Origin of the sequence: Arenimonas sp. (assembly GCF_022842045.1) — a bacterium.
In the GTDB taxonomy this organism is placed as follows: Bacteria; Pseudomonadota; Gammaproteobacteria; order Xanthomonadales; family Xanthomonadaceae; genus Arenimonas.
Map to the genome: position 1 here is coordinate 1 of NZ_JALHQI010000008.1, position 52422 is coordinate 52422.

64 protein-coding genes and 1 pseudogene (1 of these 65 only partly in view) are annotated in these 52422 nt (G+C 68.4%); 44 read left to right on the forward strand and 21 right to left on the reverse strand.

From position 1 onward, the window contains the following. From Q0C12_RS03130 to Q0C12_RS03275, 30 genes and pseudogenes are all read left to right on the forward strand, one after another. Positions 1-118: pseudogene (locus Q0C12_RS03130) on the forward strand (elongation factor Tu); the annotation flags it as partial. A gap of 245 nt (positions 119-363) precedes the next feature. Beyond that, positions 364-675 (forward strand): 30S ribosomal protein S10, encoded by a 312-nt coding sequence (gene rpsJ, locus Q0C12_RS03135; RefSeq protein WP_022968186.1) that lies wholly within the window; start codon positions 364-366, stop codon positions 673-675. Between the two features lie 10 nt (positions 676-685). Then, the gene (gene rplC / locus Q0C12_RS03140; protein ID WP_290886109.1) at positions 686-1333 is read left to right on the forward strand and encodes a 50S ribosomal protein L3; all 648 of its coding nucleotides are present in this window, start codon (positions 686-688) and stop codon (positions 1331-1333) included. 10 nt (positions 1334-1343) lie between these two features. After that, positions 1344-1946: a 50S ribosomal protein L4 gene (gene rplD, locus Q0C12_RS03145; protein WP_290886112.1), complete on the forward strand. Its 603-nt coding sequence runs from the start codon at positions 1344-1346 to the stop codon at positions 1944-1946. Then, complete coding sequence (gene rplW, locus Q0C12_RS03150) at positions 1943-2239, forward strand: 50S ribosomal protein L23 (RefSeq protein WP_290886114.1); 297 nt, start codon at positions 1943-1945, stop codon at positions 2237-2239. Before rplD ends, rplW begins: the two co-directional genes overlap by 4 nt. Before the next feature lie 10 nt (positions 2240-2249). Beyond that, positions 2250-3077: a 50S ribosomal protein L2 gene (gene rplB, locus Q0C12_RS03155; protein WP_034213314.1), complete on the forward strand. Its 828-nt coding sequence runs from the start codon at positions 2250-2252 to the stop codon at positions 3075-3077. Positions 3078-3083: 6 nt separating this feature from the next. Further along, entirely contained in the window at positions 3084-3356 is a 273-nt protein-coding gene (gene rpsS, locus Q0C12_RS03160; RefSeq protein ID WP_034213313.1) for a 30S ribosomal protein S19, read from the forward strand. A 10-nt stretch (positions 3357-3366) separates the two neighbouring features. Further along, complete coding sequence (gene rplV, locus Q0C12_RS03165; RefSeq protein WP_034213338.1) at positions 3367-3702, forward strand: 50S ribosomal protein L22; 336 nt, start codon at positions 3367-3369, stop codon at positions 3700-3702. A 16-nt stretch (positions 3703-3718) separates the two neighbouring features. Further along, the gene (gene rpsC, locus Q0C12_RS03170) at positions 3719-4420 is read left to right on the forward strand and encodes a 30S ribosomal protein S3 (protein WP_034213305.1); all 702 of its coding nucleotides are present in this window, start codon (positions 3719-3721) and stop codon (positions 4418-4420) included. 6 nt (positions 4421-4426) lie between these two features. Further along, complete coding sequence (gene rplP, locus Q0C12_RS03175) at positions 4427-4840, forward strand: 50S ribosomal protein L16 (RefSeq protein ID WP_034213302.1); 414 nt, start codon at positions 4427-4429, stop codon at positions 4838-4840. 1 nt (position 4841) lies between these two features. Beyond that, positions 4842-5027 (forward strand): 50S ribosomal protein L29, encoded by a 186-nt coding sequence (gene rpmC, locus Q0C12_RS03180; RefSeq protein ID WP_034213298.1) that lies wholly within the window; start codon positions 4842-4844, stop codon positions 5025-5027. A 9-nt stretch (positions 5028-5036) separates the two neighbouring features. Then, the gene (gene rpsQ / locus Q0C12_RS03185; RefSeq protein ID WP_034213295.1) at positions 5037-5300 is read left to right on the forward strand and encodes a 30S ribosomal protein S17; all 264 of its coding nucleotides are present in this window, start codon (positions 5037-5039) and stop codon (positions 5298-5300) included. Between the two features lie 11 nt (positions 5301-5311). Then, complete coding sequence (rplN, locus tag Q0C12_RS03190; RefSeq protein WP_034213292.1) at positions 5312-5680, forward strand: 50S ribosomal protein L14; 369 nt, start codon at positions 5312-5314, stop codon at positions 5678-5680. Between the two features lie 17 nt (positions 5681-5697). After that, on the forward strand, positions 5698-6012 hold the full coding sequence (gene rplX, locus Q0C12_RS03195) for a 50S ribosomal protein L24 (protein WP_034213288.1): 315 nt from the start codon (positions 5698-5700) through the stop codon (positions 6010-6012). Positions 6013-6023: 11 nt separating this feature from the next. Beyond that, complete coding sequence (rplE, locus tag Q0C12_RS03200) at positions 6024-6566, forward strand: 50S ribosomal protein L5 (protein WP_290886127.1); 543 nt, start codon at positions 6024-6026, stop codon at positions 6564-6566. 17 nt (positions 6567-6583) lie between these two features. Further along, complete coding sequence (gene rpsN, locus Q0C12_RS03205; protein WP_290886130.1) at positions 6584-6889, forward strand: 30S ribosomal protein S14; 306 nt, start codon at positions 6584-6586, stop codon at positions 6887-6889. Between the two features lie 65 nt (positions 6890-6954). After that, entirely contained in the window at positions 6955-7350 is a 396-nt protein-coding gene (gene rpsH / locus Q0C12_RS03210; RefSeq protein ID WP_034213280.1) for a 30S ribosomal protein S8, read from the forward strand. A 13-nt stretch (positions 7351-7363) separates the two neighbouring features. Then, a complete protein-coding gene (gene rplF, locus Q0C12_RS03215) occupies positions 7364-7891 on the forward strand; it encodes a 50S ribosomal protein L6 (protein WP_290886134.1) in 528 nt (175 codons plus the stop codon). A 32-nt stretch (positions 7892-7923) separates the two neighbouring features. Continuing rightward, entirely contained in the window at positions 7924-8277 is a 354-nt protein-coding gene (gene rplR / locus Q0C12_RS03220) for a 50S ribosomal protein L18 (protein WP_290886137.1), read from the forward strand. Between the two features lie 91 nt (positions 8278-8368). Further along, positions 8369-8890: a 30S ribosomal protein S5 gene (gene rpsE / locus Q0C12_RS03225; RefSeq protein ID WP_034213272.1), complete on the forward strand. Its 522-nt coding sequence runs from the start codon at positions 8369-8371 to the stop codon at positions 8888-8890. Beyond that, a complete protein-coding gene (rpmD, locus tag Q0C12_RS03230) occupies positions 8883-9065 on the forward strand; it encodes a 50S ribosomal protein L30 (protein ID WP_290886141.1) in 183 nt (60 codons plus the stop codon). The genes rpsE and rpmD overlap by 8 nt, the downstream gene beginning before the upstream one ends. A gap of 20 nt (positions 9066-9085) precedes the next feature. Continuing rightward, complete coding sequence (gene rplO, locus Q0C12_RS03235) at positions 9086-9523, forward strand: 50S ribosomal protein L15 (protein ID WP_290886143.1); 438 nt, start codon at positions 9086-9088, stop codon at positions 9521-9523. A 4-nt stretch (positions 9524-9527) separates the two neighbouring features. Next, positions 9528-10898: a preprotein translocase subunit SecY gene (secY, locus tag Q0C12_RS03240; protein WP_290886146.1), complete on the forward strand. Its 1371-nt coding sequence runs from the start codon at positions 9528-9530 to the stop codon at positions 10896-10898. A gap of 249 nt (positions 10899-11147) precedes the next feature. Then, positions 11148-11504 carry a 30S ribosomal protein S13 gene (rpsM, locus tag Q0C12_RS03245; protein ID WP_034213264.1) on the forward strand — a complete coding sequence of 119 codons (357 nt, stop codon included), beginning with the start codon at positions 11148-11150 and terminating at the stop codon, positions 11502-11504. A gap of 9 nt (positions 11505-11513) precedes the next feature. Beyond that, positions 11514-11903 carry a 30S ribosomal protein S11 gene (gene rpsK, locus Q0C12_RS03250; RefSeq protein ID WP_034213261.1) on the forward strand — a complete coding sequence of 130 codons (390 nt, stop codon included), beginning with the start codon at positions 11514-11516 and terminating at the stop codon, positions 11901-11903. Positions 11904-11924: 21 nt separating this feature from the next. Next, positions 11925-12554 carry a 30S ribosomal protein S4 gene (rpsD, locus tag Q0C12_RS03255; protein ID WP_290886151.1) on the forward strand — a complete coding sequence of 210 codons (630 nt, stop codon included), beginning with the start codon at positions 11925-11927 and terminating at the stop codon, positions 12552-12554. A gap of 23 nt (positions 12555-12577) precedes the next feature. Further along, positions 12578-13573 carry a DNA-directed RNA polymerase subunit alpha gene (gene rpoA / locus Q0C12_RS03260; protein ID WP_034213255.1) on the forward strand — a complete coding sequence of 332 codons (996 nt, stop codon included), beginning with the start codon at positions 12578-12580 and terminating at the stop codon, positions 13571-13573. A 29-nt stretch (positions 13574-13602) separates the two neighbouring features. Further along, on the forward strand, positions 13603-13983 hold the full coding sequence (gene rplQ, locus Q0C12_RS03265) for a 50S ribosomal protein L17 (RefSeq protein WP_290886156.1): 381 nt from the start codon (positions 13603-13605) through the stop codon (positions 13981-13983). Between the two features lie 124 nt (positions 13984-14107). Beyond that, the gene (locus Q0C12_RS03270; RefSeq protein ID WP_290886158.1) at positions 14108-14620 is read left to right on the forward strand and encodes a disulfide bond formation protein B; all 513 of its coding nucleotides are present in this window, start codon (positions 14108-14110) and stop codon (positions 14618-14620) included. Positions 14621-14736: 116 nt separating this feature from the next. Further along, positions 14737-16131, forward strand: coding sequence for a 3-deoxy-7-phosphoheptulonate synthase class II (locus tag Q0C12_RS03275; RefSeq protein ID WP_290886160.1), 1395 nt, complete (start codon positions 14737-14739; stop codon positions 16129-16131). A 24-nt stretch (positions 16132-16155) separates the two neighbouring features. Here the strand turns inward: Q0C12_RS03275 and Q0C12_RS03280 are convergent, their stop codons facing one another. Then, the gene (locus Q0C12_RS03280; RefSeq protein WP_290886163.1) at positions 16156-17649 is read right to left on the reverse strand and encodes an NADP-dependent isocitrate dehydrogenase; all 1494 of its coding nucleotides are present in this window, start codon (positions 17647-17649) and stop codon (positions 16156-16158) included. A gap of 94 nt (positions 17650-17743) precedes the next feature. On the opposite strand from Q0C12_RS03280, the gene Q0C12_RS03285 reads away from it, so the two are divergent. Continuing rightward, a complete protein-coding gene (locus tag Q0C12_RS03285; RefSeq protein WP_290886166.1) occupies positions 17744-18004 on the forward strand; it encodes a winged helix-turn-helix domain-containing protein in 261 nt (86 codons plus the stop codon). A 12-nt stretch (positions 18005-18016) separates the two neighbouring features. Here the strand turns inward: Q0C12_RS03285 and Q0C12_RS03290 are convergent, their stop codons facing one another. The 3 genes from Q0C12_RS03290 to typA all read right to left on the reverse strand — a co-directional run bounded on the left by Q0C12_RS03290 (position 18017) and on the right by typA (position 22328). After that, positions 18017-19612: an amidase gene (locus tag Q0C12_RS03290; RefSeq protein ID WP_290886170.1), complete on the reverse strand. Its 1596-nt coding sequence runs from the start codon at positions 19610-19612 to the stop codon at positions 18017-18019. Between the two features lie 76 nt (positions 19613-19688). Then, on the reverse strand, positions 19689-20456 hold the full coding sequence (locus tag Q0C12_RS03295) for a sulfite exporter TauE/SafE family protein (RefSeq protein ID WP_290886171.1): 768 nt from the start codon (positions 20454-20456) through the stop codon (positions 19689-19691). A gap of 30 nt (positions 20457-20486) precedes the next feature. Next, complete coding sequence (gene typA / locus Q0C12_RS03300; RefSeq protein WP_034213235.1) at positions 20487-22328, reverse strand: translational GTPase TypA; 1842 nt, start codon at positions 22326-22328, stop codon at positions 20487-20489. Positions 22329-22491: 163 nt separating this feature from the next. Here typA and Q0C12_RS03305 point away from each other — a divergent pair, with 163 nt between their 5' ends. Further along, positions 22492-23001: a peptidylprolyl isomerase gene (locus tag Q0C12_RS03305; RefSeq protein ID WP_290886175.1), complete on the forward strand. Its 510-nt coding sequence runs from the start codon at positions 22492-22494 to the stop codon at positions 22999-23001. Between the two features lie 40 nt (positions 23002-23041). Here Q0C12_RS03305 and Q0C12_RS03310 read toward each other — a convergent pair whose 3' ends face one another. From Q0C12_RS03310 to Q0C12_RS03320, 3 genes are read right to left on the reverse strand one after another with little or no spacing between them, the layout of a single operon-like run. Continuing rightward, positions 23042-23635: a hypothetical protein gene (locus Q0C12_RS03310; RefSeq protein ID WP_290886177.1), complete on the reverse strand. Its 594-nt coding sequence runs from the start codon at positions 23633-23635 to the stop codon at positions 23042-23044. Then, positions 23632-24798 carry a M48 family metallopeptidase gene (locus Q0C12_RS03315; protein ID WP_290886179.1) on the reverse strand — a complete coding sequence of 389 codons (1167 nt, stop codon included), beginning with the start codon at positions 24796-24798 and terminating at the stop codon, positions 23632-23634. Before Q0C12_RS03315 ends, Q0C12_RS03310 begins: the two co-directional genes overlap by 4 nt. Then, positions 24795-25532 (reverse strand): hypothetical protein, encoded by a 738-nt coding sequence (locus tag Q0C12_RS03320; RefSeq protein ID WP_290886181.1) that lies wholly within the window; start codon positions 25530-25532, stop codon positions 24795-24797. Before Q0C12_RS03320 ends, Q0C12_RS03315 begins: the two co-directional genes overlap by 4 nt. Positions 25533-25661: 129 nt before the next feature. Between Q0C12_RS03320 and Q0C12_RS03325 the strand changes: the two genes are divergently transcribed. The 4 genes from Q0C12_RS03325 to prpC are packed head-to-tail and all read left to right on the forward strand — an operon-like array spanning position 25662 to position 29948. Continuing rightward, complete coding sequence (locus Q0C12_RS03325) at positions 25662-26861, forward strand: aminotransferase class I/II-fold pyridoxal phosphate-dependent enzyme (RefSeq protein ID WP_290886183.1); 1200 nt, start codon at positions 25662-25664, stop codon at positions 26859-26861. 9 nt (positions 26862-26870) lie between these two features. Then, positions 26871-27854, forward strand: a complete 984-nt coding sequence (locus Q0C12_RS03330) for a malate dehydrogenase (RefSeq protein WP_290886185.1) — start codon at positions 26871-26873, stop codon at positions 27852-27854. 51 nt (positions 27855-27905) lie between these two features. After that, positions 27906-28799, forward strand: a complete 894-nt coding sequence (prpB, locus tag Q0C12_RS03335; RefSeq protein WP_290886187.1) for a methylisocitrate lyase — start codon at positions 27906-27908, stop codon at positions 28797-28799. Between the two features lie 3 nt (positions 28800-28802). Beyond that, complete coding sequence (gene prpC, locus Q0C12_RS03340; RefSeq protein WP_290886189.1) at positions 28803-29948, forward strand: 2-methylcitrate synthase; 1146 nt, start codon at positions 28803-28805, stop codon at positions 29946-29948. Between the two features lie 53 nt (positions 29949-30001). Here the strand turns inward: prpC and Q0C12_RS03345 are convergent, their stop codons facing one another. From Q0C12_RS03345 to Q0C12_RS03355, 3 genes are all read right to left on the reverse strand, one after another. Then, the gene (locus Q0C12_RS03345) at positions 30002-30523 is read right to left on the reverse strand and encodes a cell wall hydrolase (protein WP_290886191.1); all 522 of its coding nucleotides are present in this window, start codon (positions 30521-30523) and stop codon (positions 30002-30004) included. 347 nt (positions 30524-30870) lie between these two features. Then, a complete protein-coding gene (locus tag Q0C12_RS03350) occupies positions 30871-32898 on the reverse strand; it encodes an NADPH-dependent 2,4-dienoyl-CoA reductase (protein WP_290886192.1) in 2028 nt (675 codons plus the stop codon). 76 nt (positions 32899-32974) lie between these two features. Beyond that, positions 32975-33394, reverse strand: a complete 420-nt coding sequence (locus Q0C12_RS03355) for a helix-turn-helix domain-containing protein (RefSeq protein ID WP_290886194.1) — start codon at positions 33392-33394, stop codon at positions 32975-32977. A 126-nt stretch (positions 33395-33520) separates the two neighbouring features. Between Q0C12_RS03355 and Q0C12_RS03360 the strand changes: the two genes are divergently transcribed. The 4 genes from Q0C12_RS03360 to Q0C12_RS14860 all read left to right on the forward strand — a co-directional run bounded on the left by Q0C12_RS03360 (position 33521) and on the right by Q0C12_RS14860 (position 37756). After that, positions 33521-34327 (forward strand): alpha/beta fold hydrolase, encoded by an 807-nt coding sequence (locus tag Q0C12_RS03360; RefSeq protein WP_290886195.1) that lies wholly within the window; start codon positions 33521-33523, stop codon positions 34325-34327. A 125-nt stretch (positions 34328-34452) separates the two neighbouring features. Beyond that, entirely contained in the window at positions 34453-35901 is a 1449-nt protein-coding gene (locus Q0C12_RS03365) for a bifunctional 2-methylcitrate dehydratase/aconitate hydratase (RefSeq protein ID WP_290886196.1), read from the forward strand. 142 nt (positions 35902-36043) lie between these two features. Further along, positions 36044-37120 (forward strand): OmpA family protein, encoded by a 1077-nt coding sequence (locus Q0C12_RS03370; RefSeq protein ID WP_290886199.1) that lies wholly within the window; start codon positions 36044-36046, stop codon positions 37118-37120. A gap of 162 nt (positions 37121-37282) precedes the next feature. Then, on the forward strand, positions 37283-37756 hold the full coding sequence (locus Q0C12_RS14860; RefSeq protein WP_343212427.1) for a hypothetical protein: 474 nt from the start codon (positions 37283-37285) through the stop codon (positions 37754-37756). 10 nt (positions 37757-37766) lie between these two features. On the opposite strand, the gene Q0C12_RS03380 is transcribed toward Q0C12_RS14860, so the two are convergent. From Q0C12_RS03380 to Q0C12_RS03410, 7 genes are all read right to left on the reverse strand, one after another. Beyond that, the gene (locus Q0C12_RS03380; RefSeq protein WP_290886202.1) at positions 37767-38801 is read right to left on the reverse strand and encodes a cyclopropane-fatty-acyl-phospholipid synthase family protein; all 1035 of its coding nucleotides are present in this window, start codon (positions 38799-38801) and stop codon (positions 37767-37769) included. A gap of 17 nt (positions 38802-38818) precedes the next feature. Further along, positions 38819-39550 carry a DUF1295 domain-containing protein gene (locus tag Q0C12_RS03385; protein ID WP_290886261.1) on the reverse strand — a complete coding sequence of 244 codons (732 nt, stop codon included), beginning with the start codon at positions 39548-39550 and terminating at the stop codon, positions 38819-38821. A gap of 47 nt (positions 39551-39597) precedes the next feature. Then, positions 39598-40146: a DUF2878 domain-containing protein gene (locus Q0C12_RS03390; protein ID WP_290886204.1), complete on the reverse strand. Its 549-nt coding sequence runs from the start codon at positions 40144-40146 to the stop codon at positions 39598-39600. A gap of 1 nt (position 40147) precedes the next feature. Beyond that, entirely contained in the window at positions 40148-41359 is a 1212-nt protein-coding gene (locus Q0C12_RS03395; protein ID WP_290886263.1) for a cyclopropane-fatty-acyl-phospholipid synthase family protein, read from the reverse strand. A 72-nt stretch (positions 41360-41431) separates the two neighbouring features. Then, complete coding sequence (locus Q0C12_RS03400) at positions 41432-42199, reverse strand: DUF1365 domain-containing protein (protein WP_290886205.1); 768 nt, start codon at positions 42197-42199, stop codon at positions 41432-41434. Further along, complete coding sequence (locus Q0C12_RS03405) at positions 42190-43434, reverse strand: FAD-dependent oxidoreductase (RefSeq protein ID WP_290886207.1); 1245 nt, start codon at positions 43432-43434, stop codon at positions 42190-42192. Before Q0C12_RS03405 ends, Q0C12_RS03400 begins: the two co-directional genes overlap by 10 nt. Further along, complete coding sequence (locus Q0C12_RS03410) at positions 43431-44384, reverse strand: acyl-CoA desaturase (RefSeq protein ID WP_343212429.1); 954 nt, start codon at positions 44382-44384, stop codon at positions 43431-43433. Before Q0C12_RS03410 ends, Q0C12_RS03405 begins: the two co-directional genes overlap by 4 nt. Positions 44385-44496: 112 nt before the next feature. Between Q0C12_RS03410 and Q0C12_RS03415 the strand changes: the two genes are divergently transcribed. Both Q0C12_RS03415 and Q0C12_RS03420 read left to right on the forward strand, forming a co-directional pair. Then, complete coding sequence (locus tag Q0C12_RS03415) at positions 44497-45255, forward strand: pseudouridine synthase (protein WP_290886213.1); 759 nt, start codon at positions 44497-44499, stop codon at positions 45253-45255. Between the two features lie 4 nt (positions 45256-45259). Further along, the gene (locus Q0C12_RS03420; protein WP_290886214.1) at positions 45260-45757 is read left to right on the forward strand and encodes a GNAT family N-acetyltransferase; all 498 of its coding nucleotides are present in this window, start codon (positions 45260-45262) and stop codon (positions 45755-45757) included. Here the strand turns inward: Q0C12_RS03420 and Q0C12_RS03425 are convergent. Together Q0C12_RS03425 and kbl are read right to left on the reverse strand one after the other, a co-directional pair. Beyond that, complete coding sequence (locus Q0C12_RS03425; RefSeq protein WP_290886216.1) at positions 45754-46473, reverse strand: hypothetical protein; 720 nt, start codon at positions 46471-46473, stop codon at positions 45754-45756. The genes Q0C12_RS03420 and Q0C12_RS03425 overlap by 4 nt on opposite strands. Continuing rightward, positions 46470-47669: a glycine C-acetyltransferase gene (gene kbl, locus Q0C12_RS03430; protein WP_290886218.1), complete on the reverse strand. Its 1200-nt coding sequence runs from the start codon at positions 47667-47669 to the stop codon at positions 46470-46472. The genes Q0C12_RS03425 and kbl overlap by 4 nt, the downstream gene beginning before the upstream one ends. A gap of 315 nt (positions 47670-47984) precedes the next feature. Here kbl and Q0C12_RS03435 point away from each other — a divergent pair, with 315 nt between their 5' ends. Next, on the forward strand, positions 47985-48725 hold the full coding sequence (locus tag Q0C12_RS03435) for a TorF family putative porin (RefSeq protein ID WP_290886221.1): 741 nt from the start codon (positions 47985-47987) through the stop codon (positions 48723-48725). Between the two features lie 75 nt (positions 48726-48800). On the opposite strand, the gene tdh is transcribed toward Q0C12_RS03435, so the two are convergent. Together tdh and Q0C12_RS03445 are read right to left on the reverse strand one after the other, a co-directional pair. Then, positions 48801-49838 carry an L-threonine 3-dehydrogenase gene (gene tdh / locus Q0C12_RS03440; RefSeq protein ID WP_290886223.1) on the reverse strand — a complete coding sequence of 346 codons (1038 nt, stop codon included), beginning with the start codon at positions 49836-49838 and terminating at the stop codon, positions 48801-48803. 92 nt (positions 49839-49930) lie between these two features. Beyond that, positions 49931-51073: an autotransporter outer membrane beta-barrel domain-containing protein gene (locus tag Q0C12_RS03445; RefSeq protein WP_290886225.1), complete on the reverse strand. Its 1143-nt coding sequence runs from the start codon at positions 51071-51073 to the stop codon at positions 49931-49933. Between the two features lie 169 nt (positions 51074-51242). Here Q0C12_RS03445 and Q0C12_RS03450 point away from each other — a divergent pair, with 169 nt between their 5' ends. Continuing rightward, positions 51243-52422 carry the 5' portion of a S46 family peptidase gene (locus Q0C12_RS03450; protein ID WP_290886265.1) on the forward strand. 893 nt of this gene lie beyond the right edge of the window, so 1180 of the gene's 2073 nt are visible here — the first part of the coding sequence; it begins with the start codon at positions 51243-51245; the stop codon falls past the right edge of the window.

Genomic DNA, 52422 nt, shown 5'->3' on the forward strand with positions numbered 1-52422 from the left:
CGTGAAGATGGTGGTGACCCTGATCGCGCCGATCGCGATGGACGAGGGCCTGCGCTTCGCGATCCGCGAGGGTGGCCGCACCGTCGGCGCCGGCGTGGTTGCCAAGGTCATCAAGTAAGCGTATAGTGCGCGGCTCGGTCGGCCTCAGGGGCGGCCCACATACGAAATGAGGGGCAGGACGCCCCTCGTGTTCGCGGCCAGGACGGTCGAAGCTGTGTGAAACAACCCTTTACAGGGTGGTTTAACACAAGCTATACTTTCTTGCTCGGTGGACCAGACATGGTCCGCCGAGTTTGTTTTCCACGGGAACCAGGGCGCAAAGCCCCTGATTCCGACGCTCTTTACCGAAACAAGGAATTCGCCATGGCGGACCAGAAGATCCGGATTCGGCTCAAGGCCTACGATCATCGCCTGATTGATCGTTCGGCTTCCGAAATCGTGGAGACGGCCAAGCGGACCGGCGCGCAGGTGCGCGGCCCGATCCCGCTGCCGACCAAGATCGAACGCTACACCGTGCTGGTGTCGCCGCACGTCGACAAGGACGCACGCGACCAGTACGAGACCCGCACCCACAAGCGCGTGCTGGATATCGTCGACCCCAACGACAAGACCGTTGACGCGCTCATGAAGCTCGAGCTCGCGGCCGGCGTCGACGTCCAGATCAAGCTGACCTGAGGCAACGACCATGACCACCAAAAACATTGGAATCGTGGGCCGCAAGGCGGGCATGAGCCGCATCTTCACCGAGGATGGCCGTTCCATCCCGGTGACCGTGATCGAGGCCAGCCCGAATCGCATCACCCAGATCAAGACCGTCGAGAACGACGGCTACACCGCCGTGCAGGTCACTGCCGGCACCAAGCGCGCCGCGCTGGTCAACAAGCCGCTGTCGGGCCACTTCGCCAAGGCGAAGGTCGAGGCCGGCCGTGGCCTGTGGGAGTTCCGCATCGCCGACAAGGACGCGGGCAACTACGAGGTCGGCGCCGAGATCAAGGCTGACATCTTCGCCGTGGGCCAGATGGTCGATGTCGCGGGCGTCACCAAGGGCAAGGGCTTCCAGGGCACGATCAAGCGCTGGAACTTCAAGATGGGCGACGCCACCCACGGTAACTCGCTGTCGCACCGCTCGCCGGGCTCCATCGGCCAGCGCCAGACGCCGGGCCGCGTGTTCCCAGGCAAGAAGATGTCCGGCCACATGGGTGCCGAGAACCAGACCATGCAGAACCTCGAAGTGGTCAAGGTCGACGCCGAGCGCGGCCTGATCGCGGTCAAGGGTTCCGTTCCCGGTGCGCCGGGCGGCGACGTCGTCGTCCGTCCGACGAGCAAAGGTTGAGGAGTAAGTAATGGAACTCGCCGTTATTGGAAGCGCCAAGCCGCTGTCGGTCTCCGACGCCGTGTTTGGTCGCGAATTTAGCGAGGATCTGGTGCACCAGGTGGTGGTTGCGTTCCGCAACGCCGGCCGTGCAGGCACCAAGGCCCAGCTGACGCGCTCGGAAGTCTCCGGCACGACCAAGAAGTTCAAGAAGCAGAAGGGCGGCGGTGCCCGCCACGGTGACTACCGCGCCCCGATCTTCGTCGGTGGTGGCGTTACGTTCGCCGCCAAGCCGCGCAACTTCGCCCAGAAGGTGAACCGCAAGATGTACCGCGCCGCGGTCTGCGCGATCATCTCCGAGCTCAACCGCCAGGGTCGCCTGAAGGTCGTCGATGCGTTCGACGTCGCCGAGGCCAAGACCAAGGCGCTGGTCGCCAAGTTGAACGAGATGGGCATCGCCCGTCCGCTGATCGTCACCGAGGACGGCTCCGACGCCCTGTTCCTGGCCGCCCGCAACCTGCCGTACGTGCAGGTCCGCGACGTCCAGGGCCTGGATCCGGTCGCCCTGGTCGGTGCCGAGTACGTGATCATGACCGCCGAAGCGGTCAAGAAGGTCGAGGAGTGGCTGGCATGAGCAACATCAAGATCCTCGGCGTGATCCGCGCGCCGCGCGTGTCTGAAAAGACTGCGCGCATCCAGGAGCAGAGCAACCAGTACGTCTTCGAAGTGGCGACGACTGCGACCAAGGCCGACGTCAAGTCCGCCGTCGAGTCGCTGTTCAACGTCAAGGTCGAAGCGGTCAACGTGTTGAACGTGAAGGGCAAGAGCAAGACCTTCCGTCAGCGCGCCGGCCGTCGCGGCGACTGGCGCAAAGCATACGTTCGCCTGGCCGATGGCCAGTCGATCGACGTGATGGCCAAGGCCTGAGGCATTACCCATGGCACTACAGACTTTCAAGCCGACCTCGCCTGGCCGCCGCGCCATGGTGCGCGTCTCCACCGCCGGCCTGCACAAGGGCGGCCCGCTGGAATCGCTGGTCGAAAAGCAGAGCAAGAGCGGCGGTCGTAACAACTACGGCCGCATCACCACCCGCCACATCGGCGGTGGCCACAAGCAGCATTACCGCCTGATCGACTTCAAGCGCGACAAGGAGGGCATCCCCGCCCGCGTCGAGCGCGTCGAGTACGATCCGAACCGCACCGCGCACATCGCGCTGCTGTGCTACGCCGATGGCGAGCGCCGCTACATCATCGCCCCGAAGGGCCTGGTGCAGGGCGACCAGGTCATCGCCGGCAAGGATGCGCCGATCAAGACCGGCAACAGCCTGCCGCTGCGCAACATGCCGGTCGGTTCGACCGTGCATTGCGTCGAGATGAAGCCGGGCAAGGGCGCCCAGCTGGCCCGCGCCGCTGGCGCCGGCGCCCAGCTGATCTCCCGCGACGGCGGCTACGCCACCCTCCGCCTCCGCTCCGGCGAGATGCGCAAGGTGCCGGCCGACTGCCGCGCCACCATCGGTGAAGTCGGCAACGTCGAGCACAACCTCGAGAAGCTGGGCAAGGCCGGTGCGAAGCGCTGGCGCGGCGTCAAGCCGACCGTCCGCGGCGCCGCCATGAACCCCGTCGACCATCCGCACGGTGGTGGCGAGGCCAAGGCTGGCCAGGGCAACCCGCACCCGGTGTCCCCGTGGGGCACGCCGGCCAAGGGTTACAAGACGCGCAAGAACAAGCGCACCCAGAAGTTCATCGTGCGCGATCGCAGGGGTTGATAGGCCATGGCACGTTCTCTTAAGAAAGGTCCCTTCATCGACCACCACCTCGTCAAGAAGGTGGAGGCCGCCCAGGGCAACAGCAAGAAGCCGATCAAGACTTGGTCGCGTCGTTCCATGGTCTCGCCGGAAATGGTCGGGCTCACCATCGCCATCCACAATGGCAAGGTGCACATCCCCGTCCTGGTGAACGAGAACATGGTGGGTCACAAGCTCGGCGAGTTCGCCCTCACCAGGACCTTCAAGGGTCATGGCGGCGACAAGAAGTCCGGCAAGTAAGGAGATGACCATGGAATCGAAAGCCATCCTCCGCACCGCCCGGATCTCGCCGCAGAAGGCCCGCCTGGTCGCCGACCAGGTCCGTGGCATGCAGGCCTCCCGCGCCCACGATCTGCTGAAGTTCTCGGACAAGAAGGCCGCCCACCTGATCGGTAAGGTCCTGTGGTCCGCCATCTCGAATGCCGAGAACAACCTCGGCGCTGACATCGACGAGCTCAAGGTCGCCACCATCATGGTCGACGAGGGTCCCGTCCTGAAGCGCTTCATGGCCCGCGCCAAGGGCCGCGGCACCCGCATCCTCAAGCGCACCAGCCACATCACTGTGGTTGTGGGCTCGGGCAAGTAAGGCAGGGACGAAGAATATGGGTCACAAAGTTCATCCGACCGGAATCCGCCTGGGCATCGCCAAGGACTGGAATTCCAAGTGGTTCGCCAACAAGCGCGACTACGCCCAGTACCTCACGTCCGACCTCAAGGTCCGTGCGATGCTGCGCAAGAAGCTTGCCCAGGCCGGCATCTCGAAGATCCTGATCGAGCGCCCGTCGAAGTCCGCCCGCGTCACGATCCACTCCGCCCGCCCGGGCGTGGTGATCGGCAAGCGCGGCGAGGACATCGAGAAGCTGCGCAAGGAAGTCTCGGACATCATGGGCGTCCCGGCGCACATCAATGTCTCCGAGGTGCGCAAGCCCGAGCTCGACGCGCAGCTGGTCGCCGAGTCGATCGCGCAGCAGCTGGAGCGCCGCATCATGTTCCGCCGCGCCATGAAGCGCGCCGTCGGCAACTCGATGCGCCTCGGCGCGCTGGGCATCAAGGTCAACGTCGCCGGCCGCCTCAACGGCGCCGAGATCGCGCGTTCGGAGTGGTACCGCGAGGGCCGCGTGCCCCTGCACACCCTCCGCGCCGACATCGACTACGGCTTTGCCGAAGCCCTCACCACCTACGGCATCATTGGCGTGAAGGTGTGGGTCTACAAGGGCGAGATTTTCGATTTCAGCCAGGTTGGCCAGGAGAAAGTGGAAGAGCGCACCGAGCGCCCGGCCCGTCCTGCGAAGGAAATGAGGTAAGCCGCCATGCTGCAACCCAAGCGAACCAAGTACCGCAAGGTCTTCAAGTCCCGTAACGACGGCCTGAGCTGGGCCGGCGCCGCCGTCAGCTTCGGCGAGTACGGCCTGAAGGCCACCTCGCACGGCCAGCTGACCGCTCGCCAGATCGAGGCCGCGCGTCGTTCCATCAGCCGTTACGTCAAGCGTGGCGGCAAGATGTGGATCCGCGTGTTCCCCGACAAGCCGATCACGAAGAAGCCGATCGAAGTCCGAATGGGCGCCGGTAAGGGCAACGTCGAGTACTGGGTGGCCCAGATCGCCCCCGGCCGCGTGATCTATGAAATCGAGGGTGTCGACGAAGCCACCGCTCGCGAGGCGTTTCGCCTGGCGGCCGCGAAGCTCTCGGTCACCACCACTTTCGTGACCCGGACGGTGCGCTGATATGGAACTCAAGGAACTGCGTCAAAAGTCGGCGACCGAGCTGAAGAACCACCTGCTGGACCTGCACAAGGAGCAGTTCGCGCTCCGCATGCAGAAGGCCACCGGTCAGCTCAACGCCCCCCACCGAATCAAGCTGGTCCGTCGCGAGATTGCGCAGACGATGACCTTGCTGACCGATAAGAAGTAAGGGCGAGCCATGAGCGATAATGCCAACCAGACGCGCACGGTCGAAGGCCGCGTCGTCAGCAACAAGATGAACAAGTCCGTGACGATCCTCGTGGAGCGCCAGGTCAAGCACCCCCTGTACGGCAAGTACATCCGGCGCTCGACCAAGCTCCACGCCCACGACGAAGAGAACGCCTGCAACGAAGGCGACGTCGTCCGGGTGTCCGAGTGCCGTCCGCTTTCGAAGACCAAGAACTGGCGCGTGGTGGAAATCATCACGCGCGCCGTGAAGTAAGGAGGCCAGAAATGATCCAGGTACAGAGCTACCTCGAGGCCGCCGACAACTCCGGCGCCAAGGAAATGATGTGCATCAAGGTGCTCGGCGGCTCCAAGCGCCGTTACGCCCACATCGGCGACATCATCAAGGTGACCGTCAAGGACGCCATCCCGCGCGGCAAGGTCAAGAAGGGCGAGGTCTACGACGCCGTCGTCGTCCGCACCCGTTCCGGCGTGCGCCGGGCCGACGGTTCGCTGATCCGTTTCGACGGTAACGCCGCCGTGCTGCTGAACAACAAGCAGGAGCCGATCGGCACCCGCATCTTCGGGCCCGTGACCCGTGAACTTCGCTCCGAGAAGTTCATGAAGATCGTCTCGCTCGCTCCCGAAGTGATCTGAGCGAAGGAAACAGGACAATGAACCGTATCCGCAAGGGCGACCAGGTGATCATCATCGCCGGCGCCGACAAGGGCAAGAAGGGTGAGGTCGTGCGTGTTGCCGGTGACAAGGTCATCGTGCAGAACGCCAACATCATCAAGCGCCACACCAAGCCGAACCCGCAGGCGAACGTCGCCGGCGGCATCGTCGAGCGCGAGGCGCCGATCCACATCTCCAACGTCATGCTGTTCAACCAGGCCTCGGGCAAGGGTGAGCGGATTGGTTTCAAGGTGCTCGAGAATGGACGCAAAGTGCGTGTGTTCCGCTCGAGCGGTGAGGCGATCGACGCCTAAGGAATGATGTCATGAGCACCCGTCTCGAAACGTTTTACAAGGAAACCGTGGTCCCGAAGCTCATGGAGCAGTTCGGCTACGAGAACGTCATGCAGGTTCCCCGCATCTCCAAGATCACGCTGAACATGGGCGTGGGCGAGGCCGTGGGCAACAAGAAGATCCTGGAAAATGCCGTTGCCGACATGACCAAGATCGCCGGCCAGAAGCCGATCACCACCAACGCCCGTGTCTCCGTCGCCAGCTTCAAGATCCGCGACGGCTGGCCGATCGGCTGCAAGGTGACCCTGCGCCGCGCCAAGATGTTCGAGTTCCTCGACCGCCTGATCAACATCTCGCTGCCCCGCGTGCGTGACTTCCGCGGCGTGTCGGGTCGTTCGTTCGACGGCCGCGGCAACTACAACATGGGCATCAAGGAACAGATCATCTTCCCCGAGATCGATTTCGATGCCGTTGACGCCATGCGCGGCATGGACATCGCCATCACCACGACGGCGAAGACCAACGAAGAAGCCAAGGCACTGCTGCAGGCCTTCAACTTCCCGTTCCGCAACTGATTTCGAGGATATAGATCATGGCCAAGACGTCGATGGTTAACCGCGACATCAAGCGGAAGAAGCTGGTCGCCAAGCACGCCACCAAGCGCGCCGAGCTCAAGAAGATCATCAGCTCCGTCACCTCCTCCTTCGAGGAGAAGATGGACGCCGCCACCAAGCTGCAGAAGCTGCCGCGCGACTCGAGCCCGAGCCGCGTCCGCAACCGCTGCGAACTCACCGGCCGCTCGCGCGGCGTGTACAGCAAGTTCGGCCTCGGCCGCAACAAGCTGCGCGAAGCCACCATGCGTGGCGACGTCCCCGGCCTGCGCAAGGCCAGCTGGTAATCGCCGGTCCCCCCCTGGGGGACTCGCGGATATCGGTGCTCCTGAAACCAAGAAGGTAACAATCAATGAGCATGACTGATCCTATCGCCGACATGCTGGTGCGCATCAAGAATGCGCTCGCCGTCGGCAAGCCGCAGGTTTCCATGCCTGCCTCCAAGATGAAGCTGGCCATTGCCACCGTGCTGAAGTCCGAGGGTTACATCGGTGACTTCCGCGTGAGCGGCGAGGGCGCCAAGGCCAAGCTGGAAGTCTCCCTGAAGTACTACGAAGGCAAGCCGGTGATCGAGCGCCTCGAGCGCGTCTCCCGTTCGGGCCTGCGCCAGTACAAGGGCAAGGACGACCTGCCGAAGGTGCTCGCCGGCCTCGGCGTCGCCATCATCTCCACTTCCCAGGGTCTGATGACCGATCGCCAGGCCCGCGCTGCGGGCGTGGGCGGCGAAGTCATCTGCCTCGTGGCCTAAGGAGAACGCACCCATGTCCCGCGTTGCCAAGAAGCCGATCCAGATGCCCAAGGGCGTCGAGTTCAACGCCACCTCCGACAAGGTCACGGTCAAGGGCCCGAAGGGCAGCCTGAGCCTGGCCAAGCCGGCCGGTGTCGAGTTCGCCGTCGAGAACGGCGTGCTGCAGCTGTCCGCCGCCCATGCCGACAACATCCCGATGGCCGGCACCGCCCGCGCCATCCTGGCCAACATGGTCCAGGGCGTGTCCGAGGGTTTCACCCGCAAGCTCGAGCTGGTCGGCGTCGGTTACCGCGCCGCCATGCAGGGCAAGGACCTGAGCCTGAGCCTGGGCTTCTCGCATCCGACTGTGTACGTGGCGCCCGAGGGCATCACGCTGTCCACGCCGACCCAGACCGAGATCCTGGTCTCCGGCGCCGACAAGCAGCAGGTGGGTGAGGTTGCCGCCAAGATCCGCGCGTACCGCAAGCCGGAGCCCTACAAGGGCAAGGGCATCCGTTACTCCGGCGAGAAGATCATCATGAAGGAAGCCAAGAAGGCCTAATTGGGCGCTTCCGCTTCCTCGAGGTAAATACCATGGACAAGAACATCGCCCGTCTGCGTCGCGCCAAGACCACGCGTTCGCACATCCGCAAGCTCGGCGTCGCCCGCCTGTCGGTGCTGCGCACCGGCCAGCACATCTACGCCCAGCTGTTCACCGCCGACGGCTCCAAGGTGCTGGCTTCGGCCTCCACCGTGCAGGCCGACGTGATGGACGGCCTCAAGGGCAGCAAGAACCTCGAAGCCGCCGCCAAGGTCGGCCGCACGATCGCCGCCAAGGCGCTCGCCGCGGGCATCGACAAGGTTGCGTTCGATCGTTCCGGCTACCGCTACCACGGCCGCATCAAGGCCCTGGCCGACGCCGCCCGCGAGGGTGGCCTGCAGTTCTAAGCCTTCGGGCTTGAAAGGCCTTCGGGCTTGCGTTTCCAGTACCAACCACAACCATAAGCGGCGAATGCCGTAAGCAAACCCAGGAATCCCTATGTCCAGCAACGAGCGCGATCGCAATCGCGGGGAAAGCGACGACGGCTTCATCGAGAAGCTGGTCGCCGTCAACCGCGTCTCCAAGACCGTCAAGGGCGGTCGTCAGTTCACCTTCACCGCGCTGACCGTGGTCGGCGACGGTGCCGGCAAGGTCGGCTTCGGCTACGGCAAGGCGCGTGAAGTGCCGGTCGCCATCCAGAAGTCGATGGAATACGCCCGCAAGGCGATGGTCCAGGTCGACCTCAACGAAGGCACCCTGTGGCACCCGGTCAAGGCCGGCCACGGCGCCGCCCGCGTCTACATGCAGCCCGCCTCGGAAGGTACCGGCGTGATCGCCGGCGGCGCCATGCGCGCCGTGCTCGAAGCGGTCGGCGTGAAGAACGTGCTGGCCAAGGCCGTCGGCTCGCGCAACCCGATCAACCTGGTCCGCGCCACCGTCAAGGGCCTGACCGAGACCACCTCGCCGGCGCGCATCGCCGCCAAGCGTGGCAAGAAGCTCGAGGAGATCCTCAATGGCTGAGAAGACCGTCAAGGTTCGCCTGGTGAAGGGCCTCCGTGGCTGCCAGGCCCGCCACCGCCTTTCCGTGAAGGCCCTCGGCCTGAACAAGCTCAATGATGTCCGCGAGCTCAAGGACTCCCCGTCCGTGCGCGGCCTGATCAACCAGGTGCATTACCTGGTTCGCGTCGAGTCCTGAGCGAGCCAAGGAGAAACCATATGAAGCTCAATACCCTCAAGCCCGCCGACGGCGCCCGCAAGGATCGCGTCCGCGTCGGTCGCGGCATCGGCTCCGGCCTCGGCAAGACCGCGGGTCGCGGCCACAAGGGCTCGTTCGCGCGCGCCGGCAAGGGCAAGATCAAGGCCGGCTTCGAAGGCGGCCAGATGCCCATCTACAAGCGCCTGCCGAAGGTCGGCTTCCGCTCGAAGCTGAAGAACGACACCGCCGAAGTGCTGCTGTACCAGCTCGACAAGCTCGAGGCCGGCGAGATCGACTTCGCCGCCCTGCGCGCCGCCAAGCTCGTGCCGGCCAACGCCAAGCAGGCCAAGGTCGTCAAGAAGGGCGACGTCACCAAGAAGTTCGTGCTCAAGGGTCTGCTCGCGACGGCCGGTGCCAAGGCCGCCGTGGAAGCGGCCGGCGGCAGCGTGACGGAGTAAGGCCTTGACGCAGTCCACGTCCGCCGCAAGCGCCCTGGGTGGGCTCGGTAAGTTCACCGAGCTCCGCCAGCGCCTGGTCTTCGTGATCCTTGCGCTGATCGTCTACCGCATCGGCAGCTACATCCCGGTGCCGGGCATCGATCCGCAGCGGATGCTGGAACTGATGGAGGCCCAGCAGGGCACCATCGTGGACATGTTCAACATGTTCTCGGGTGGCGCCCTGAACCGCTTCAGCCTGTTCGCGCTGAACGTCATTCCGTACATCTCGTCCTCCATCATCGTGCAGCTCATGGGCCAGATCTACGAGCCCTGGAAGGCGATGAAGAAGGAAGGCGAAAGCGGCCGGCGCAAGCTGACCCAGTACTCGCGCATCGGCGCCGTCGTGCTGGCCGTGGTCCAGGCCGGCTCGATCGCCAGCATGCTGCAGCAGCAGCCGGGCGTGGTGTACGCGCCGGGCCCGGGCTTCATCCTGACCGCCATCGTGGCCCTGACCGCCGGCACCATCTTCCTGATGTGGCTGGGCGAGCAGATCACCGAGCGCGGCATCGGCAACGGCATCTCGCTGATCATCTTCGCGGGCATCGTCGCCAGCCTGCCCGGCGCGGCCATCTCGACCGTGCAACAGGTCAGCAGCGGCGAGCTCAGCTGGTTCGCGGTCCTGGTGATCCTGGCCCTGGTGGGCGGCGTCACCTACTTCGTGGTGTTCATGGAGCGCGGCCAGCGCCGCATCACCGTGAACTACGCCCGTCGCCAGGGTGGCCGCCAGGCCTACATGAACCAGAACTCGCACCTGCCGCTGAAGCTGAACATGGCGGGCGTGATCCCGGCCATCTTCGCCTCCAGCCTGATCATGTTCCCGGCGACCATGGTCCAGTGGTTCGGCCAGACCGGCGAGCCGACCGGCGTGGCGTGGCGCGACAACCTCAACGTTTGGCTTCAGGGCCTTAGCCAGGCGTTGGCGCCGAGCGAGCCGCTGCACATGCTGCTCTACGGCGGCCTGATCATGGGCTTCGCCTTCTTCTACACCGCCCTGGTCTTCAACTCCCAGGAAACCGCGGACAACCTGAAGAAGTCGGGCGCCCTGGTCCCGGGCATCCGTCCGGGCAAGGCCACCGCCGACTACATCGACGGCGTGCTGACCCGCCTGACCCTGATCGGCTCGCTCTACCTGGTGCTGGTCTGCCTGCTGCCCGAGGTCATCCGTGGCTTCTGGTCGGTCCCGTTCTACTTCGGCGGCACCTCGCTGCTGATCGTGGTCGTGGTGGTGATGGACTTCACCGCCCAGATCCAGGCCCATCTGATGTCGCATCAGTATGAGAGCCTGATGAAGAAAGCGAATCTGAAAGGTGGCGGTCGCGGTCTCACCCGCGGCTGAGCACCATTGATGGGCGGTCCGCGCGGCGGCTTGGCGCGCGGATAAGCCGGTAACCGTTCCTGCGCTGGAGTAGCGCGGGGCGCCCGACCCCGGGAAGGGGGAGGGCAGTTGCCAGCTTGTCGCCGGAGCATGGGCACACTCCCCATGCCGGGTTTCCCGGGTCCCTGGACCCGGGGGGCTACAACTGAACCCCAAGCCCTGTTATACTTCGTGATTCACTGCGCTCAATTTTAAGTTGGAGAACGCCTGATGGCGCGCATTGCGGGTGTCAACCTGCCTGTCCAGAAGCATGTCTGGGTGGGCCTGCAGAGTATCTTTGGCATCGGCCGTACCCGGTCGAAGCTTGTTTGTGACGCGGCTGGCGTGGCCCAGGCCACCAAGATCCGCGACCTGTCCGAGCCGGAAATCGAGCGCATCCGCGCCGAAGTGGCCAAGTACATCGTCGAAGGCGACCTGCGTCGTGAAGTCGGCATGTCGATCAAGCGTCTGATGGACCTGGGCTGCTACCGCGGCCTGCGCCATCGTCGCGGCCTCCCGATGCGCGGTCAGCGTACCCGGACCAACGCCCGCACCCGCAAGGGTCCGCGCAAAGCCATCAAGAAGTAAGGGCAGCCAATGAACAAGCCGGCAGTCAAGACCAAGAAGAAGATCAAGCGAGTCGTCACCGACGGCATCGCCCACGTCCAAGCTTCTTTCAACAACACCATCGTCACCATCACCGATCGCCAGGGCAATGCGCTGTCGTGGGCCACTTCGGGCGGCGCGGGTTTCCGCGGTTCCCGCAAGTCGACCCCGTTCGCCGCACAGGTGGCCGCCGAAAAGGCCGGCAAGGCCGCCCTCGACTACGGTGTGAAGACCCTGGAAGTCCGTATCAAGGGCCCCGGCCCGGGCCGCGAGTCGGCCGTGCGTTCGCTGAACGCGGTCGGATACAAGATCACCAACATCATCGACGTCACCCCGATCCCGCACAACGGGTGCCGGCCGCCGAAGAAGCGCCGCGTCTAACGGGAACTGGAGACTATATAAATGGCTCGTTACATTGGTCCCACCTGTAAGCTCGCCCGCCGCGAAGGCGCCGACCTCAGCCTGAAGTCGCCCGCTCGCGCGATCGATTCCAAGTGCAAGCTGGAGCAGAAGCCCGGCCAGCACGGCCCGGTTGCCCGCAAGGGCAAGCTGTCCGATTACGCCACCCAGCTTCGCGAGAAGCAGAAGGTCAAGCGCATCTACGGTCTGCTGGAGCGTCAGTTCCGCTCGTACTACACCAAGGCTGCCCGCAAGAAGGGCAACACCGGCGAGACCCTGCTGCAGATGCTCGAGCAGCGCCTCGACAACGTCGTGTACCGCATGGGCTTCGCCGTCACCCGTCCGCAGGCCCGCCAGCTGGTGTCGCACAAGGGCGTGCTGGTCAACGGCAAGCCGGTGAACCTGCCGTCCTACCAGGTCAAGGCCGGCGACGCCGTCACCCTGACCGAGAAGGCGCAGAAGCACCTGAACGTCCAGGAAGCCGTCAACCTCTCCCAGCAGATGGACCTGGTCCCGAGCTGGTGCGAAGTCGATGCGAAGAAGTTCGCCGGCGTCTTCAAGGCCGTCCCGGATCGCGCCGACCTGCCCTCGGATATCAATGAAGCGCTGATCGTCGAGTTGTACTCGAAGTAATCCTCCCAGGAGACACCTTGACCATGACGGTTACCGCCACCCAGGTGCTGCGTCCGCGCGGCCCGCACATTGAACGACTCGGTTCCAACCGCGCCAAGGTGGTCATCGAGCCGCTGGAGCGCGGCTATGGCCACACGCTGGGCAACGCCCTGCGTCGCGTGCTGCTGTCCTCGATCCCCGGCTTCGCCATCACGGAAGTCGAGATCGATGGCGTGCTGCACGAGTACACCACCGTCGAGGGCCTGCAGGAGGACGTGCTCGAAGTCCTGCTGAACCTCAAGGACGTGGCCATCCGCATGCACAACGTGGACCACACCACGCTGACCCTGCAGAAGAAGGGCCCGGGCATCGTCACCGCCGCCGACATCAAGACCGACCACAACGTCGAGATCCTGAACGGCGACCACGTGATCGCCCACCTCACCAAGGACACGGCGCTGAACATGCGCCTGAAGATCGAGCGCGGTTTCGGCTACCAGCCTGCCGCCGATCGCCGCCGCCCGGACGAAGAGTCCCGTGCGATCGGCCGACTGGTGCTGGACGCGACCTTCTCGCCGGTCCGCCGCGTCGCGTATGCCGTGGAAGCGGCCCGCGTGGAGCAGCGCACCGACCTGGACAAGCTGGTCCTCGAGATCGAGACCAACGGCACGATCGACGCCGAAGACGCCATCCGCACGGCCGCTGACATCCTCACGGACCAGCTGTCGGTGTTCGGCGACTTCACCCAGCGCGACCGCAGCGCCGCCAAGCCGTCCGCCACGGGCATCGACCCGGTGCTGCTGCGCCCGATCGACGACCTGGAACTGACGGTGCGTTCGGCCAACTGCCTCAAGGCCGAGAACATCTACTACATCGGCGACCTGATCCAGCGCACCGAGGTCGAGCTGCTCAAGACCCCGAACCTGGGCAAGAAGTCGCTCACCGAGATCAAGGAAGTGCTGGCACAGCGCGGCTTGTCCCTCGGCATGAAGCTGGAGAACTGGCCGCCGGCCGGCCTGCAGCAGGGCATGCTGGGCTGAGCCCGGTAATTCACTAAGGAACCACGACCATGCGCCACCAGAACTCCGGACGCAAATTCAGCCGTACCAGCGCGCATCGCGAAGCGATGTTCAGCAACATGGCTGCGTCCCTGATCAAGCACGAACTGATCCGTACCACCCTGCCCAAGGCCAAGGAACTGCGCCGCGTCGCCGAGCCGCTCATCACCATCGGCAAGACCGATGGCGTGGCGAACCGTCGCCTGGCCATGTCCCGCCTGCGTGACAAGGAAGCGGTCGGCAAGCTGTTCGTCGAGCTGGGCCCGCGTTACCAGGCCCGTCCCGGCGGCTACCTGCGCATCCTCAAGTGCGGCTTCCGTCCGGGCGACAACGCCCCGATGGCCTACGTCGAACTGGTGGACCGCCCGCAGGCGGCGGCCGACGCCGAGTAAGGCAGCGGCAGACGCAAGACACCAAGACCCCGGCTCCGGCCGGGGTCTTCGTTTCAGGCCTCCGAAACTTCTCCGCGCCCGCGCGGTCTGTGTAACCTGAGTCCACCCGACACCGGATCCCGAGATGACCGCCAACCCCTTCGCCTGGTCCTTCCGCGCGCAGTACCTCACCGGGTTCGTACTTTGCTTCGGGCTCATCGGATATGCGCTCTACGTGCAGTTCGGCATGCTGATGCTGCCGTGCCCGCTGTGCATCCTGCAGCGCATCGCGTTCGCAGCGTTGGGGCTGGTATTCCTGGTCGGCGGCCTGCACTCGCCGCGTGGCCGGCTGGGTCGTGGTATCTACGGCGCGCTTGCGTTCATCGCGGCGGGCGCCGGCGCCGGCATCGCCGGGCGCCACGTGTGGCTGCAGTCGCTGCCGCCCAGCGAAGTGCCGCTGTGCAGCAGCATGGGCCTGGATTACATGGTCGAGGCGATGGGTCCGATGAATGCGCTGTCGAAGGTGCTGGCCGGCTCCGGCGAGTGCGCCAAGGTCGATTGGACCTTCCTTGGCGTCTCCATGCCGGCATGGACCCTGGTCTGGTTCATCGGCCTGGGCCTGGGCGCGCTCTGGGCCGCGCTTCGCCGCCGCGCCTGAGACGCCGCTCCCGCCGGTCCGCGCGTCCCGCGGCGAGCACCCACCAACACAGCGTCCTGACATGGCCGACACGGCGCTGTGGCATGATTTCCTTCCCACTACAAGACGGAACCCCGATGAGCGCCAGCGATCGCAACCTGCAGCCCGTGTCAGTGCCCGGCGATTGGACGCCGGCCAGCTGGCGCGGCCGCATTGCGAGCCAGCAGCCGACCTATCCGGATCCCGCCGCGCTCGCGCAGGTGCAGGACGAACTGGGCCGCCTGCCGCCGCTGGTCACCTCCTGGGAAATCCTGGCCCTCAAGAAGCAGCTCGCCGAGGCGCAGGAAGGCAAGCGCTTCCTGCTCCAGGGTGGCGACTGCGCCGAGAGTTTCGCCGACTGTGAGTCCGGGCTGATCTCCAACCGCCTGAAGGTGCTGCTGCAGATGAGCCTCGTGCTCGTCCATGGCCTGCGCCTGCCGGTGGTGCGCGTCGGCCGTTTTGCCGGCCAGTACGCCAAGCCGCGTTCGGCCGACACCGAGGAGCGGGGCGGCATGACCTTGCCCAGCTACCGCGGCGACTTCATCAACCAGCCCGAATTCACCGCCGAGGCGCGCACGCCGGATCCGCGCCGCATGGTGAAGGGCCACGCCCGCTCGGCGATGACGATGAACTTCGTCCGCGCCCTGGTCGATGGCGGCTTCGCTGACCTGCACCATCCCGAGTACTGGGACCTGGGCTGGGTCGGCCACTCGCCGCTGTCGGACGAGTACCAGAAGATGGTCGCGGCCGTGGGCGATGCCGTGCGCTTCATGGAGACCATCGCCGGCGAAGCGCTGCACAACCTCAACCGCGCCGACTTCTACACCTCGCACGAAGCGCTGCTGCTGCCCTACGAGGAAGCGTTGACGCGCCAGGTGCCGCGCCAGTGGGGCTGGTTCAACCTCTCCACCCATTTCCCGTGGATCGGCATGCGCACGGCCGCGCTCGACGGGGCGCACACCGAGTACTTCCGCGGCATCCGTAACCCCATCGCGGTGAAGATCGGCCCCTCGGTCACGCCCGACCAGCTGCTGCGCCTCACCGACGTGCTCAATCCCGAGAACGAGCCGGGCCGGCTGAGCTATATCCATCGCATGGGCGCGGCCAAGGTCGCCAGCCAGCTGCCGCCGCTGCTCGATGCCATCCGCAAGGAGGGCCGCCGCGTGCTGTGGATCTGCGATCCCATGCACGGCAACACCGAAAGCACCAGCAACGGCTTCAAGACGCGTCGCTTCGACAACATCCGCGGCGAAGTCGAAGCCAGCTTCGAGCTGCACGCGGCCGCGGGCACCCGTCTCGGCGGCGTGCACCTGGAGCTGACCGGCGAAAACGTCACCGAATGCACCGGTGGCGCGCGCGACCTGACCGACATCGACCTCGAGCGCGCCTACCGCTCGACAGTGGACCCGCGCCTGAACTACGAGCAGTCGCTCGAGATCGCGATGCTGATCGTGCGCAAGCAGGGCCAGCTGTCGCGCCCGGCCCAGGCCTAGTGCCGGGCCGGACACGCCCGCGGCTCAGGCGCCCTGCGCCTGGGAGTAGCCGGGCTTGCCGTCGAAGCGGTACAGGTTCTCGGTCTTGATCACGTCGAGGCCGGCCTCGGCGGCGCGCTGGAGCAGCGCCGCCACGGCCAGCGGCGAGACCCCGGCCGGCGCCCGGAACCGGCAGCGCCAATGATCGGAGCAGAGCGTGCGCGCATTGCCCTGCGGATAGACCTTCACGCCGCGGTTGGTGATCAGCTCCAGGCTGAAGTCCGGGGCAGCCAGCGGCTGCAGGCGCTCGCCCAGCGCGGCTGGCGAACGCCCCGGGGCATCCCAGTGCAGGAACACGTCGACGCCCTCGAGTTGCTTATGCGCCGGCGGTGTCGCCAGTTGCGTAAGCTGGCGCACTGGCGAGTCGGTGCGGGCCTCCGTGCGTCCCGGGTAGTGCACGGCACGCAGGCGTACCGGCGCCTGGCCCAGTCGCTCGACCACGGCGTCGGCAAAGGCCTGGGTTCCAACCCGCCGCACGTTGCCCGCGGCCGCCACGTCGCCGGTCAGGACGCCATCCTCGAGCGTTCGCAGCCAGGCGTTGTGGATCCGCGTGGCCGGTTCGCCGCGGCCCAGGTGCACCAGCATCATCACCGCCGACAGCAGCAGGCCGGAGGGGTTGGCGATGTCCTGCCCGGCGATGTCCGGCGCCGAGCCGTGCACCGCCTCGAACATCGCCGCGCCGTAGCCGATGTTGGCCGAAGGCGCGAGCCCGATCGAGCCCGCGACCTCGGCCGCCACGTCGGACAGGATGTCGCCATAGAGGTTGGGGGTCACGATCACATCGAAGTCGCGCGGGCGCGTGGCCACCCGCGCCGTGCCGATGTCGATGATCATGTGTTCGGTCGCGATGCCCGGATACTGCGGTGCGATCTCTTCGAAGACGGCGTGGAACAGGCCGTCCGTCAGCTTCATGATGTTGTCCTTGGTCATGCAGGTGACCTTCCGGCGCCCATTCGCGACTGCATACTCGAAGGCATGCCGCACGATGCGCTCACAGCCGGGCCGCGTGACCAGCTTCAGGCACTGCACCACCTCGTCGGTCTGGCGGTGTTCGATGCCGGCGTAGGTGTCTTCCTCGTTCTCGCGGACCACCACCAGGTCCATCCCCGGATGGGGGGCGGGCAGGGCGGGGTGGTAGGCAACGCAAGGCCGCACGTTGGCGAACAGCCCCAGGGTCTTGCGCAGGCTCACGTTGACGCTCTTGAAGCCGCCCCCCTGCGGCGTGGTCAGCGGCGCCTTGAGCAGGACGCCGTGCGTCGCGATCGCCTCGAGGGCGTCGCCGTCGAAGCCGGCGGCATGGCCAGCCTGGTAGGCCTTGAGGCCCAGCGACACTTCGTGGAAAGTGAGGGCGGGATCCGCGGCGCTCAGTACGCGCAGCGCAGCCGCCATGATTTCGGGGCCGATGCCGTCGCCATGGGCGACGGCCACGGTGCGGGCGGGGAGCGGGGCAGCCAGGGCATCACGGGCGAGCGCAGACATATGAACTCCAATGCACGAAAAGAAAGTCGTGAATATAGAATCAGATCTTGACCCGCCGGTCAACGACCCCGGGCTCGCCGCCGGGTGGACCTTCATGTCCAACCATACCCACGTGCTGGTGGCCCTGGCCTCCGCGCCGGGGGCGACCCTGCGCGAGGTCGCCACGCGGGTGGGCATCACCGAACGGGCCGTGCAGCGGATCGTGGCCGACCTCGAGAAGGCCGGCGCGCTGGTCAAGGAGCGGGACGGGCGGCGCAACCTCTACCGGATCCGGCACGAACTGCACCTGCGCCACCCGTTGGAGGCGCACCGGACGATCGGCGAGCTGCTGGAGCTGGTGCTGTCCGGAGCCTGAGCCCCGGCCGTCTCAGAGCGGCAGCGTTGGCAGGTAGCGGGGCGGATTGCGCGCCTTGGTGGCCTGCTCGAAGGCGTAGCCCATCGCCAGCAGTTCCGGCTCGCTGTAGGGCCGACCCATGAACACCAGCCCGATCGGCAGGCCCTGCACGTTGCCCGAAGGCACGGTCAGGCTGGGCGTGCCTGCGACGGCCGCGGCGCCGTATCCGGCGCCGGTGAAATGGTCGCCGTTGATCCAGTCGGTCGGCCAGGCCGGCGACGTCGCCGGCGCGATGATGGCGTCCAGCCGATCGCCGTCCAGCGCCTTCAGCAGGCCGTCCTCGCCCGCCAGCCGGCGGATGCGGTCGCGCGCCCGCAGGTAGTCGGGCGAGTCCAGCCCGCCCTTGGCCTGGGCCTGCAGGAACCGCTCCTGCCCGAACCACGGCATGGCCTTGGTCGCATTCGCCTCGTTCCAATCGATCAGCGCCTCCAGTGATCCCGGTACGCCTTCGCGGCCGGCGAGGTACGCATTCAGGCCGTCCTTGAACTCGTACAGCAGCACCTGCAGTTCATCGGCGCCCCACTGGCCCAAGGTGTCGATGCGCACGTCCACTACCTCGGCACCCGCGGCGCGCAGGGCCTCGATCGACGCCTCGACGTTCGCGTCCACCCCCGGGTGGTAGCCCATCGCCTGGCGCAGCACGCCCAGCCGCTTTCCGGCCAGGGCGCCGGTGTCCAGGCTGGCGGTGTAGTCGGGTGGCAGGTTGCCGGCGGCCGCGTGCGAGGCCGGGTCGGCCTCGTCGATGCCGGCCAGCGCATTCATCAGCGCGGCGACGTCGGCCACGCTGCGGCCCATCGGGCCCGCGGTGTCCTGCGAGATCGAGATCGGGATGATGCCGTCGCGGCTGACCACGCCGACGGTCGGCTTCAGGCCGACCAGGCCATTCACCGCCGACGGGCAGATGATGCTGCCGTCGGTCTCGGTGCCGACGCCGACGGTGGCCAGGCTGGCGGCGATGGCGCTGCCGGTGCCGGCGCTGGAGCCGCAGGGGTTGCGGTCGAGCACGTAGGGGTTGCGGGTTTGGCCGCCGCGCGAGCTCCAGCCCGAGCTGGAGCGGGTGGAGCGGAAGTTCGCCCACTCGCTGAGGTTGGTCTTGCCCAGGATCACCGCGCCAGCCTCCCGCAGCCGCGTGACCAGGTAGGCGTCGTCGCCGGGGCGGTTTTCCGCCAGCGCCAGCGAGCCGGCGCTGTTGGCCATGCCGACCGCGTCGATGTTGTCCTTGAGCAGCACCGGGATGCCGTGCAGCGGGCCGCGCAGTTGGCCGGCGGCGCGCTCGGCATCGAGTGCGCGGGCGTCCTCGAGCGCCGAGGGGTTGGTCTCGATCACCGACCGCAGGTTCAGGCCGGCGCGGTCGATGGCATCGATGCGCGCCAGGTAGGCGCGGGTCAGTGCCTCGGAGCTGAATTCGCCCGAGGCCATGCGGGCCTGCGCCTGCGCGATGTCCAGTTCCACGATGTCCGGGCCCGTGGTCGCGGGCTCCGGGGCGCGGTTCGAGCCGGGCGCCGGCGCCGGCGGGCCGCTGCAGGCCGCGAGCGTCAGGAGCAGGGCGAGGGCGGGCAGACGGCGCATGGCGGGATCCGGTGAGCGCGGGCAGGGCGCACCGCCATCCGAGTATCGGGTGCGTCGCCGCACGCCGCAATGCGCTTCAGGTGAAGAACACGCCCCAGGCCAGCCGCGCCACCAGCGCCAGCACCACCGCCAGGAACACCATGCGGATGAAGCGGTCGCCCTGGCGGATCGCCAGCTTGCTGCCGACGTAGCTGCCGAGCATGTTGCCGATGATCAGCGGGATCGCCAGCAGCCACACCACGTAGCCCGACAGCGCCAGCACCGTCCAGGAGCTGAGGTCGGCGGCGACGTTGGTGGACTTGGACACGGCCGATGACTTCAGGAAGTCCAGGCCGATCACGCTGACGAAGGCGAACACCATCAGGGTGCCGGTGCCCGGGCCGATCAGGCCGTTGTAGAAGCCGCAGGCGCCGCCGACCGCCACGGCGGCCCAGGCCTCGCGATGCGGGGGAAACCGGCGCTCCTCTTTCTGGCCGAGGTCCTTGCGCAGGACCGTGTAGATGGCCAGCAGCACGCAGACCACCAGTACCGCCATCTTCAGGAGTTCGGGGTCGCTGCGCTTGGCGAACTGCACGCCGACCGCCGAGAAGGCGAGGGCGGACACCAGGGCGGGAACCACGATGCGCCGTTCGACGACCACGTGCCGGAAATAGTTCCAGGCCGCGACGCTGGTGCCCAGCAGCGAACTGGTGCGCTGGGTGCCGATGGCCTGCAGGATGTTCAGGCCGGGATGCAGGTTGAGCATGGCGGGCGTGAGGATCAGCCCGCCGCCGCCCACGATGCTGTCGAGCAGGCCGGCGGCGAAGCCGGCCAACGCGGTCAGCAGCCACAGTTCGGCCGTCATGGCCGTGGGCTCGGGCGGTGGGGCCTGCGCTTAGCCGCGCGAGGCCTTCTTGCGGTCGTTCTCGGTGCGGAACTTCTTGCGCAGGCGGATGGCGACCGGGGTGATCTCGACCAGCTCGTCGTCGTCGATGAACTCCAGCGCCTGCTCGAGCGAGAACTTCACCGGCGGGATCAGGCCTTCGTCCTTGTCGGTGCCCGAGGCGCGGAAGTTGGTCAGCTGCTTGCCGCGCAGGGCATTGACCGTGAGGTCGTTGTCCTTGGAGTGGATGCCGACGATCTGGCCTTCGTAGATCTCCTCGCCCGGCTCGACCATCAGGCGGCCACGCTCCTGCATCGCGATCTGCGCGTAGGCCGGCGACGGGCCGGTGCCGTTGGAGATCAGCACGCCGTTCTGGCGCTGGCCGATCTCGCCTTCCTGCTTCGGCGCGTAGTGGTCGAAGACGTGGAAGAGCAGGCCGGTGCCGGCGGTGATCGTGCGGAACTCGGTCTGGAAGCCGATCAGGCCGCGGGCCGGGATGATGAAGTCGATGCGCACGCGGCCCTTGCCGTCCGGCTCCATGTTCTGGAGGATCGCGCGGCGCTCGCCCAGGCGCTGCATCACGCCGCCCTGGTACTGCTCCTCGAGGTCCACGACCAGCGACTCGAACGGCTCGGACTTCACGCCGTCGATGTCCTTGATGATGACCTCGGGGCGCGACACGGCCAGCTCGTAGCCCTCGCGGCGCATGGTTTCGATCAGGATCGAGAGGTGCAGCTCGCCGCGGCCGCTGACCTTGAACTTGTCGGCGTCGGCGGTGTCCTCGACCTTCAGCGCCACGTTGTGCTGGGTCTCGCGCATCAGGCGGTCGCGCAGCTGGCGCGAGGTGAGGAACTTGCCGCCGCTGCGGTCCTTGTTGCCGGCGAAGGGCGAGTCGTTGACCTGGAAGGTCATGCTGATCGTCGGCTCGTCGACGGTGAGCACCGGCAGCTGCTCGGGCGTGGACACGTCGCACACGGTGTCGGAAATGCCCAGGCCCTCGATGCCGGAGATGGCGATGATGTCGCCGGCGCGCGCTTCCTTCACCTCGTGGCGCTCCAGGCCCATGAAGCCGAGCACCTGCAGCACCTTGGCGTTGCGCACCTTGCCGTCGCGCGCCACCACGGACACCTGCTGGTTGGTGCGGATGGTGCCGCGCTGCACGCGGCCCACGCCGATGATGCCGACGTAGTTGTTGTAGTCGAGCGAGGTGATGCGCATCTGGAACGGACCTTCCTCGTCCACCGGCGGCGGCGCCACCTTGTCGACGATGGTCTGGAACAGCGGGGTCATGTCGCCCGAGCGCACCGACTCGTCCATGCCGGCGTAGCCGTTCAGGCCCGAGGCGTAGACCACGGTGAAGTCGAGCTGCTCGTCGGTGGCGCCGAGGCGGTCGAACAGGTCGAAGGTCTGGTTCAGCACCCAGTCCGGGCGCGCGCCCGGGCGGTCGACCTTGTTGATGACCACGATCGGCTTGAAGCCCATCGCGAAGGCCTTCTGGGTCACGAAGCGCGTCTGCGGCATCGGGCCGTCCATCGCGTCGACCAGGATCAGCACGGAATCGACCATCGACAGCACGCGCTCGACCTCGCCGCCGAAGTCGGCGTGGCCCGGGGTGTCGACGATGTTGATGCGGTATTCCTCGCCGGCCGGCGAGGTCCAGCGGATCGCCGTGTTCTTGGAAAGGATGGTGATGCCGCGCTCCTTTTCCAGGTCGTTGCTGTCCATCGCGCGCTCGGCCAGCTGCTGGCGCTCGCCCAGGGTGTTGGACTGCTTGAGCAGCTGGTCGACCAGGGTGGTCTTGCCATGGTCGACGTGGGCGACGATGGCGATGTTGCGGAGCTTTTCGATGGACATGCGGATGGACGCCTGGCGGCGCGCTGCTCGTGGCTGAAGGAAGCCGGCGATTATAGCGGTAAACCGTTGCTGAATGCCTGTTCAGGCGCGCCGGTGCCGACAGGCCTGTGGCATCCTAGTCAGCCCGCCGGGCCCCGCCCGGCCACCCACGCCGGAGCAATCCATGTCCCTGACCGCCGTTTTCACCACCAGCCGCGGCCCGATCCGCATCAAGCTGCACGCCGACAAGGCGCCGCTGACCGTCGCCAACTTCGTCAACCTCGCCCAGCGCGGGTTCTACGATGGCCTGAGCTTCCATCGCGTCATCCCCGATTTCATGATCCAGGGCGGCTGCCCGAAGGGCACCGGCACCGGCAACCCGGGCTACCGCTTCGAGGACGAGTGCCGCGCCGACCTTCGCCACGACAAGCCCGGCGTGCTGTCCATGGCCAATGCGGGCCCGGGCACCAACGGCAGCCAGTTCTTCATCACCCACGTCGCCACGCCGTGGCTGGACGGCAAGCACACCGTGTTCGGTGAAGTGATCGGCGCCGGCGACCAGCAGGTGGTGGACGCCGTGCGCGGCGGCGACAAGATCGAGAGCGTCAAGATCGAGGGCGACGCCGCCCCGCTGCTGGCCAGCCAGGCCGCCCGCGTCGGCGAGTGGAACAAGACGCTCGACGCCCAGGCCTGAGGCCAGGCCACCGGCCGGGGCGCAAGGCCCCGGCCGCGCTTCACTTGACGAAGCGCAGGCTGTCGAACATCCGCGACACCGCCTCCGCGTCCCGGCCGTAGTAGTGCTCGGCCGGGGCGATCCACACCAGCAGGGTCAGCCGGCCGTCGCGTTCGGCGGCCGTGGCCATGCCGCGGTACTGCAGCCCGCCCGGGTTATCGAGCGCGAGGTCGAAGCGCAGGCCCGGCGTGGGGCCCCAGTTCGCCGGCCGCAGCGCGCTGCCGCGCACGTTCGCCCAGCCGCCGCCGCGCAGGCCGTCGAGCACGATGTCGCGCACCTCGTCTGGCCGCATGCCCTTGCGGAACCAGGGGCCGTCGGGGCGGCTGCGCCGCTCCCGGGCGCCCAGGAACACGTGTTCGCCGGGCCTGATGCCGGAAATGACGATCAGCTGGTTCAGCGGCGCGCCGTCGATCGTCCACTGCTCCTGACGCGGTGCCTTCAGGCGGGCCCAGTCCAGCCCGGTGTCCAGCGCCAGGTCGAACACGCGGGCATTGCCGGCCTCCTGCAGCCTCCCGCCGGCGCCGCCGCTGGCGCAGGCGGCCAACAGCAGCACGGCGAGGGCCATCGCCGCGCATCGCAGCGGGAATCGAATCATGGCGAGGCCTCCAGTTCGGCAAGGTATTGGCGGACGAAGGCGGCGTCCTCGGCCGCCGGCGCCAGCTCGAGGTAGCGGCGCAGCTCGGTGGCGGCCTCGGCGCGGCGGCCATCGTTCCGCAGCGCCAGGCCGTGCTCGCGGTGCGCGGCCGCGGGCGGCGAGGGCAGGGCGATGGCTTCCGCGTAAAGCGCACGGGCGCGGGCCAGGTCGCCCTCGTCGCCCCGCCGCCGGTAGGCCTCGCCTTCGTAGAACGCGTAGGTGGCCTGCATCTCGGGCTCCGCGTGCTTTCGCAGGTCGGTGATCACGCGCACCGAGGAGTCGTACATGCGGCGCGACAGCTCCAGCTCCAGCCAGTGCGCGAGGAAGGGTCGCACCGCTTCGCGGTAGGCCTCGCGGCCGGAGTCGCCCGACGCCTGGCCGCTGGCCTCCGCCGCGCTGCGCACGTCCTCGAGCCGCTCGGCGGTCTTGGGGTGGCTGGCGAACACCGGCACCGGCTTGCCGTAGCGGCGCGCGTCTTCTTCGTCCTTCATGCGCTGCCACAGCCGCGCCCCGGCGTGGGCGTCGTAGCCCTGGCCGGTGGCCACCGCGAAGCCGATGCGGTCCGCCTCGCGTTCGGCGTCGCGCGAGAACTGGTACATGCTCGCCGCGCCCAGGATGTTGGCCAGGTAGCCTGCGGCACCCGCGCCACCGCCCCAGGCCAACAGCCCGAACGAGCCGAGGAAGGCCGAGCTGCGCTTGGCCCGGCGCCACTGCTGGAGCGAGTGGCGCTGGCGGAAATGCGCGAACTCGTGGCCCAGCACCAGCGCGAGCTCGGCCTCGTCCTGGAAGCGGAGCAGGGCGCCGGTCCAAACGATCATCATGCCGTTGGGCGACATCGAGGCGTTGAACCACGGCTGCTCGACGATGTAGACGCGCATGTCGCCGCAATGGTCGGCCGCGACCCGGCAGGCCACGCCCCGCACGTAGGCGTTGAGCGCCGGATCGCGCACCAGGCTCGGGTGCTGCTGCAGGTCGCGCTCGGCGCGGTCCATCGCGTACCAGAGTTCGTCCTCGTCGCTGCCGGCGGCCGGGCGCTGGCCCGGGCGGGCCGATTCCACGGCCAGGAGCGCGGGTGCGGCCAGGGCCAGCAGCGTGGCCAGCAGCAGGGCGGGGCGTCGGTTCACAGCGGCAGCCCCGACAGCATGTCGGCCACGGTTTCTTCCGCGCCCTGCGCATCGCGCAGGTCCCCGGACTGGTTGGACATGAGGTTGAACCACACCACTTGCCCGGTGCGCAGGTCGACCAGGGTGGCCACGCCCACCTGCTGGCCGCCGCCGATGTCGACGTAGCTGCCCATCGCCGCGCCGGCCAGGAAGCCCAGTACGCGCATGGCCTTGCGGCCGCTGCTGGCGTAGCTGTCGCGGATGTAGGTGAACAGCGCATAGTCGGCGCCGGTGGCCTCGCGTAGGGTCTCCACGCCGGGGCCGAGGGTCCAGTCGAGGCGGCGGTCCTTGGTGGCCAGGTAGCTACCGCTGCGGGTGTAGACGGCGATGCTGGTGGCCACCGCCTCGTTCAGCCGCACCACCTGGCCCAGGCGCGAGTCGGGCGCCAGGTCGTCGGGCAGGTCGAAGTCGGGCTGGCGGGCCGTGCCGCCTTCGTCGAGCAGGCGGGCGACCGCGGCCGGGAAGTGCCGGCGCGCCGCCTCGGACCATTCCCGCCGGGGTTCCTGCAGGCCACCGGCGGTGACTTCGGTGAGCTCGATGTCCGGCTCCACCACCACCACGCTGCCCTGGATCCGCAGCGGACGCCCGGCGTCATCGGTGGCGACCCGGTTCTGGTCGTAGGCGAGGGCCTGCAGGGGCAGCCACAGGGCGAGTGCCCAAGCGAGCAGCCAGCGGGTGCGACGGGTCGGGGCCATGGCGTTCCTCCTGGCGCCAGCATGCCCGAAAGTCTGCGCAGGGCAAGCCCGGGCGGGGGCGTCGGGGTGGGCGTGCGTGGTATCCTTCCGGGGTTTTTCCGCCCCGCCACAACCCCTGCGAGGATTGCGATGCCCCAGCTTGCCAAGCGCATGGGCCGTGCCAAGCCCAGCGCCATCATGGCCGTCGCCGACAAGGCCAAGAAGCTCAAGGCCGAAGGCCGCGACATCGTCAGCTTCTCCATCGGCGTCCCCAACTTCCTGCCCGGCGAGCACGTCTACGCCGCCGCCCGCGAGGCGCTGGCCAAGGACAGCGGCCAGTACGGCAGCAACCGCGGCTCCGACGCCCTGCTCGACGCATTCCTGCACCACCTCGAGGGCCTGGGCCTCACCGGCTACACGCGCCTGCACTGCGCCACCGGCATCGGCGCCAAGCACATCCTCTACAACCTGGCCGAGGCCCTGCTCGACGAAGGCGACACCATCGCCTACGCCGTGCCGTACTGGACCACCTACGCCGACATCGCCGAGGTGCTGAACGCGAAGATCCTCGCGCTGCCGTGCCCGGCCAGCCAGGACTACAAGCTCACGCCGGCCCAGCTCGATGCCGCCCTGGCGACCAAGCCGAAGGTGTTCCTGTTCAACAACCCGAACAACCCGACCGGCATGGTCTACACCCGCGCGGAAATCGCGGCGCTGGCCGACGTCGTCGCGAAGCACCCGGACACCTGGGTCATCACCGACGACATCTACAACACGATGGTGTTCGACGGCTTGGGCTACCACAACTTCGTGCAGGCCCGCCCGGAGCTGCGCGAGCGCGTGATCTTCGTCGACTCGCTGTCCAAGACCTACGGCATGCCCGGCTGGCGCGTCGGCTTCATGGCCGGCCCGGAATCGGTGGCCAAGGCGATGACGGTGCTCAACTCGACGCACATCACCAACCTGCCCGAGGTCGTCGTGGCCGCCGCGGTCGCCGCGCTGACCGGCCCGCAGGACGTGCCGCTGGGCAAGTGCGCCGAGTTCCAGGCCAAGCGCGACAGGGTGGTCGACACGCTGAACGCGATCCCCGGCGTGGTCTGCCCGAAGCCGCAGGGCGCGTTCTACGTGTTCCCCGACATCAGCTGCGCCTTCGGCAAGTCGCACAAGGGCGTGAAGATCGCCAACGACGTCGACTTCTGCAGCGTGCTGCTCGAAGCCAAGGGCGTGGCCTGCGTTCCCGGCTCGGCCTTCGGCGAGCCGCGCGCGCTGCGCATCAGCTACACCTGCCCGACCGAGCAGCTGCCCAAGGGCCTGCAGCGCATCCAGGAATTCTTCGCCGAACTTTCGTAAGGAGCTGTCATGAAAACCCCCGTTCGCGTTGCCGTCACCGGCGCCGCCGGCCAGATTGGTTACTCCCTGCTGTTCCGCATCGCCTCGGGCGAGATGCTGGGCAAGGACCAGCCGGTGATCCTGCAGATGCTCGAGCTGCCGATGGAGAAGGCCCAGGCCGCCCTTCGCGGCGTGATGATGGAGCTCGAGGACTGCGCCTTCCCGCTGCTGGCCGGCATGGTCGGCACCGATGACCCGATGGTCGCGTTCAAGGACGCCGACGTCGCCCTGCTGGTCGGCGCCATGCCCCGCGGCCCGGGCATGGAGCGCAAGGACCTGCTGCTCAAGAACGCCGAGATCTTCACCGTGCAGGGCAAGGCCATCAACGCCGTGGCCTCGCGCGACATCAAGGTGCTGGTGGTCGGCAACCCGGCCAACACCAACGCCTACATCGCCATGAAGTCGGCGCCGGACATCAACCCGCGCAACTTCACAGCGATGCTGCGCCTGGACCACAACCGCGCGCTGTCGCAGCTGGCCATCAAGGCCGGCGTCGACGTGGCCGGCATCGAGAAGCTGGTGGTCTGGGGCAACCACAGCCCGACCATGTACCCCGACTACCGCTTCGCCACCGTGGCCGGCGGTTCGCTCAAGGACAAGATCGGCGACGAAGCCTGGAACCGCGAAACCTTCATCCCGAAGGTCGGCAAGCGCGGCGCCGCGATCATCGAGGCCCGCGGCCTGAGCTCCGCGGCCTCGGCCGCCAACGCCGCCATCGACCACATCCACGACTGGGTGCTCGGCACGAACGGCAAGTGGGCGACGATGGGCATCCCGTCGGACGGCAGCTACGGCATCCCGAAGGACGTGATGTACGGCTTCCCTGTGACCTGCAAGGACGGCAAGTACGAGATCGTGCAGGGCCTCGAGATCGACGAGTACTCGCGCACCATGATGGACAAAACCCTGGCCGAGCTCGAGGAAGAGCGCGCCGGCGTCGCCCACCTGCTCTGACGGCACCGCGAAGGCGACCCACGGGTCGCCTTCGCGATTGAGGGAAACGAAATGACTGACATGAACTCGGCCGGCGCGCGCTTCCGCGCCGCCGTCAGGGAAGAATCCCCGCTGCAGGTGATGGGCGCCATCACCGCGTACGCCGGCATGATGGCCAAGCGCACCGGCTACAAGGCGCTGTACCTGTCGGGTGGCGGCGTCGCCGCGAACTCACTGGGCATGCCCGACCTTGGCATCAGCACCATGGAGGACGTGCTCACCGACGCGCGCCGCATCGTCGATGCCACCGGCATGCCGCTGCTGGTGGACATCGACACCGGCTGGGGCGGCGCCTTCAACATCGGCCGCACCATCAGGAACTTCCAGCGCATCGGCGTCGCCGCGGTGCACATGGAGGACCAGGTCGGCCAGAAGCGCTGCGGGCATCGCCCGGGCAAGGAAGTGGTCTCGACGCAGGAGATGGTCGATCGCGTGAAGTCCGCCGTGGACGCTCGCACCGACGCGGGCTTCGTGATCATGGCGCGCACCGATGCCGCCGCGGTCGAGGGCCTGGACGCCGCGATCGAGCGCGCCGTGGCCTACGTCGAGGCCGGTGCCGACATGGTCTTCCCGGAAGCCATGCGCTCGCTGGACGACTACCGCAAGGTCAAGGCCGCGGTGAAGGTGCCGGTGTTGGCCAACCTCACCGAGTTCGGCTCCACGCCGTTCTTCACCACCGGGGAACTGCGCGACGCCGGCGTGGACATCGCGCTCTATTGCTGCGGCGCGTACCGCGCCATGAACAAGGCCGCGCTGCACTTCTACGAGACCGTGCGCCGCGAGGGCACCCAGAAGAACATCGTCGACACCCTGCAGACCCGCGCCGAGCTCTACGACTTCCTGGGCTACCACGCCTACGAAGACAAGCTCGACCAGCTGTTCGCCGAGGAAAAGAAGGAAGACTGAGCCATGACCGAATCCACCCTGCCCAAGCCCAAGAAGTCGGTGGCCCTGAGCGGCACCGCCGCCGGCAACACCGCGCTGTGCACCGTCGGCCGCAGCGGCAACGACCTGCACTACCGCGGGTACGACATCCATGACCTGGCCACGAAGGCCGGCTTCGAGGAAGTGGCGCACCTGCTGGTGCACGGCACGCTGCCCACCGCCAGCCAGCTGGCGGCCTATAAGACCAAGCTCAAGCGCCTGCGCGGCCTGCCTGCGATCGTCACCGACGCGCTCGAGCTGGTGCCGGCCAACGCGCACCCGATGGACGTGCTGCGCACCGGCTGCTCGGTGCTCGGCGTGGTGCTGCCCGAGCGCGACGGCCACCCGGTGAACGAGGCCCGCGACATCGCCGACAAGCTGATGGCCAGCTTCGGCTCGATGCTGCTGTACTGGTGGCACTTCACCCGCAACGGCCGCCGCATCGACGTCGAGACCGACGACGACACCATCGCCAGCCACTTCCTGCACCTGCTGCACGGCGAGCCGCCGAGCGCCTCGCACGCGCGCGCGCTCGACCAGTCGCTGGTGCTGTACGCCGAGCACGAGTTCAACGCGTCCACCTTCACCGCGCGCGTCATCGCCGGCACCGGCTCGGACCTGTTCAGCTGCATCACCGGCGCCATCGGCGCGCTGCGCGGCCCGAAGCACGGTGGCGCCAACGAAGTCGCGATGGAGATCATCGCCCGCTACGGCAGCGCCGACGAGGCGGAGGCCGACATCCGCGCCCGCGTGGAGCGCAAGGAAATCGTCATCGGCTTCGGCCACCCGGTCTACACCATCGGCGACCCGCGCAACCCCATCATCAAGGACATCAGCCGCAAGCTCTGCAAGGAAGGCGGCAACCAGGTGCTGTTCGACGTCAGCGAGCGCATCGAGACGCTGATGATGGACCTCAAGAAGATGTTCCCGAACCTCGACTGGTACAGCGCCTCGGCCTACCACATGATGGGGGTGCCGACCGCGATGTTCACCCCGCTGTTCGTGATCGCCCGCACGAGCGGCTGGTCGGCGCACGTGATCGAGCAGCGCATCGACGGCAAGATCATCCGCCCGAGCGCGAACTACACCGGTCCCGAGGACCGCGCCTTCGTGGCGATCGACAAGCGCTGACCAAAAGAAGTGGGGGGAGCGGGGTCAGGTTCGGAACCTGACCCCGTTTTCGTTCAGGGGGCCAGGCGCTGGCTCGCGTGCGGGCCAGCGGGCGTGGCCGCCGTCGGCACCGACATGGTCACGGTCGGCGGCGTCAGCCGCTGGACCCGGAAGAAGGTGTGGTCGCCGATGGTGGCCACCCGCGGCGCGGTGGCCCAGGCCGGATTGGCGAGGTCGAGGGCGGCGAAGTGGCTGGCGCCCGGGACGACCTCATTGCGCTGGCCGGCCGGCTGGCGCCAGTCGTGCTGGGCCTCGAACGCGACCTCCACGGCTTTTTCCCAGGCCTCGAGGTTCTTCATCCGCAGGCCGGGATGGACGATGGTCGGCGCGAACTGCTTGCGGGCGGTCACCACTTCGCAGACCGACTCGCCCCAGCGGCCGCTGTCCCGGCGGCGCAAGGCCACCTCGGCGACGGCACGCTGGCCCAGTTCGGACTGGTTGCGGGCTTCTAGGTAGATGGTCGTCGCCAGGCAGAGCGGGTCGGCGGCGGGTTGGGGCAGCACCTGGGCAAGCCACAGGATGAAGGACAACTTCATGGCGGAACTCCTTGCTCCGTTGCGCCGCACTCCACCGTCCGCCTTGCGGCGGGTCGCCTGTTGGAATCTCCAACGGGACGGGGGGAGGGATGCGGCCTGGCGTTTTGGGGATGGACGAGCGAGGCTCGCATTCCGGTCGGGGCGTCGAAGGTTGGGCGCCGTCCGGAAACCCCGCCAAGCCATGCGCTGGGGGGCCGTATCTGGCCGGCGGGTCCTGGGGACGGGAGCCGGTTCCGACGCGCATGGTACGGCCGGAACCCGAACTCCAGCTGAACGGGTATTCACAACCCGTTGATTTTATTTGGAGTGATTACTCAAGCCGGCCGCCGAAATGGCCGCTGGCCGGCCTAGAAACCCGCAGCGAGACGGCTGCCTTGGTCGATGGCGCGCTTGGCATCGAGCTCGGCGGCAACGTCGGCGCCACCGATCAGATGCGGCTGCCTGCCTGCCGCCACCAGCGGGTCGAACAGCGCCCGCAGCGGCTCCTGGCCGGCGCAGACGACCACGTGGTCCACTGGCAGCACTTGCTCCCGGCCGTCCACGCGGATGCGCAGCCCGCTGTCGTCGACGCCCAGGTACTCGACCCCGCCGAGCGCCTGCACGCCCTTGGCCTTGAGCGCCGAGCGGTGGATCCAGCCGGTGGTCTTGCCCAGCTTCGCGCCCGGCTTGCCCGGGCTCCGCTGCAGCAGCCAGACCTCGCGGGCGGGGGCTTCGGGCTTGGGCTTGGCCAGGCCGCCGGCGCCCTCGAAATCCGGTGCGACGCCCCATTCGGCCAGCCAGCGCCCCGTGTCCAGGGTCGGCGACTCGCCTTCGTGCACCAGGTACTCGGCCACGTCGAAGCCGATGCCGCCGGCGCCGATGATCGCGACCTTCTGGCCCGGCACCACCTTCCCGCCAAGCACGTCGAGGTAGCTGACGACCTTGGGGTGGTCCCTGCCCGGGAAGGCGACCTTGCGGGGCCGGATGCCGGTGGCCAGCACGATCTCGTCGAAGCCCCCGGCCAGCAGGTGTTCCGCATCCACCGCCGCGCCCAGGCGCTGTTCGACGCCGGTCAGCTGCAGGCGCTTGTCGAAGTAGCGCAGGGTCTCGTGGAATTCCTCCTTGCCCGGGATGGTCTTGGCCAGGTTGAACTGGCCGCCGATCCGCGGCGAGGCGTCCATCAGCGTGACCCGGTGGCCGCGCTCGGCGGCGACCGTGGCGCAGGCAAGCCCGGCCGGGCCGGCGCCGACCACCGCGATTCGGCGCGGCGTTGCCGCGGGCAGGTAGTTGAGTTCGGTTTCGGCGCAGGCGCGGGGGTTGACCAGGCAACTGGCCTTTTTGGCCACGAACACGTGGTCCAGGCAGGCCTGGTTGCAGGCGATGCAGGTGTTGATCTCGTCGCGGCGGCCGGCGCGCGCCTTGTTGACCCACTGCGGGTCGGCCAGCAGCGGCCGGGCCATCGAGACCATGTCGGCCTGGCCGCGGGCAAGGATGTCCTCGGCGACCTCGGGCATGTTGATGCGGTTGGTGGCGACCAGGGGCAGCGCCACGTGCGGCTTGAGCTTGGCGGTGACGCCGGCGAAGGCCGCGCGTGGCACCGAGGTGGCGATGGTGGGCACCCGGGCCTCGTGCCAGCCGATGCCGGTGTTGATGATGGTGGCGCCGGCGGCTTCGATGGCCTTGGCCTGCAGCACGATCTCGTCCCAGTCGGAGCCGCCCTCGACCAGCTCGAGCATGGACAGCCGGTAGATGAGGATGAAGTCCGGCCCCACCGCCTCGCGGATGCGGCGCACGATCTCGACCGCGAAGCGCATGCGCTTCTCCGGCGTGCCGCCCCAGGCGTCGGTGCGCTTGTTGGTGCGCGCCGACAGGAACTGGTTGATCAGGTAACCCTCCGAGCCCATCACCTCGACGCCGTCGTAGCCGGCCTCGCGGGCCAGGCGGGCGGTGTTGACGAAGGCCTTGATCTGGCGCTCGACGCCCCAGGCGGTGAGGGCGCGCGGCGTCAGCGGGCTGATCGGCGCCTTGATCTTCGACGCCGAAACCAGCAGCGGATGCGCGGCGTAGCGACCGGCGTGCAGGATCTGCATGCAGATCTTGCCGCCGGCGGCGTGCACGGCCTGGGTGACGATGCGGTGCTTGTGGATTTCCCACGGCCAGCTGAGCTTGCCCGCGAAGGGCTTGAGCCAGCCGACCAGGTTCGGCGCGATGCCGCCGGTGACCATCAGGCCGACGCCACCCTCGGCGCGCTCGCGGAAATACGCGGCGAGCTTGGGGAAGTCGCGGGCATGGTCTTCCAGGCCGGTGTGCATCGAACCCATCAGGACCCGGTTGGGCAGCGTGCAGAAGCCGAGGTCGAGCGGCTGGAAGAGATGCGGGTACGACGTGGCGGTCATGGCTGGCGGCGCGTGGCGGTGGAGTCCCGCACCTTGCCCGTAACGGACGGCGCGGACAAGACGCGGCGGAAAGGGTTCATTCCTTGCCTTCTTCGCCGACCCGCTGCATCTGCAGGTCGCGCAGGGACAGGCGTTCACCGTTGTCGTCGCGCAGGCCGAGGTCCGCCAGCGGCGCGCCGGTATGGCGGTTCACGAAGCGGACCGGGGCCTTGCCGCCATAGATCCAGCGGTCGCCCCATTGGGCCAGTGCGATCAGCACCGGCGCCAGGTCCTTGCCGCTCTCGGTCAGCCGGTACTCGATCTCCCTCGCGTCCTCCTTCGAGGCACGACGCTCCAGTACCCCCGCCTCGACCAGGTGCTTGAGCCGGGCGCTGAGCACGTTCTTGGCGATGCCCAGCCGGCGTTCGAAATCGCCGAAACGACGAACGCCCCCGAAACACTCGCGAAGGATCAGCAGGCTCCACCACTCGCCGACCCGTTCCAGGGCCTGGGCCATGGGGCAGGGCATGTCTGCATAGGAAGTTCGCTTCATGGGCGCAGGCTAGACGAGATGGTTGCATAATGCAACCAGATACGGCAAACTGCGATTGGTTTTATAGCGAAACCAATAACGGTGCCCCCAATGAATGCCAAATTGATTCGTCCGCTCGGCCGCCTGCTGGGCAACCTGTTTCCGGACCTGGCTGCCGAAATGGCCAGGCGCCTCGCGACCCGGCCCATCGGCCGCCGCCGCCGCCCGGACCCGGAGGGCGCCATGCCGGTGACCTTCCGCTTCGGGCTGGCGGGACTGCGTTGGGGTCACGGTGGCCCCACGGTGCTGGCACTGCACGGCTGGGAAGGCCGGGCCGCGCAGTTCCGCGGACTGGGCGAGCGCCTGGCCCGTCGCGGCTATCAGTTGATTGCGCTGGATGCGCCGGCCCACGGCCGCTCGCCGGGTGCCGAGGCCGACCCGGTGGTCTTCGCCGACGCGCTGCAGGAAGTGGCCGCCGAAGTCGGTCCCTTGCATGCCGTGGTGGGACACTCCATGGGTGGCGCATCCGCGCTTTATGCCCTCAGTCGTGGCCTCGACTCGGCGCGCGGCGTCGCCATTGCCGCGCCGGCGGGCCTGGTCGGCGTGCTGGCGCGCATGAGCCGCGCACTGGGGCTGCCCGAGGAGGCGCGGCGCCGATTCTTCGCGAAGATGCACTCGCGCACGGGCGTCGCGCCCGAGGCTCTCGACATCGACCTGGTTGCCAACGGCCTGGCCCAGCGGGTGCTGGTGGTCCATGACCGCGACGATCGCATCATCCCCTTCGCCGACGCCGAGCGCATCGCCCGGGCCACCCGCGGCGAGCTGCACGCGACCCGGGGCCTTGGGCATCGCGACGTGCTGCGGGACGGGGACGTGCTGGACCACATCGTGGGCTTCCTGGCACCGCGCGCGGCCTGATCCCGGCCGCGGCGCGAAGGCGTCCGCTCCGGGCGCGCCGCTGCGTTCACTGGCGAAGGGTCGGCGACAGCAGCCGGCTTCTGGCAAACTCCATCACACGCCACGCACGTACGGACTGCCGCCCCATGAGCCAGCAAGACATCCGCTCCGCACAGCGCCCCGAGCCGGACCAGGCGATGGTGGACATCGCCAACTACGTCACCGACTACTACATCGGCTCCTCCGAGGCCTACACGACGGCGCGCTACATGCTGCTCGACTCGCTGGCATGCGCGATGCTGGCCATGCGCCACCCCGAATGCGTCAAGCACCTCGGGCCGATCGTGCCGGGGGCCGGCCTGCCCGGCGGCGCCCGCGTCCCCGGCACCTCCTTCGAGCTCGACCCGGCGCAGGCGGCCTACAACATCGGCGTCCAGGTCCGCTGGCTCGACTTCAACGACACCTGGCTGGCGGCTGAGTGGGGGCATCCCTCGGATAACCTCGGCGCCATCCTCGCGGTGGCCGATTACCTCAGCCGCAAGGCCGAGCGCGAGCACGGCAAGCCGGTGACGGTGCGCGACGTGCTCACCGCCGCCATCAAGGCCCACGAGATCCAGGGCACCTACGCCGAGCTCAACAGCTTCAACCGCGTTGGCCTGGACCACGTGCTGCTGGTGCGGCTGGCGTCCACCGCGGTGGCCACCCACCTGCTGGGGGGCGGCAAGGAGGAAATCATCAGCGCGGTCAGCAACAGTTGGCTGGATGGCGGCTCACTGCGCGCCTACCGGCATGCGCCGAACGCCGGCCCCCGCAAGGGCTGGGCCGCGGGCGACGCCTGCCGCCGGGCGGTGACCCATGCGCTGAACGCCGTGAAGGGCGTCGTTGGCTACCCGAGCGCGCTCAGCGCGAAGACCTGGGGCTTCTACGATGTCCTGTTCGGCGGCAAACCCTTCGAATTCGACCGCCCCTTTGGCAGCTACGTGATGGAGAACGTGCTGTTCAAGGTCAGCCACCCGGCCGAGTTCCACGGCCAGACCGCAGTCGAGTGCGCCATGCAGCTGCATCCCAAGGTCGCCGGCCGGTTCGACCAGATCGAGCGTATCGAGATCGAGACGCAGGAGGCGGCGCTGCGCATCATCGACAAGACCGGCCCGCTGGCCAACCCGGCCGACCGGGACCACTGCCTGCAGTACATGGTGGCGGTGCCGCTGCTGTTCGGCCGTCTGGACGCCGAGGACTACTCGGATGCCGTGGCGGCCGACCCGCGCATCGACGCCCTGCGGGCCCGCATGAAGGTCCGGGAGAACCCCGCCTTCACCCGCGACTACGCCGACCCAGAGAAGCGCACCATCGGCAATGCCGTCGAGGTGTTCTTCAAGGACGGCACCAGCACCGGCAAGGTCTCGATCGACATGCCGATCGGCCACCGCGAGCGGCGAGGGGAGGGGATCCCGGCGCTCCTGCAGAAGTTCGAATCGGCTGCCCGTGGCCAGCTGCCGGGACGGAAAGTCGAGCAAATACTGTCACTTACCGGCGACACGTCGCGATTCGAGGCAACCCCGATCCATCGCTTTGTGGATTTGTTCACGTTGTGAAGGGCAAGCTTGCTCGGCGGGCGATTAAATGTTAGATTCCCGTTAACTCAAGAACAGCCAGCATTGAGTCGTGCCCAGGTGGCGGCGCATTTTCGCCCCCGTTTTTGAATTCACCCCCCTTAGTTTTAACTGGAGCCAAGTCATGAAGAAGAACCTACTGTGCTGCGCCCTGCTTGCCGCGGCCACCATGGCGCATTCCGTTGCTGCGCAGGATTTCGATGATCGCTGGTACCTGTCCGGTGGCGCCGGCCTGAACTTCCAGGACGACGACCGCGGCACCTCCGATCCGCTGTACTACACCCTCGGCTTCGGCAAGTTCATCTCGCCGAACTGGTCGATCGACGGTGAAGTGAACTACCAGAACCCGAACTTCAACGGCCGCGAACTGCTGTTCAGCCAGTACGGCGCCACCATCGACGCGCGCTACCACTTCATCAAGGAAGGCCGCAGCTGGAACCCGTTCCTGCGCTTCGGCGTCGGCGCGCAGAAGTCCGAGGAAGAGTTCGATGCCTTCCCGCTCCCGACCTCCCCGGGCCAGCGCGAAGACACCAACCTGACCGCCCAGGTCGGCCTCGGCGTGCAGGGCAATTGGGACCGCTACTCGCTGCGCGGCGAAATCGCCAACCGCATCTCGTTCGACGACAGCTCGATCGTGGCTCCGAATGACCGCCAGTTCAACGACCTCCTGGCCGGCCTGACCGTCCTGGTGAAGCTGGGCAACCTGGCCGCCCCGGTCGAGCCGACCCCGGCGCCGGTCGTCCCGCAGCAGACCTGCGCCGACCTCGACGACGACGGCGACGGCATCAACAACTGCGACGACAAGTGCCCGAACTCCGCCGCTGGCCAGGCCATCGGTCCGGACGGCTGCCCGGTGCAGCTGACCATCGACCTGAAGGGCGTGAACTTCGACTTCGACAAGGACACCCTGCGTCCGGACGCCGAGGCCATCCTGGCCGAGGCCGTGTCGATCCTCGCCAAGTACCCGCAGCTGAAGGTTGAAGTCGCCGGTCACACCGACTCGGTCGGTTCGGAGCAGTACAACCAGGGCCTGTCCGAGCGTCGCGCCCGCACGGTGTACAGCTACCTGACCAACAACGGCATCGACGCGAGCCGCCTGGTGGGTCCGAACGGCTTCGGCGAGAGCCGTCCGATCGACACCAACGACACCGCCGAAGGCCGTGCGCGCAACCGCCGCACCGAGCTGAACGTGCAGAACTGATCCTTCAGTCTCCACGGCAACACCCGAAGCCCGGCCCAGTGCCGGGCTTCTCTTTTTGCCGGGGTCTGGATGTGTTTTGTGAACCGCCGCACGTTTTCGCCGATTGCGTGCGACCTGCGTCACACCTAAGCTTCCGCAACCCCCCGCTTCCGCTGGTGCCCGATGATCCGCAGCATCCTCTTGGTTTCCCTGTTCCTGCCGGCCATCGCCAGCGCCGCCACCGCACCCTGCGGCACCGCCAGCGCGCCGCCCGTGCCGGCCACCGTGCCGGCGCCCGAGATGTACCGGGCGCCGCCGGCGCTGTCGGCCTGCGTCAACGTCAACGATTTCATCGCGCGTGCCCGCAAGCCGGCGCCGCAGCAGGTCGCTGCGCGCGAACAGGCGGCCCCGGCCACCGCGTCGGCGCCGGCCAGCGCCCCGGCCTACCAGCCCAAGACCGAGCACGACAACTCGCCCTGGCGTTTCGACATGAGCCAGAACGGCCGGCGCATGACCGCCGAGGAGTTCGACGCCTGGATGAAGGCCAAGGGCATCCGCGTGGCCACCGGCAAGCCGGGTCCGGCCAGCGCCACGGCTACCGCAGCCCCTGCGCCGGCGGCCACCGGCTGCAAGGTCACCGCCACCCAGAAGTGCTGAAGCGAGCGCCTTACTTCGGCGTGCTGAAGCGGTAGTGGGCCACGCCCCACTCGTTGCCGCCTGAGTAGCCGAACAGTTCGGCGCAGGCCATCCAGAACATCCGCCAGCGCTGGTGCCAGCGCGCCGCTTCGGCGGCGCCGTAGGCCTCGGTCAGCACCGCCATCACCTCGTCGCGGTTCCGGTCCTGGTTCTCGAGCCACTGGTTCGCCGTGCGCTCGTAGTGGCGGCCCGAAAGCAGCCAGCGCTGTTCGATCGCCAGGTCGTCCTGGAAGTGCAGCAGGGTATCGGCGGAGGGCATCAGGCCGCCGGTGAAGAAATACCGACCCATCCAGTTGTCCTCGCCCTCGGTCTCGAACGGATACATCAGGCTGCGGTGGCAGAAGATGTGCACGAACAGCTTGCCGCCCGGCACCAGCCAGCGCGAGACCCGGCCCAGCAGGTGCTGGTAGTTGCGCATGTGCTCGAACATTTCGATCGACACCGCGCGGTCGAACTGGTGTTCCGGCAGCTCCAGCTGGTTGACGTCGCAGGTGATGATCTCGACGTTGCCCAGCCCGCGGCGCGCGGCCTGGGCCAGGATGTGCTCGCGCTGGGTGCGCGAGTTGGAGACGCCGGTGATGCGCGCGTTCGGGAAGCGCTGCGCCATCCACAGCGTCAGCGAGCCCCAGCCGCAGCCGAGCTCGAGGATGCGCTGGCCGTCGGCCAGCTCGGCGCGCTCGCCGTACAGCGCCAGCATCGCTTCCTCGGCGGTGTCGAGGTCCTCGTCGCCGTTGGGGTAGTAGCAGCTCGAATACTTCAGCCGCTTGCCCAGGCACAGCTCGAAGAACCGCGTCGGCACTTCGTAGTGCTGCTCGTTGGCGGCGGCGGTTTCGATCGCTATCGGGCTGCGGCGCAGTTCGTCGAGCAGGCGGCGGAAACGCTGGTCGGCAGCCTCCAGGTCGTGCGCGCCCTCGTCGCGCAGGCGCTGGGCGCTGAGCCGGCGGATGCCGAGGCGGGTGAGGGCATCGGGCAGCAGGCCGCGCTCGCACAGGTCGATCAGGGACATTCGGGACTCCGGGGGTTTCAGGGATTTCGGCGCGGGGGCCAGGGGAAGAAGGCGCTGACTTCGCGCTGGTAGGCGGCATAGTCCTCGCCGCGCGAGCGCAGCGACTGCGCCTCGGTCCACGGGATGCCGCTGACGCGGTAGAGGAAGGCGAACATCACCACGGGCCCGGCCAGCGAGAACCAGAACAGCGGGCTGCCCACGGCCAGCAGCACGTAGCTGAACCAGTGCAGCCACTCGAAGAAGTAGTTCGGGTGCCGGGACCACGCCCACAGCCCCTCGCGGCAGGTCTTGCCGCGGTTCGCGGGCTCGGCACGGAAGCGCGCGAGCTGGCGGTCGGCCAGCGACTCACCGGCCATCGACACCAGCCACACGGCGATCGCCAGCAAGAGCCAGGCGCTGAATTGGTAGTCCGGATTGGCGGCCGCCGCCATGAACGGCAGCGAGAACAGCGCCACCACCACCGCCTGCAGCTGGAAGAAGGCGAAGAAGCGCGCCGGGCTGCCGTTCCAGGTTTCGCGCAGGGCGCGGTAGCGGCCGTCCTCCTCTTCGTTGAGCACGCGGTGCAGCAGGTGCAGGCACAGCCGCGCGCCCCAGACGCTGCCGAACATGGCCACCAGGCCGCGCACCAGTGGCGCGCCCTCGCCGACGATGCCGGCGAACAGCGCGGCCAGCGCCATCAGGCCGGCCCAACCGACATCCACGTAGCCGACGTTCCGGACCCGCATCGAGAAGGCCCACAGCGCCGCCATTGCCAGCGCCGAGGCCAGCCAGATGATGCCGAGGGATTGCCAGCAGTTCACGCCAGCGCCTTGTCCGGCACCGGCGGAGCCAGTCGCGCATCGAGCGCGAACAGGGCCGGCAGCACCACCGCCCAGCCCAGCGCGAGCGCGCCCATCACCCAAGCCACCGGCGCGCCGAAGCTGACGGCGTCGAAGGCGCCCGCCGCCGCCCAGTAGGCCAGCGGCCCGCCGAACAGGCCCAGCAGTGCCGCCACGACCGGCCGCTCGCGCAGGAAGGCCATCGAGTGGTTGAGTGTCATCGCGAATCCGGCCCACAGCGACCAGATCCAGGCTGGCGCGGCCCAGGCCCAGGGCCAGGGCTCGGCGTAGCGAAGCCAGCCGGAGGCGGCGAAGGCGGTGTCGAGCAGGATGCCCAGCGGCAGCGCCACGGCCAGCAGGCGCAGGTCCTGCGCGCGCCGCCCGCCGAACGCCAGCGTGGCCGCGACGAACACCAGTGCCGCCACCGGCCCGGCCCAGACCATGCCGGCGCCTGCGCCGGCGACGCTCGCCAGCCACACGGCCTGGTAGCCCACCACGTTCGCGACGTTGGCCAGTGCCCGGTTCATGTCAGGTGGCCTCGGGGGCGGGCAGGTACTGCGGGCGACGGTTGCCCGGACGCGCGAACAACAGGTGCACGTCGCCGATCGAGCGCTCGATGAAGCCGCCCTCGCAGTAGCAGAGGTAGAACTCCCACATCCGGATGAAGCGCTCGTCGTAGCCCAACGCACGCACCTGGTCTAGCTTCGCCATGAAGCGCTGGCGCCAGTGGTTGAGCGTGGTGGCGTAGCTCGGGCCGATGTCCTCGAGGTTGACCAGCCGCAGGTCGCTGGCGCGGGCCGCGGCGCCGGTGATCGCGCTCACCGAGGGGATGAAGCTGCCCGGGAAGATGTACCGCTTGATGAAGTCCACCGACTTGAGCGCCTGCTCGTAGCGGTGGTCCTCGATGGTGATCGCCTGGATCAGCGCGAGGCCGTCCGGCTTGAGCAGGGACGCGCACTTGTCGAGATAGGTCTCGAGGTACTGGTGGCCGATGGCTTCGATCATCTCGATCGACACCAGCTTGTCGTACTCGCCGGAGAGGTCGCGGTAATCCTCCAGCAGCACCGTGACGCGGTCGGACAGCCCTGCCTCGGCGATGCGCGCCGTGGCCAGCGCGTGCTGCTCGCGCGAGATCGTGGTGGTGGTGACCCGGCAGCCGAAGTTCTTCGCGGCATAAAGGGCCATGCCGCCCCAGCCGGTGCCGATCTCGACCAGGTGGTCGGTCGGCTTGAGGTCCAGCTTGCGGCAGATGCGCTCGAGCTTGCGGCGCTGCGCCGACTCCAGCGACTCCTCCGGCCCGGCGAAGATCGCCGAGGAGTACATCAGGTTGTCGTCGAGGAAGAGCTTGAACAGGTCGTTGCCGAGGTCGTAATGCGCCGCGATGTTGCGGCGGCTGCCGCCGCGGGTGTTGCGGTTGAAGGCGTGCAGGGTGCGCATGGCGACGCCGCCGAGCCGGGCCAGGCCGGTTTCCATGGCATCCAGGCGGTCGCGGTTGATCACCAGCAGGCGTACCAGCCCCACCAGGTCGTCGCAGCGCCACAGGCCATCCATGTAGGCCTCGCCTGCGCCGACCGAGCCGTTGGCGGCCAGCGCCCGGTAGAAGCCGGGGTCCAGGATGTCCAGGCTCACGGACAGGCCCGTGCCGGCTTCACCCAGTGTCTCGGTGCCCAGCCCGTCGCGCACGGTCACCTCACCCCCGGCCAGCCCGTCCAGGGTGGCCAGCAGTCGCTTGCGCAGCATCCGGTCAAGGGCGCCGTAGCGGCCCGAGGCCTCGGTGGCGCTGGCCAGGGTTTCGGCGGGACTGCTCATCAATCAACTCCGGGTGTGGCTTTCGGGATGCGGGTGGAACGGAATGCGCTTGAACCAGAGCCGGGTGGCCTGCCAATAGATGGCGGCCGCGACCTTCACGGTGATGAATGGATACCGCGCGAGGCATGAAGCCAGCGTGTGCGCGTCCATCGGTCGACGGTCCAGCACCAGGGTGGCGTCGAACTCGCGCGCCTCCCCGTCCAGGACGTCCATGTGCACCCGAAGGCCCTCGCCGGGCACCTGGAAGGCCCACCGGTACCGGCGCTGCATGGCCATGAACGGGGAAACGTGGAAGGCCTTGTCGAAGCCCCAGTGCAGGGCGTCACCCCGGCGCTCGGCGCGGTCCACCGGCAGCAGGTAGGCGTGGCGCTCGTTCCAGGGCGTGTTGGTGATCTCGGCCAGGATCCAGTCGAGGGTCTCGCCGTCGGCCTTGAAGCCGTAATAGAAGCTCACGGGGTTCATCACCACGCCGAAATAGCGGCCGTGCGTGAGCAGCCGGATCGGCCCGTCGGGGCGCCGGCCCAGCACGCCCTCGACCCGGTCGCGCACGGCGGTGTCCAGCGGCACCGCCGGATCGCCCAGGTAGTCGCTGCGCCGGAACTGGGCCAGGTTGCGGCGACCCACCGACCAGAACCAGCGGCCCGCGAACACCCGATCCAGTTCGGCCAGGTCGAGGTAGAGCTGGAACATCCGGTAGCGGAAATGGTGCGGGCGCGGCGCGTAGCGGCGGTGCCGGACCCAGCCTTCGTAGATGGCGGAATTCAGGGCCACGAGGCGCCCAGTGCGCGCGCGACTTCGATGCCGCTGCGCAGGCCGTCCTCGTGGAAGCCGAAGCCCCAGTAGGCGCCGGCGTACCAGGTGCGATTGACCCCGTTGATCTCGCCCCGGCGCGACTGCGCGGCGACGCTGGCGTGGGTGTAGACCGGGTGCTGGTAGCGCATCCGCGCCAGCACCTTGGCGGGGTCGATGTCCTTGCTGCGGTTGAGCGTGACCACGAACGGGTCGCGCGAATCGATGCCCTGCAGCAGGTTCATGCAGTAGCTGACGGTGCAGGCCGCGCCCGGCTCGGCCGGCACGTAAGCGCTCCAGGCCGCCCAGGCCTTGCGGCGGGTCGGCAGCAGGCGGGCGTCGGTGTGCAGCACGGTTTCGTTGGCCTGGTAGGGGATGGCGCCCAGCACCTCGGTCTCGGCCGCGCTGGGGTCGGCCAGCAGGGCCAGGGCCTGGTCGCTGTGGCAGGCCAGCAGCACCTGGTCGAAGCGCTCGATGCCTGCATCGGTGTGCACGTCGACGCCGTCGGCGTCACGGTCGACCCGGCGCACCGGCGTCGAGAGCCGCACCTGCACCGACCAGTCCTTCTCCAGCGCGCGGATGTAGCTCGACGAGCCGCCCGACACCACCCGCCACGGCGGCCGGCCCTGCACCTGCAGCATGTGGTGGTTGTCCATGAACCGCGCCAGGTACTTCGCCGGGAAGCCCATGATGCCCTCGGCCGGCGACGACCACAGGGCCGAGGCCATCGGCACCAGGTGGTCCTCGATGAACATCGCCGAGTACCGGTTCTCCTGCAGGTAGTCGCCCAGCGACGGCCCGTCGCCCGGCAACGCCAGCAGTGCCGGCGCCTCGCGGTAGAAGCGCAGGATGTCGCGCACCATGCCCCAGAAGCGCGGCGACACCAGGTTGCGTCGCTGGCAGAACAGGCTGTCGAAGTCGGTGGCGTTGTATTCCAGCCCGCTGCGCGCGTCCTGCACCGAGAAGCTCATGGTGGTGGGCTGCGAGGGTACGCCGAGCTCGTCGAGCATTCGCGAGAACAGTGGGTAGTTGTCGGCGTTGAAGACGATGAAGCCGCTGTCCACCGCGAACGTGCGCTCCCCCTGCACGACCGAATGGGTATGGGTGTGACCGCCAAGCCGCGCCTCGCGCTCGAACAGCACCACCTCGTGTTCGCGCGAAAGCCGCCAGGCCGCGCCCATGCCGGCCACGCCGCTGCCGATGACTGCGATCTTCATGCCGATTCCGGGCGCGCGGAACGCATGTTGGCCGGCACCGGCTTCAGGTCGCGCACCAGGCCGATCAGCGCCATCGTTCGCAACACCAGGTAGGTGATGTCCAACTCCCACCAGGCGAAGCCCTGGCGCGCCGAACCCGGGAAATGGTGATGGTTGTTGTGCCAGCCCTCGCCGAAGGTGAGCAGGGCCAGCAGCGCGTTGTTGCGGCTGTCGTCGCGGGTGGCGAAGCGCCGCGTACCCCAGCGGTGGGCCAGCGAATTGATGGTCACGGTGACGTGGAAAAGGACGATGGTGGACACGAAGAAGCCCCACACCAGCAGCTGCGGCCCGCTGGTGCCCAGCTGCGGCTGCGCGCCTTCGAGCCATGCGCCCAGCGCATACAGGCCGCCGGCCAGCAGTACGGGCACCAGGATGTCGAACCGGTCGAGCAGGCGCAGCTCGGGGAAGCGCGCGAAGTCCTTGATGGCGTCGAGGTTGGTGGCGAAGCCGCGCCGGGTCAGGAACCAGCCCATGTGGCTTCGGAAGAACCCGTGCCGCGGCGAGTGGATGTCGTGCTCGGTGTCGGCGAAGCGGTGGTGGTGGCGGTGGTGCGCCGCCCACCACAGCGGGCCGCGCTGCACCGACGCGGCGCCCAGCACCGCGAACACGAACTGCACCGGCCGCGAGGTGCGGAAGGCCTTGTGCGAGAAGTAGCGATGGTAGAAGCCGGTGATGGCGAACATGCGCACCGCGTACAGCGCCGCCGCGACGCCCAGCGCGAACCAGGAGAACCCGACCCAGAACACCGCGAGGCAAGCCAGGTGCAGGGCGATGAAGGGCACCACGCGCAGCCAGTCGATGCGGTCCGGGTCCTCGCCGTCGGCCGGCGCGGCGGAGGTGTCGAACCACAGGGCGGCCGCGCGGAGGGCGCGGCGCCAGGCGGGCAGGGCGTCGGAGGAGCGGTCGGGCATGGCGGTATGGTCGGTTTCCAGCGGTGATGGGTCGGTGAACCGGCGGGTCGCGCGGGCCGTCGCCACGCGCCAAGACTAGCCGTGTTGACTACGCATGCGCCATGCTGCGCGGATGCAATCGCGCTCTTCCCAGCGTTCGTCGGCGACCGTGCGCCACGGTGTGGCGCGCGTCATCTCCAAGGCCGGGCTCTGTTCTCGGACCCAGGCCGCCGAATGGGTGCGCGCCGGCCGCGTCGCGGTGAACGGCCGGCCCGTGGCCGACCCGGAGCATCCGGTGCGCCAGGGCCTGGACCGGGTCACGGTGGATGGTGCTCCGCTCGGCGCCAGTGCCCGCGTCTACCTCGCGCTCAACAAACCGCGCGGCCTGGTCACCACCGCGCGCGACGAGCGCCAGCGCGACACCGTCTACGCCTGCCTCGCCGGCAGCGGGCTGCCCTGGCTGGCGCCGGTGGGCCGGCTCGACCAGGCCAGCGAAGGGCTGCTGCTTATGAGCAACGACCCGGCCTGGGCCGCTGCCATCACCGATCCGGAGCAGGGCCTGGACAAGACCTACCACGTGCAGGTCGACGCGATCCCCGACGCGGCGCTTCTGCAGGCGCTGGTGGCGGGGGTCGTGGACCAGGGCGAGCCGCTGGCCGCCAAGTCGGTCGTGGTGCTGCGCAGCGGCACCCGCAACGCCTGGCTGGAAATCGTCCTGGACGAAGGCCGCAACCGCCAGATCCGCCGCCTGCTGGCCGCCCACGGACTGGGCGTGCTGCGCCTGGTCCGGGTTGCGATCGGCGGCATCGCGCTGGGCGAATTGCCCAAGGGGGCTTGGCGCGAGCTCACGCCTGCGGAAGTATCGGGGCTCGCCCCTCCCGCGACCCGCTGAAGCCATGACCCCGCCGATCACCATCCGCCGCGCCGAACCCGACGACTTCGCTGCCGTGCAGGCCATCTACGCGGCGCCTCGCGCCCAGGCCGGGACCCTGCAGCTGCCGTTCCCCTCGCTGGACCTGTGGCGGCAGCGCCTGCAGGCGGTCGACCCGAACGCACACATCCTGCTGGCCTGCGCCGGCGACGAGGTCGTCGGGCAGCTCGGCCTGTATGCCGGCACCCATCCGCGGCGCCGCCACGTCGGCGACCTCGGCATGGGCGTGCGCGACGACTGGCAGGGCCGCGGCGTCGGCACCGCGCTGCTGTCGGCGGCCATCGACTTGGCCGACCGCTGGCTGCATCTGCGGCGCCTCGAGCTGCAGGTCTACGCCGACAACGCCGCCGGCATCGCCCTGTACACCCGCCACGGCTTCGTCGAAGAGGGCCGGCACCGCGACTACGCCTTCCGCGACGGCTCGTTCGTGGATGCGCTGTCGATGGCGCGCATCCGCGGCTAGCGCGCCGGCGCGAACACCACGTGGTAGTGCTCGTCGTGCCGCACCCACGCGGCCCGCGGGCTGAAGCGCACGCGCTGGCGCAGGCGATCGCCGCCCTCGGCCGCGAACAGCGCCGCATGCAGCGGCGGGTCGAAGATCACGACCTCGATGCGCAGGCCATGCCCCCGCGCCGCCTCATCGAGCGCCAGCAGGTGCGCGGCGATCGCGTCGAAGTCGATGCGCAGCCCACCCAGTCGTCCGTCGGTGTCGAACTCCAGGCCATAGCCCCACTGGTTCCAGGAGTAGGCGGGCAGCCAGCGCGACCGGCCGTCGGCGCCGGTCACCGGCACATGGAAGTCGACCGCCATGCCATTGCGATGGGTGCGATGGGGCCGGAACCGACCGCCCGAGGGCCAGCCCGTCTCGGCATACACGTAGCGCGTGTCGGGGCGCGACGATGCGAGCGCAGCGTAGGCGTCCACCACCGAATCGCGGACGGCGTGGTGCATCGCATTGCGCCCGATCAAGGTGCCCAGCGAGGAATAGGCGCGGAAATTGTCGCCCCGGCTGGGCAGCCGCTTGCCGTTCTCGAGCCGCCCGTTGCCGGGCGTGCCGTGGCTGCGGCTGGGCGCGTCGTCCTCGAACGCGATCGCGACGTCGTTCCCCCAGCGCAGCAGCGCCAGCCACGCCAGCAGCAGCCCGCCGAACACCAGCAGGCGCTTGCGCGCGCGGCTCACCCGCCGATGACGCCCAGCTCGCGGCCCACCTTCGTGAAGGCAGCGATCGCGCGGTCAAGGTGCTCGCGGGTGTGGGCGGCGCTCATCTGGGTGCGGATGCGGGCCTGGCCCTTGGGGACGACCGGGAAGAAGAAGCCGATCGCGTAGATGCCTTCTTCGAGCAGGCGCTGGGCGAACTTCTGCGCCAGCGGCGCGTCGTACAGCATCACCGGCACGATCGGGTGGACGCCGGGCTTGAGGTCGAAGCCCGCGGCCGCCATGCGCTCGCGGAAGTAGGCGGTGTTCGCCTGCAGCTTCGCGCGCAGGTCGCCGGCGGCGGCCAGCATGTCGAAGACCTTGCTGCCCGCGGCCACCACGTGCGGCGGCAGCGAGTTCGAGAACAGGTACGGACGCGAGCGCTGGCGCAGCAGCTCGATCACCTCGCGCCGGCCGGTGGTGAAGCCGCCGAGCGCGCCGCCGAGCGCCTTGCCCAGGGTGCCGGTGATGATGTCGATGCCGTCCAGCACGCCCTTGACCTCGGCGCTGCCGCGGCCGGTGTCGCCCAGGAAGCCGGTGGCGTGGCATTCGTCGATGTGCACCAGCGCGTCGTACTTGCGGGCCAGCGCCACCACCTGGTCCAGCGGCGCGATGAAGCCGTCCATCGAGAACACGCCGTCGGTGGTGATCATGATCGTCCGCGCGCCGTCGGCCCGCGCCTGCTGCAGCTGCTTCTCGAGGTCGGCCATGTCCGAGTTGGCGTAGCGGTAGCGCTTGGCCTTGCACAGGCGCACGCCGTCGATGATCGAAGCGTGGTTGAGGGCGTCGGAGATGATCGCGTCCTCTTCGCCCAGCAGCGGCTCGAACAGGCCGCCGTTGGCATCGAAGCAGGCGGCATAGAGGATGGTGTCCTGCTTGCCGAAGAACGCGGCGATCTTCGCCTCCAGTTCCTTGTGCAGGTCCTGGGTGCCGCAGATGAAGCGCACCGAGGCCATGCCGAAGCCGTGGGTGTCGAGCGCGTCCTTGGCGGCCGCGATCACCTCGGGGCTGTCGGCCAGGCCAAGGTAGTTGTTGGCGCAGAAGTTCAGCACGGTGCGGCCGTCGTCCAGGGTGATCTCGGCCGACTGCGGCCCGGTGATGATGCGTTCGGCCTTGAACAGCCCCTGGTCACGGATGGCGTCGAGTTCGGCGGCGTAGCGGGCGAGGGCGGCGTCGGACATGGGGAAGGGGGCTCGTCGGGCGGGTAAGGACGCCATTATCCGGATTCAGCGCGTCCCCGGTCAGGCCCGGCCGCGGCAAGGCCCCGGAGCGGGGTCGGGTTCCGAACCCGACCCCGCTCCGGGGCGGCCACGCGGGGCGTCGACCGGGCCGCGGCCCGGCGCTATGCTGCATTGCGGCATGCCTGTCCCGCCGGGCTGGGAGACACTGCGGCCATTATTTTCAACACCCCGGCCGGGAATCCGAAACGGACGGATATAGCAACAAAGAAGACCACAACCGCTGCACTTCGCCCCAAGAAAACAGAGGACTTCCCGATGAACCACAAGAAGCTTTCGCTTGCGCTCGCCGCCGCGCTGATCGCGCTGCCGATGCTGGCCTCCGCCCAGGACGAGATGGGCGAGGACGCGGCACCCGCCGAGGACGAATCGTCCATCTACAGCTGGAACGCCGCCCTCACCAGCGACTACGTCTTCCGCGGCGTGTCGCAGACCGACGAGGAGCCGGCCCTGCAGCTCGGCGCCGACCTGAACTTCGACTCCGGCTTCTACGTCGGCGTCTGGGGTTCGAACGTCGACTTCGGCACTGGCGGCCCCGACCTCGAGATCGACACCTACGTCGGCTGGAGCACCGATTTCAGCGACAGCTGGAACTTCGACGTCCAGCTCGTCCGCTACAACTACATCGGCGAAGACAACGACTTCGGCAACAGCGACTACAACGAGCTGATCACCAGCCTGAGCTGGGACGAGACGCTCACGTTCTCGTACGGCTACACCAACGACGTCTACGCGCTCGGCGCCAAGGGCCACTACTTCGGCGCCGCCGGCAGCTGGGACATGGGCAACGGCGTGGGCTTCGACGTCAGCCTGGGCAAGAGCATGTTCGGCAGCTCGACCGGCCTCGAGGACTACATGGACTGGTCGGTCGGCTTCAACCGCGACTTCGGCCCGGTGAACGCCGCCATCGGCTACTACGACACCGACAGCGAGGGCGACTTCAACTTCGGCGGCGCCGCCGAGGAGCGCTTCGTGCTGACGTTCTCGATCGGCGGCTGATCGCATCGCCAGTGCAAAAGGAAACGGGGCGCCGCGAGGCGCCCCGTTTTCATTGCGGCCCCGGAAACCGGCGGCTCAGCCCCAGCTGCAGACCACCTTGCCGCACTGCCCGGACTCCATCAGTTCGAAGCCGCGCTGGAAGTCGTCGATGTGCACCTGGTGGGTCAGCACCTTCTGCAGCGGGAAGCCCGACTGCACCAGCTGGGTCATCTTGTACCAGGTCTCGTACATCTTGCGGCCGTAGATGCCGTGCAGCACCAGGCCCTTGAAGATCACCTTGTCCCAGTTGATGCCGGCGCCGTTGGGCAGGATGCCGAGCAGGGCGACCTTGCCGCCGTTGTACATGCAGTCGAGCATGTCGTTGAAGGCGTGCGGGTTGCCGCTCATCTCCAGCGCCACGTCGAAGCCCTCCATGTGCAGGTCCTTCATCACGTCCTTGAGCGACTGCTTGGAGACGTTCACCACGCGGGTCGCACCCATGTCGGCGGCCAGCTTGAGGCGGTAGTCATTGACGTCGGTGACCACCACGTTGCGCGCGCCGATGTGCTTGCAGATGCCCGCGGCGATGATGCCGATCGGGCCGGCGCCGGTGATCAGCACGTCCTCGCCGACCACGTCGAACTCCAGCGCGCAGTGCGCGGCGTTGCCGTAGGGATCGAAGAACGCGGCCAGTTCGGACGGGATGCTGTCCGGGATCGGCCACAGGTTCGAGGCCGGCATCACGATGTACTCGGCGAAGGCGCCGTCGCGGTTCACGCCAATGCCCACGGTGTTGGGGCACAGGTGCTGGCGGCCGGCGCGGCAGTTGCGGCAGTGTCCGCAGACGATGTGGCCTTCGGCCGAGACGCGGTCGCCTTCCTTGTAGCCGGTGACGCCCGGGCCCATGCCCACGACGCGGCCGACGAACTCGTGGCCGATCACCAGGCCCGGCTTGATCGTGCGCTGGCTCCACTCGTCCCACTTGTAGATGTGCAGGTCGGTGCCGCAGATCGCGGTCTTCTCGAGCTTGACGAGCACCTCGTTCGGGCCCGGCGTGGGCACCGGCACCTGTTCCATCCAGATGCCCTTCTCGGCGTGGCGCTTCACCAGCGCCTTCATCATCGGCTGTGCCATTCTTCTGCGTCCGCGTGGGCCCGTCCGGGCCGGTTGGGCGGCGATTATACCCGCCGGGCGTGAACCGCCCGGAAAGGCCGCCCGGGGGGCGCTCAGGGCAGCTCGATGCGCCAGCCCAGCGCCAGCAGCCGCTCCTGCAGGAAGTCATGGCCCAGCCGCTGGCGGTATTCGATGAAGCCGGAATGCCCTCCGGTGAACACGAACACCGCGCCCACCCCGGCCTCGGCCCAGCCGGTGTCGGCGTCATCGGTCTCGAACACGACCGCGGTGCCGTTGGCATCGCCCACGAAGCGCACGCCCAGCGGCCGCGCGGGGTTGGCGAACTCGCGTCGCCAGCCCAGGCGTGCCATCGGCTGCCAGACGCCCCAGTCCGCGGAAACATTGCGCGCCAGCGAGGCGTCGAGGCGGCCGCGCCGGCTGGTGATGCTGCGACCCGGCACGAACAGCGCCAGGCCGGCGCCGCCGGTCTCGGCGTAAGCGTCGATGTCCGTGCGCTGCCAGTCCACGCCGGCGCCCAGCTGCCACTCCCAGGCTCCGGCGGGCCGGAACCAGGTCAGCCCCAGCCCGGCGATGCGGCGGTCGGCGTCCGGGCTGGCGGAGGCCAGGCTGCGCACGCTGACGCCGCTGAGCAGGGTGTAGTCGATTTGCCGGCGCAGCCGGTACTCGCCCCGCAGCGCGCCGGCGTAGCCGTCCAGCGCCACTGCGTCGGAAAGGGACCAGCCGCCGGTGGCGACGCCGCCGGTGAAGCGGGTGCGGGTACTGCCGTCCGAGCCCAGGAAGTCGAGCGAATCGCGCGCATGGTTGAGCAGCAGGCCAAGCCGCCAGCGATTGCCCGGCGCCCAGTCGACCCCGGCGGTCAGGGCCCCGGTATCGCCATCGAACGGCGCTTCGTTGACGCCATCGCGGCGGGTCAGCCGGCCGACATCCGCCGATGCGAACAGTGCCCAGCCCGCACCCAGCTCTTGTCGCAGCGCAGCATCATCCGGCGAACCGTCACGCGTGGCGGCGCGGCCCTGTCCGGGGATCTCGCCGAGGAAATTGCCCGCCGCGGCGCCGTCGCGGCTGCCGGGCCCGCCGGCGAAGATCTCGGCGCAGCGCGCGGCCAGGTCGGAGCCTGGCGCGGCGCCTGCGCACAGCGTGACCCAAAGGCCGGCCAGTGCGTCGCCGGGCGATTGCGCCCGGGCCGGGCCACTGGCCGCCGCCAGCAGCAGGATGCACAACGCAAGCACACGCATGGTCGCCCCCCTTTTGTCCCCTGTCGAAAGTCTACTCCGCCCTCACGCCCCCGCAATCGCCGGCGCTGCTAGGCTTGGGGTTTCGCCGCCGAACCCAGGAGTCACCATGCGTCTTGCCGTCCTCGTCGCCGCCATCTCGCTCTCCTTCGCCGCCCAGGCCAAGGAAGGCATGTGGGTGCCCCAGCAGCTGCCGGAAATCGCCGGTCCCCTCAAGCAGGCGGGCCTCACGCTCAACCCGCGCCAGCTGGCCGATCTCACCGGCGACCCGATGGGCGCGGTGGTCGCGCTGGGCGGCTGCACCGCGTCACTGGTCTCGCCCGAGGGCCTGGTGGTCACCAACCACCACTGCGCGTACGGCGCCATCCAGCTCAACTCGACCGCCGAGAAGAACCTGATGCGCGACGGCTTCGTGGCCGCCAGCCGCGACCAGGAGCTCTCCGCCGGCCCGAACGCCCGCGTCTACGTGATGGACCAGATCACCGAGGTCACCGACCGCATGCTGGCCGCCACCTCGCCCGACCAGGACGGCCTGGCCCGCCAGAAAGCGCTCGAGGACACCCAGAAGGCGCTGATCGCCGAGTGCGAGTCCGAGCCCGGCTACCGCTGCACCGTTTACAGCTTCTTCGGCGGCCAGACCTACCGCCTGTTCCGCCAGATCGAGATCAAGGACGTGCGCCTGGTGTACGCGCCGCCGAACGCGATCGGCGCCTACGGCGGCGACATCGACAACTGGATGTGGCCGCGCCACACCGGCGACTTCACCTTCTACCGCGCCTACGTCGGCAAGGACGGCAAGCCCGCCGCGTTCTCGCCCGACAACGTGCCCTTCCGCCCGAAGCACCACCTCAAGCTCGCCACCGAGGCGCTCGACGCCGGCGACTTCGTGATGGTGGCCGGCTACCCGGGCACCACCAACCGCTACGCCCTGTTCGATGAATTCCAGAACGTTTCGGGCTGGCAGTACCCGGTGGTCGGGCAGCACCTCAAGAACCTGATCAACATCGTCGACGCCGCCGGTAAGCAGAACCCCGACATCGAGGTGAAGTACGCCACCTCGGTGCGCGGCTGGAACAACGCCAGCAAGAACTGGGACGGCCAGCTCGAGGGCTTCGCGCGCATCGACGCCGCGGCCACCAAGCGCGCCGAGGAAGAGGCCGTGCTGGCCTGGCTGCGCAGCCGCGGCGACGAAGGCAAGGCCGCGCTGGACGCGCACGCCCGCCTGGTGGCGCTGGCGGCCGAGACCCGCGAGACGCGCCAGCGCGACCTGGTCGTGGGCCAGATCGCCGGCACCGGCCTGCTGTCGAACATCCGCGGCCTCTACCGCCTGGCCACCGAGAACGAGAAGCCCA

Coding starts and splice junctions, on each gene's coding strand:
- rpsC (WP_034213305.1), top strand. CDS start 3,719: ATGGGTCACAAAGTTCATCCGACCGGAATCCGCCTGGGCATCGCCAAG.
- Q0C12_RS03420 (WP_290886214.1), top strand. CDS start 45,260: ATGACCCCGCCGATCACCATCCGCCGCGCCGAACCCGACGACTTCGCT.
- rplP (WP_034213302.1), top strand. CDS start 4,427: ATGCTGCAACCCAAGCGAACCAAGTACCGCAAGGTCTTCAAGTCCCGT.
- rplR (WP_290886137.1), top strand. CDS start 7,924: ATGGACAAGAACATCGCCCGTCTGCGTCGCGCCAAGACCACGCGTTCG.
- rpsM (WP_034213264.1), top strand. CDS start 11,148: ATGGCGCGCATTGCGGGTGTCAACCTGCCTGTCCAGAAGCATGTCTGG.
- Q0C12_RS03410 (WP_343212429.1), bottom strand. CDS start 44,384: ATGCCCGACCGCTCCTCCGACGCCCTGCCCGCCTGGCGCCGCGCCCTC.
- rpmD (WP_290886141.1), top strand. CDS start 8,883: ATGGCTGAGAAGACCGTCAAGGTTCGCCTGGTGAAGGGCCTCCGTGGC.
- rplF (WP_290886134.1), top strand. CDS start 7,364: ATGTCCCGCGTTGCCAAGAAGCCGATCCAGATGCCCAAGGGCGTCGAG.
- Q0C12_RS03345 (WP_290886191.1), bottom strand. CDS start 30,523: ATGAAGTTGTCCTTCATCCTGTGGCTTGCCCAGGTGCTGCCCCAACCC.
- Q0C12_RS03295 (WP_290886171.1), bottom strand. CDS start 20,456: ATGACGGCCGAACTGTGGCTGCTGACCGCGTTGGCCGGCTTCGCCGCC.
- rpsN (WP_290886130.1), top strand. CDS start 6,584: ATGGCCAAGACGTCGATGGTTAACCGCGACATCAAGCGGAAGAAGCTG.
- rpsJ (WP_022968186.1), top strand. CDS start 364: ATGGCGGACCAGAAGATCCGGATTCGGCTCAAGGCCTACGATCATCGC.
- Q0C12_RS03445 (WP_290886225.1), bottom strand. CDS start 51,073: ATGCGTGTGCTTGCGTTGTGCATCCTGCTGCTGGCGGCGGCCAGTGGC.
- prpB (WP_290886187.1), top strand. CDS start 27,906: ATGACTGACATGAACTCGGCCGGCGCGCGCTTCCGCGCCGCCGTCAGG.
- Q0C12_RS03380 (WP_290886202.1), bottom strand. CDS start 38,801: ATGTCCCTGATCGACCTGTGCGAGCGCGGCCTGCTGCCCGATGCCCTC.
- rpmC (WP_034213298.1), top strand. CDS start 4,842: ATGGAACTCAAGGAACTGCGTCAAAAGTCGGCGACCGAGCTGAAGAAC.
- Q0C12_RS03305 (WP_290886175.1), top strand. CDS start 22,492: ATGTCCCTGACCGCCGTTTTCACCACCAGCCGCGGCCCGATCCGCATC.
- rplE (WP_290886127.1), top strand. CDS start 6,024: ATGAGCACCCGTCTCGAAACGTTTTACAAGGAAACCGTGGTCCCGAAG.
- tdh (WP_290886223.1), bottom strand. CDS start 49,838: ATGGCACAGCCGATGATGAAGGCGCTGGTGAAGCGCCACGCCGAGAAG.
- Q0C12_RS03280 (WP_290886163.1), bottom strand. CDS start 17,649: ATGTCTGCGCTCGCCCGTGATGCCCTGGCTGCCCCGCTCCCCGCCCGC.
- kbl (WP_290886218.1), bottom strand. CDS start 47,669: ATGTCCGACGCCGCCCTCGCCCGCTACGCCGCCGAACTCGACGCCATC.
- rpsK (WP_034213261.1), top strand. CDS start 11,514: ATGAACAAGCCGGCAGTCAAGACCAAGAAGAAGATCAAGCGAGTCGTC.
- Q0C12_RS03320 (WP_290886181.1), bottom strand. CDS start 25,532: ATGGCCCCGACCCGTCGCACCCGCTGGCTGCTCGCTTGGGCACTCGCC.
- rpsH (WP_034213280.1), top strand. CDS start 6,955: ATGAGCATGACTGATCCTATCGCCGACATGCTGGTGCGCATCAAGAAT.
- Q0C12_RS14860 (WP_343212427.1), top strand. CDS start 37,283: ATGATCCGCAGCATCCTCTTGGTTTCCCTGTTCCTGCCGGCCATCGCC.
- Q0C12_RS03360 (WP_290886195.1), top strand. CDS start 33,521: ATGAATGCCAAATTGATTCGTCCGCTCGGCCGCCTGCTGGGCAACCTG.
- rpoA (WP_034213255.1), top strand. CDS start 12,578: ATGACGGTTACCGCCACCCAGGTGCTGCGTCCGCGCGGCCCGCACATT.
- rplB (WP_034213314.1), top strand. CDS start 2,250: ATGGCACTACAGACTTTCAAGCCGACCTCGCCTGGCCGCCGCGCCATG.
- Q0C12_RS03285 (WP_290886166.1), top strand. CDS start 17,744: ATGTCCAACCATACCCACGTGCTGGTGGCCCTGGCCTCCGCGCCGGGG.
- rplX (WP_034213288.1), top strand. CDS start 5,698: ATGAACCGTATCCGCAAGGGCGACCAGGTGATCATCATCGCCGGCGCC.
- Q0C12_RS03310 (WP_290886177.1), bottom strand. CDS start 23,635: ATGATTCGATTCCCGCTGCGATGCGCGGCGATGGCCCTCGCCGTGCTG.
- Q0C12_RS03390 (WP_290886204.1), bottom strand. CDS start 40,146: ATGAACCGGGCACTGGCCAACGTCGCGAACGTGGTGGGCTACCAGGCC.
- Q0C12_RS03270 (WP_290886158.1), top strand. CDS start 14,108: ATGACCGCCAACCCCTTCGCCTGGTCCTTCCGCGCGCAGTACCTCACC.
- rplO (WP_290886143.1), top strand. CDS start 9,086: ATGAAGCTCAATACCCTCAAGCCCGCCGACGGCGCCCGCAAGGATCGC.
- rplW (WP_290886114.1), top strand. CDS start 1,943: ATGAGCAACATCAAGATCCTCGGCGTGATCCGCGCGCCGCGCGTGTCT.
- typA (WP_034213235.1), bottom strand. CDS start 22,328: ATGTCCATCGAAAAGCTCCGCAACATCGCCATCGTCGCCCACGTCGAC.
- rplC (WP_290886109.1), top strand. CDS start 686: ATGACCACCAAAAACATTGGAATCGTGGGCCGCAAGGCGGGCATGAGC.
- rplV (WP_034213338.1), top strand. CDS start 3,367: ATGGAATCGAAAGCCATCCTCCGCACCGCCCGGATCTCGCCGCAGAAG.
- rplQ (WP_290886156.1), top strand. CDS start 13,603: ATGCGCCACCAGAACTCCGGACGCAAATTCAGCCGTACCAGCGCGCAT.
- Q0C12_RS03325 (WP_290886183.1), top strand. CDS start 25,662: ATGCCCCAGCTTGCCAAGCGCATGGGCCGTGCCAAGCCCAGCGCCATC.
- Q0C12_RS03365 (WP_290886196.1), top strand. CDS start 34,453: ATGAGCCAGCAAGACATCCGCTCCGCACAGCGCCCCGAGCCGGACCAG.
- rpsQ (WP_034213295.1), top strand. CDS start 5,037: ATGAGCGATAATGCCAACCAGACGCGCACGGTCGAAGGCCGCGTCGTC.
- Q0C12_RS03350 (WP_290886192.1), bottom strand. CDS start 32,898: ATGACCGCCACGTCGTACCCGCATCTCTTCCAGCCGCTCGACCTCGGC.
- rplN (WP_034213292.1), top strand. CDS start 5,312: ATGATCCAGGTACAGAGCTACCTCGAGGCCGCCGACAACTCCGGCGCC.
- rpsE (WP_034213272.1), top strand. CDS start 8,369: ATGTCCAGCAACGAGCGCGATCGCAATCGCGGGGAAAGCGACGACGGC.
- Q0C12_RS03385 (WP_290886261.1), bottom strand. CDS start 39,550: ATGGCGGCGCTGTGGGCCTTCTCGATGCGGGTCCGGAACGTCGGCTAC.
- Q0C12_RS03405 (WP_290886207.1), bottom strand. CDS start 43,434: ATGAAGATCGCAGTCATCGGCAGCGGCGTGGCCGGCATGGGCGCGGCC.
- rpsS (WP_034213313.1), top strand. CDS start 3,084: ATGGCACGTTCTCTTAAGAAAGGTCCCTTCATCGACCACCACCTCGTC.
- Q0C12_RS03290 (WP_290886170.1), bottom strand. CDS start 19,612: ATGCGCCGTCTGCCCGCCCTCGCCCTGCTCCTGACGCTCGCGGCCTGC.
- Q0C12_RS03415 (WP_290886213.1), top strand. CDS start 44,497: ATGCAATCGCGCTCTTCCCAGCGTTCGTCGGCGACCGTGCGCCACGGT.
- Q0C12_RS03330 (WP_290886185.1), top strand. CDS start 26,871: ATGAAAACCCCCGTTCGCGTTGCCGTCACCGGCGCCGCCGGCCAGATT.
- rpsD (WP_290886151.1), top strand. CDS start 11,925: ATGGCTCGTTACATTGGTCCCACCTGTAAGCTCGCCCGCCGCGAAGGC.
- rplD (WP_290886112.1), top strand. CDS start 1,344: ATGGAACTCGCCGTTATTGGAAGCGCCAAGCCGCTGTCGGTCTCCGAC.
- Q0C12_RS03370 (WP_290886199.1), top strand. CDS start 36,044: ATGAAGAAGAACCTACTGTGCTGCGCCCTGCTTGCCGCGGCCACCATG.
- Q0C12_RS03275 (WP_290886160.1), top strand. CDS start 14,737: ATGAGCGCCAGCGATCGCAACCTGCAGCCCGTGTCAGTGCCCGGCGAT.
- prpC (WP_290886189.1), top strand. CDS start 28,803: ATGACCGAATCCACCCTGCCCAAGCCCAAGAAGTCGGTGGCCCTGAGC.
- Q0C12_RS03355 (WP_290886194.1), bottom strand. CDS start 33,394: ATGGCCCAGGCCCTGGAACGGGTCGGCGAGTGGTGGAGCCTGCTGATC.
- Q0C12_RS03435 (WP_290886221.1), top strand. CDS start 47,985: ATGAACCACAAGAAGCTTTCGCTTGCGCTCGCCGCCGCGCTGATCGCG.
- Q0C12_RS03395 (WP_290886263.1), bottom strand. CDS start 41,359: ATGCTGCGCAAGCGACTGCTGGCCACCCTGGACGGGCTGGCCGGGGGT.